Source organism: Pseudonocardia sp., assembly GCF_029263155.1.
GTDB lineage: Bacteria > Actinomycetota > Actinomycetes > Mycobacteriales > Pseudonocardiaceae > Pseudonocardia.
Window position 1 is genome coordinate 1 of record NZ_JAJCYB010000101.1, and the last position, 56532, is coordinate 56532.

General features: G+C 74.0%; 55 protein-coding genes (1 of these 55 only partly in view). 37 read left to right on the forward strand and 18 right to left on the reverse strand.

Going from position 1 to position 56532, the window contains the following annotated elements; all coding sequences use genetic code 11:
- The first annotated feature begins 278 nt into the window (after positions 1 to 278).
- The 6 genes from Q1K26_RS20530 to Q1K26_RS20555 all read left to right on the forward strand — a co-directional run bounded on the left by Q1K26_RS20530 (position 279) and on the right by Q1K26_RS20555 (position 6784).
- Positions 279 to 1004, forward strand: coding sequence for an enoyl-CoA hydratase (locus Q1K26_RS20530; RefSeq protein WP_300015441.1), 726 nt, complete (start codon positions 279 to 281; stop codon positions 1002 to 1004).
- An 87-nt stretch (positions 1005 to 1091) separates the two neighbouring features.
- Positions 1092 to 1811 (forward strand): L,D-transpeptidase, encoded by a 720-nt coding sequence (locus Q1K26_RS20535; protein WP_300015444.1) that lies wholly within the window; start codon positions 1092 to 1094, stop codon positions 1809 to 1811.
- Positions 1812 to 1846: 35 nt separating this feature from the next.
- Entirely contained in the window at positions 1847 to 2188 is a 342-nt protein-coding gene (locus tag Q1K26_RS20540; RefSeq protein WP_300015446.1) for a BlaI/MecI/CopY family transcriptional regulator, read from the forward strand.
- A 57-nt stretch (positions 2189 to 2245) separates the two neighbouring features.
- A complete protein-coding gene (locus tag Q1K26_RS20545; protein WP_300015701.1) occupies positions 2246 to 3136 on the forward strand; it encodes a M56 family metallopeptidase in 891 nt (296 codons plus the stop codon).
- A 159-nt stretch (positions 3137 to 3295) separates the two neighbouring features.
- On the forward strand, positions 3296 to 4696 hold the full coding sequence (locus tag Q1K26_RS20550; protein WP_300015448.1) for an ATP-binding protein: 1401 nt from the start codon (positions 3296 to 3298) through the stop codon (positions 4694 to 4696).
- Between the two features lie 144 nt (positions 4697 to 4840).
- Positions 4841 to 6784, forward strand: coding sequence for a VWA domain-containing protein (locus Q1K26_RS20555; protein ID WP_300015704.1), 1944 nt, complete (start codon positions 4841 to 4843; stop codon positions 6782 to 6784).
- A 74-nt stretch (positions 6785 to 6858) separates the two neighbouring features.
- Here the strand turns inward: Q1K26_RS20555 and Q1K26_RS20560 are convergent, their stop codons facing one another.
- Both Q1K26_RS20560 and Q1K26_RS20565 read right to left on the reverse strand, forming a co-directional pair.
- Positions 6859 to 7344, reverse strand: a complete 486-nt coding sequence (locus tag Q1K26_RS20560) for a GNAT family N-acetyltransferase (protein WP_300015450.1) — start codon at positions 7342 to 7344, stop codon at positions 6859 to 6861.
- A gap of 283 nt (positions 7345 to 7627) precedes the next feature.
- A complete protein-coding gene (locus Q1K26_RS20565) occupies positions 7628 to 7939 on the reverse strand; it encodes a nucleotidyltransferase domain-containing protein (RefSeq protein ID WP_300015451.1) in 312 nt (103 codons plus the stop codon).
- A 109-nt stretch (positions 7940 to 8048) separates the two neighbouring features.
- Between Q1K26_RS20565 and Q1K26_RS20570 the strand changes: the two genes are divergently transcribed.
- Positions 8049 to 8732, forward strand: coding sequence for a GNAT family N-acetyltransferase (locus Q1K26_RS20570; RefSeq protein ID WP_300015453.1), 684 nt, complete (start codon positions 8049 to 8051; stop codon positions 8730 to 8732).
- Between the two features lie 21 nt (positions 8733 to 8753).
- Positions 8754 to 9992: a cysteine--1-D-myo-inosityl 2-amino-2-deoxy-alpha-D-glucopyranoside ligase gene (mshC, locus tag Q1K26_RS20575; protein ID WP_300015455.1), complete on the forward strand. Its 1239-nt coding sequence runs from the start codon at positions 8754 to 8756 to the stop codon at positions 9990 to 9992.
- Between the two features lie 293 nt (positions 9993 to 10285).
- Here the strand turns inward: mshC and Q1K26_RS20580 are convergent, their stop codons facing one another.
- Entirely contained in the window at positions 10286 to 10435 is a 150-nt protein-coding gene (locus tag Q1K26_RS20580) for a hypothetical protein (protein WP_300015457.1), read from the reverse strand.
- Positions 10436 to 10469: 34 nt separating this feature from the next.
- Between Q1K26_RS20580 and Q1K26_RS20585 the strand changes: the two genes are divergently transcribed.
- Together Q1K26_RS20585 and Q1K26_RS20590 are read left to right on the forward strand one after the other, a co-directional pair.
- Complete coding sequence (locus Q1K26_RS20585; protein ID WP_300015459.1) at positions 10470 to 10829, forward strand: DUF2237 domain-containing protein; 360 nt, start codon at positions 10470 to 10472, stop codon at positions 10827 to 10829.
- Positions 10826 to 11245, forward strand: coding sequence for a hypothetical protein (locus tag Q1K26_RS20590; RefSeq protein WP_300015461.1), 420 nt, complete (start codon positions 10826 to 10828; stop codon positions 11243 to 11245). The genes Q1K26_RS20585 and Q1K26_RS20590 overlap by 4 nt, the downstream gene beginning before the upstream one ends.
- 32 nt (positions 11246 to 11277) lie before the next feature.
- Here Q1K26_RS20590 and Q1K26_RS20595 read toward each other — a convergent pair whose 3' ends face one another.
- Together Q1K26_RS20595 and Q1K26_RS20600 are read right to left on the reverse strand one after the other, a co-directional pair.
- Positions 11278 to 12411, reverse strand: coding sequence for an MFS transporter (locus Q1K26_RS20595; protein WP_300015707.1), 1134 nt, complete (start codon positions 12409 to 12411; stop codon positions 11278 to 11280).
- Positions 12408 to 13274, reverse strand: a complete 867-nt coding sequence (locus Q1K26_RS20600) for a PAC2 family protein (RefSeq protein ID WP_300015463.1) — start codon at positions 13272 to 13274, stop codon at positions 12408 to 12410. The genes Q1K26_RS20595 and Q1K26_RS20600 overlap by 4 nt, the downstream gene beginning before the upstream one ends.
- Before the next feature lie 67 nt (positions 13275 to 13341).
- Between Q1K26_RS20600 and metH the strand changes: the two genes are divergently transcribed.
- From metH to hisG, 4 genes are all read left to right on the forward strand, one after another.
- The gene (gene metH, locus Q1K26_RS20605; RefSeq protein WP_300015710.1) at positions 13342 to 16908 is read left to right on the forward strand and encodes a methionine synthase; all 3567 of its coding nucleotides are present in this window, start codon (positions 13342 to 13344) and stop codon (positions 16906 to 16908) included.
- Positions 16898 to 17599 (forward strand): HAD family phosphatase, encoded by a 702-nt coding sequence (locus Q1K26_RS20610; RefSeq protein WP_300015465.1) that lies wholly within the window; start codon positions 16898 to 16900, stop codon positions 17597 to 17599. The genes metH and Q1K26_RS20610 overlap by 11 nt, the downstream gene beginning before the upstream one ends.
- A 166-nt stretch (positions 17600 to 17765) precedes the next feature.
- Complete coding sequence (locus Q1K26_RS20615; RefSeq protein WP_300015467.1) at positions 17766 to 18029, forward strand: phosphoribosyl-ATP diphosphatase; 264 nt, start codon at positions 17766 to 17768, stop codon at positions 18027 to 18029.
- A gap of 28 nt (positions 18030 to 18057) precedes the next feature.
- Complete coding sequence (hisG, locus tag Q1K26_RS20620) at positions 18058 to 18945, forward strand: ATP phosphoribosyltransferase (protein ID WP_300015469.1); 888 nt, start codon at positions 18058 to 18060, stop codon at positions 18943 to 18945.
- Positions 18946 to 18963: 18 nt separating this feature from the next.
- On the opposite strand, the gene Q1K26_RS20625 is transcribed toward hisG, so the two are convergent.
- Positions 18964 to 19758: a thioesterase family protein gene (locus tag Q1K26_RS20625; RefSeq protein WP_300015471.1), complete on the reverse strand. Its 795-nt coding sequence runs from the start codon at positions 19756 to 19758 to the stop codon at positions 18964 to 18966.
- 18 nt (positions 19759 to 19776) lie between these two features.
- Positions 19777 to 20703 (reverse strand): PD-(D/E)XK nuclease family protein, encoded by a 927-nt coding sequence (locus Q1K26_RS20630; protein WP_300015473.1) that lies wholly within the window; start codon positions 20701 to 20703, stop codon positions 19777 to 19779.
- Positions 20704 to 20785: 82 nt separating this feature from the next.
- Here Q1K26_RS20630 and Q1K26_RS20635 point away from each other — a divergent pair, with 82 nt between their 5' ends.
- The 4 genes from Q1K26_RS20635 (at position 20786) to Q1K26_RS20650 (ending at position 25347) form a co-directional block, all read left to right on the forward strand.
- On the forward strand, positions 20786 to 21340 hold the full coding sequence (locus Q1K26_RS20635; protein ID WP_300015475.1) for a hypothetical protein: 555 nt from the start codon (positions 20786 to 20788) through the stop codon (positions 21338 to 21340).
- Positions 21341 to 21932: 592 nt separating this feature from the next.
- A complete protein-coding gene (locus Q1K26_RS20640) occupies positions 21933 to 22832 on the forward strand; it encodes a tRNA (adenine-N1)-methyltransferase (RefSeq protein WP_300015477.1) in 900 nt (299 codons plus the stop codon).
- 210 nt (positions 22833 to 23042) lie between these two features.
- Positions 23043 to 24803: a proteasome ATPase gene (gene arc, locus Q1K26_RS20645; protein ID WP_300015479.1), complete on the forward strand. Its 1761-nt coding sequence runs from the start codon at positions 23043 to 23045 to the stop codon at positions 24801 to 24803.
- 103 nt (positions 24804 to 24906) lie between these two features.
- A complete protein-coding gene (locus Q1K26_RS20650) occupies positions 24907 to 25347 on the forward strand; it encodes a YchJ family metal-binding protein (RefSeq protein WP_300015480.1) in 441 nt (146 codons plus the stop codon).
- Here Q1K26_RS20650 and Q1K26_RS20655 read toward each other — a convergent pair.
- Complete coding sequence (locus Q1K26_RS20655) at positions 25304 to 26908, reverse strand: DASS family sodium-coupled anion symporter (RefSeq protein WP_300015482.1); 1605 nt, start codon at positions 26906 to 26908, stop codon at positions 25304 to 25306. The genes Q1K26_RS20650 and Q1K26_RS20655 overlap by 44 nt on opposite strands.
- Before the next feature lie 140 nt (positions 26909 to 27048).
- On the opposite strand from Q1K26_RS20655, the gene Q1K26_RS20660 reads away from it, so the two are divergent.
- Entirely contained in the window at positions 27049 to 27450 is a 402-nt protein-coding gene (locus Q1K26_RS20660; protein ID WP_300015484.1) for a VOC family protein, read from the forward strand.
- On the opposite strand, the gene Q1K26_RS20665 is transcribed toward Q1K26_RS20660, so the two are convergent.
- From Q1K26_RS20665 to Q1K26_RS20675, 3 genes are all read right to left on the reverse strand, one after another.
- Positions 27387 to 28145, reverse strand: a complete 759-nt coding sequence (locus Q1K26_RS20665; protein WP_300015485.1) for a DUF6597 domain-containing transcriptional factor — start codon at positions 28143 to 28145, stop codon at positions 27387 to 27389. The genes Q1K26_RS20660 and Q1K26_RS20665 overlap by 64 nt on opposite strands.
- Positions 28146 to 28188: 43 nt before the next feature.
- A complete protein-coding gene (locus Q1K26_RS20670) occupies positions 28189 to 31002 on the reverse strand; it encodes an AAA family ATPase (protein WP_300015487.1) in 2814 nt (937 codons plus the stop codon).
- A gap of 135 nt (positions 31003 to 31137) precedes the next feature.
- The gene (locus tag Q1K26_RS20675) at positions 31138 to 31698 is read right to left on the reverse strand and encodes a YceI family protein (protein WP_300015489.1); all 561 of its coding nucleotides are present in this window, start codon (positions 31696 to 31698) and stop codon (positions 31138 to 31140) included.
- Positions 31699 to 31788: 90 nt separating this feature from the next.
- Here Q1K26_RS20675 and Q1K26_RS20680 point away from each other — a divergent pair, with 90 nt between their 5' ends.
- Positions 31789 to 32295, forward strand: a complete 507-nt coding sequence (locus Q1K26_RS20680) for a MarR family transcriptional regulator (protein WP_300015492.1) — start codon at positions 31789 to 31791, stop codon at positions 32293 to 32295.
- Between the two features lie 161 nt (positions 32296 to 32456).
- Here the strand turns inward: Q1K26_RS20680 and Q1K26_RS20685 are convergent, their stop codons facing one another.
- Entirely contained in the window at positions 32457 to 33500 is a 1044-nt protein-coding gene (locus tag Q1K26_RS20685; protein ID WP_300015494.1) for an NAD(P)-dependent alcohol dehydrogenase, read from the reverse strand.
- Positions 33501 to 33659: 159 nt separating this feature from the next.
- Between Q1K26_RS20685 and dop the strand changes: the two genes are divergently transcribed.
- The 6 genes from dop (at position 33660) to prcA (ending at position 37841) form a co-directional block, all read left to right on the forward strand.
- Positions 33660 to 35147, forward strand: coding sequence for a depupylase/deamidase Dop (dop, locus tag Q1K26_RS20690; protein ID WP_300015713.1), 1488 nt, complete (start codon positions 33660 to 33662; stop codon positions 35145 to 35147).
- 29 nt (positions 35148 to 35176) lie between these two features.
- Positions 35177 to 35482, forward strand: a complete 306-nt coding sequence (locus Q1K26_RS20695; protein WP_300015496.1) for a hypothetical protein — start codon at positions 35177 to 35179, stop codon at positions 35480 to 35482.
- Positions 35479 to 35859, forward strand: a complete 381-nt coding sequence (locus tag Q1K26_RS20700; protein ID WP_300015498.1) for a hypothetical protein — start codon at positions 35479 to 35481, stop codon at positions 35857 to 35859. The genes Q1K26_RS20695 and Q1K26_RS20700 overlap by 4 nt, the downstream gene beginning before the upstream one ends.
- 69 nt (positions 35860 to 35928) lie before the next feature.
- On the forward strand, positions 35929 to 36126 hold the full coding sequence (locus tag Q1K26_RS20705) for a ubiquitin-like protein Pup (RefSeq protein ID WP_141276402.1): 198 nt from the start codon (positions 35929 to 35931) through the stop codon (positions 36124 to 36126).
- 67 nt (positions 36127 to 36193) lie between these two features.
- Positions 36194 to 37054 carry a proteasome subunit beta gene (gene prcB, locus Q1K26_RS20710; protein WP_300015501.1) on the forward strand — a complete coding sequence of 287 codons (861 nt, stop codon included), beginning with the start codon at positions 36194 to 36196 and terminating at the stop codon, positions 37052 to 37054.
- Positions 37055 to 37058: 4 nt separating this feature from the next.
- A complete protein-coding gene (gene prcA / locus Q1K26_RS20715) occupies positions 37059 to 37841 on the forward strand; it encodes a proteasome subunit alpha (protein WP_300015504.1) in 783 nt (260 codons plus the stop codon).
- 164 nt (positions 37842 to 38005) lie between these two features.
- On the opposite strand, the gene Q1K26_RS20720 is transcribed toward prcA, so the two are convergent.
- The 5 genes from Q1K26_RS20720 to Q1K26_RS20740 all read right to left on the reverse strand — a co-directional run bounded on the left by Q1K26_RS20720 (position 38006) and on the right by Q1K26_RS20740 (position 42266).
- Complete coding sequence (locus tag Q1K26_RS20720) at positions 38006 to 38707, reverse strand: dimethylmenaquinone methyltransferase (RefSeq protein WP_300015507.1); 702 nt, start codon at positions 38705 to 38707, stop codon at positions 38006 to 38008.
- A complete protein-coding gene (locus Q1K26_RS20725; RefSeq protein WP_300015510.1) occupies positions 38704 to 39567 on the reverse strand; it encodes an alpha/beta hydrolase in 864 nt (287 codons plus the stop codon). Before Q1K26_RS20725 ends, Q1K26_RS20720 begins: the two co-directional genes overlap by 4 nt.
- Positions 39568 to 39941: 374 nt before the next feature.
- Complete coding sequence (locus tag Q1K26_RS20730) at positions 39942 to 40304, reverse strand: VOC family protein (protein ID WP_300015513.1); 363 nt, start codon at positions 40302 to 40304, stop codon at positions 39942 to 39944.
- Positions 40305 to 40449: 145 nt separating this feature from the next.
- A complete protein-coding gene (locus Q1K26_RS20735; RefSeq protein ID WP_300015516.1) occupies positions 40450 to 41988 on the reverse strand; it encodes a phosphatase PAP2 family protein in 1539 nt (512 codons plus the stop codon).
- Between the two features lie 95 nt (positions 41989 to 42083).
- Entirely contained in the window at positions 42084 to 42266 is a 183-nt protein-coding gene (locus Q1K26_RS20740; RefSeq protein ID WP_300015519.1) for a hypothetical protein, read from the reverse strand.
- Positions 42267 to 42362: 96 nt separating this feature from the next.
- Here Q1K26_RS20740 and Q1K26_RS20745 point away from each other — a divergent pair, with 96 nt between their 5' ends.
- From Q1K26_RS20745 to pafA, 3 genes are all read left to right on the forward strand, one after another.
- Complete coding sequence (locus Q1K26_RS20745; protein WP_300015522.1) at positions 42363 to 44954, forward strand: MFS transporter; 2592 nt, start codon at positions 42363 to 42365, stop codon at positions 44952 to 44954.
- Between the two features lie 89 nt (positions 44955 to 45043).
- The gene (locus Q1K26_RS20750) at positions 45044 to 46168 is read left to right on the forward strand and encodes a site-2 protease family protein (RefSeq protein ID WP_300015525.1); all 1125 of its coding nucleotides are present in this window, start codon (positions 45044 to 45046) and stop codon (positions 46166 to 46168) included.
- A 91-nt stretch (positions 46169 to 46259) separates the two neighbouring features.
- On the forward strand, positions 46260 to 47621 hold the full coding sequence (gene pafA, locus Q1K26_RS20755; RefSeq protein ID WP_300015528.1) for a Pup--protein ligase: 1362 nt from the start codon (positions 46260 to 46262) through the stop codon (positions 47619 to 47621).
- 96 nt (positions 47622 to 47717) lie between these two features.
- On the opposite strand, the gene Q1K26_RS20760 is transcribed toward pafA, so the two are convergent.
- The gene (locus tag Q1K26_RS20760) at positions 47718 to 47957 is read right to left on the reverse strand and encodes a hypothetical protein (protein ID WP_300015531.1); all 240 of its coding nucleotides are present in this window, start codon (positions 47955 to 47957) and stop codon (positions 47718 to 47720) included.
- A 129-nt stretch (positions 47958 to 48086) separates the two neighbouring features.
- Here Q1K26_RS20760 and Q1K26_RS20765 point away from each other — a divergent pair, with 129 nt between their 5' ends.
- The 8 genes from Q1K26_RS20765 to Q1K26_RS20800 all read left to right on the forward strand — a co-directional run.
- Positions 48087 to 49067, forward strand: coding sequence for a WYL domain-containing protein (locus Q1K26_RS20765; protein WP_300015534.1), 981 nt, complete (start codon positions 48087 to 48089; stop codon positions 49065 to 49067).
- A gap of 55 nt (positions 49068 to 49122) precedes the next feature.
- Entirely contained in the window at positions 49123 to 50091 is a 969-nt protein-coding gene (locus Q1K26_RS20770; RefSeq protein ID WP_300015537.1) for a YafY family protein, read from the forward strand.
- Between the two features lie 11 nt (positions 50092 to 50102).
- A complete protein-coding gene (locus tag Q1K26_RS20775) occupies positions 50103 to 50255 on the forward strand; it encodes a hypothetical protein (protein ID WP_300015540.1) in 153 nt (50 codons plus the stop codon).
- Positions 50256 to 50366: 111 nt separating this feature from the next.
- Positions 50367 to 50693: a Sec-independent protein translocase subunit TatA gene (tatA, locus tag Q1K26_RS20780; RefSeq protein WP_300015543.1), complete on the forward strand. Its 327-nt coding sequence runs from the start codon at positions 50367 to 50369 to the stop codon at positions 50691 to 50693.
- 9 nt (positions 50694 to 50702) lie between these two features.
- Positions 50703 to 51716 (forward strand): twin-arginine translocase subunit TatC, encoded by a 1014-nt coding sequence (gene tatC / locus Q1K26_RS20785; protein WP_300015546.1) that lies wholly within the window; start codon positions 50703 to 50705, stop codon positions 51714 to 51716.
- Positions 51717 to 51822: 106 nt separating this feature from the next.
- A complete protein-coding gene (locus tag Q1K26_RS20790) occupies positions 51823 to 54597 on the forward strand; it encodes a DEAD/DEAH box helicase (RefSeq protein ID WP_300015549.1) in 2775 nt (924 codons plus the stop codon).
- Between the two features lie 97 nt (positions 54598 to 54694).
- Positions 54695 to 55525, forward strand: a complete 831-nt coding sequence (locus tag Q1K26_RS20795; protein ID WP_300015552.1) for a DUF4333 domain-containing protein — start codon at positions 54695 to 54697, stop codon at positions 55523 to 55525.
- A gap of 40 nt (positions 55526 to 55565) precedes the next feature.
- Positions 55566 to 56532, forward strand: the 5' portion of a protein-coding gene (locus tag Q1K26_RS20800) for a GNAT family N-acetyltransferase (RefSeq protein ID WP_300015555.1). The gene runs 233 nt beyond the window's last position; the window shows 967 of its 1200 coding nt (coding positions 1–967); it begins with the start codon at positions 55566 to 55568; the stop codon falls past the right edge of the window.

Consider the following 56532-nt stretch of genomic DNA (forward strand, 5'->3'; position numbering starts at 1 on the left):
TCCCTCCGAAGAGGCTCTCGACGCCCCGCTCAGCCCGCCGGATCTCTCCGACGAACCGGGGCCTGCTACTGGGCGCTCCGGTACCTACCCAGGCGGGACTCACACCCGCTGGCCTGATCCAGCTTTCAGGACGCACCACCCCGGCAGCCTAGGCTCCTGTGTTCCGCGGCACGACCTGGTGCGTCACGCCGTGGATCGCAGGGCGGCGGAGGAGGTACGGGGCGGGTGGATCTAGCCTCCGGCCCGGGCGCCACGGCGGCGCGCGGGAGGAGCACCACGTGATCAACGTTTCCGCCACCGGGTCGGTCGGCCTGGTCGAACTGGACCGGCCGGACCGGCGCAACGCGCTCGACGTCGCCCAGTGCCGGCGCATCGTCGACGCCGTGGAGGGCCTGCTGGCCGGGGGAGCGCGCGCGATCGTCGTGACCGGGTCGGGCAGCAGCTTCTGCTCGGGTGCCGACTTCGGCGAGGTGTACACCGACGGCTTCCGCGACGCCCTGCACGCCGCGCTGCGGGCCGTCACCGGGGCACCGGTGCCGGTCGTCGCGGCCGTGAACGGGCCCGCGATCGGCGCCGGAACGCAGCTCGCGATCGCCTGCGACCTGCGGGTCGCCGTCCCGGACGCGGTGTTCGGGGTGCCGACGGCGCGGATCGGCCTGGCGGTCGACCCGTGGACGGTGCGGCGGCTGGCCCGGCTCGCAGGGGGTGGCACCGCGCGCGCGATCCTGCTGGCCTGCCAGCAGGTCGGTACCGACCTCGCCCACGCCCGGGGTCTGGTCGACCGGGTGGGCGACCGCGACGCCGCACTGGAGCTGGCGGCGGAGCTGGCCGGGCTCGCCCCCCTCACGCTGCGCTACAACAAGCTGGCGTTGGACCGCACCGACCTCGCCGACGACGACCCCGCGCTGGTCGCGGCGTTCGAGGCGTGCTGGAGCAGCGAGGACCTGCACGAGGGCCGCCGGGCCCGCGAGGAGAAGCGCGCACCGGCCTTCGTGGGCCGCTGAGCGTCGCCCGCGGTGTCCGACGGGACACGAACCGTCACCTTCGTGGGCCGCGGTCGTTGAGCCGTGCAGTACCGAAGGGGGCCGAGGTTGGGACTACACGCGCACGGGGTGCGCCGCGTCGCGCTGGGCGCGGTGCTGGCCTGCGTCGTCAGCCTGGTCGTCGTCGGGATCGGGACGGCCGACGTGCCGCGGGCCGTGCCGCCACGTGCGGTACCGGTGCTCCCGGTCGCGGCGGCGGAGCCCGGGCTGCCCGCTGCACCCACGACCACCCCTGTACCCACGACCACACCGGCATCCACGACGACCGCTCCCGCGGCGGTGCCGTCCGCGCGCACCGAACCGGTCCCCGCCCCGAGCACCGCTCCCGTGCGGGAACCGGTGCCGGCCGCCACGGCGGCGGCCGATCCCACCCGCGCGAGCATCCCGGTCCGCGCGACCGGACCGGCGGCGCTGGTCCCCGGCACGCCCTGCACGGTGACGGCCAAGGCGTGTGCCGACCTCGCCGCCCGCACGGCCTGGCTGATCGAGGACGGGGTCGTGCGCCGGGGCCCGGTCGGCATCATGATCGGCGACGAGATCGACCCCACCCCCACCGGCACGTTCCGCGTGGAGTGGAAGGCCGAGGCCTGGACCAGCCGCGAGTACCTCACCCAGATGCCGTACTCGGTGTTCTTCGCCGAGGGGGGCATCGCGTTCCACGAGGGCAGCCAGGACTCGCCGTCGGCGGGTTGCATCAAGCTGGTCCGGTCCGACGCCATGGCCTGGTTCGAGTACCTGCAGGTCGGCGACGAGGTACAGGTCCGCTAGTACCCTCGCGGTTCTACGGGGGGTAGAATGGCGTCGTGCCGAGCCTGGGTGAGCTGGAACGTGCCGTGATGGAGACGTTGTGGGCGGCCGCGACGCCCCTCACCGCGCGCGACGTCCAGGACGCACTCGCCGCCCGTGACCTCGCCACCACCACGGTCCTCACCGTCCTGGGCCGCCTGGAGCGCAAGGGTCTGGTCACCCGCGAGCGCGAGGGCCGGGCGCACCGGTACCGCTCGGTCGCGAGCCGGGAGGACCACGTCGCCGAGCTGATGCGCGACGCGCTGGACGCAGCCCCCGATCGCGGTGCCGTCCTGGCCCGGTTCCTCGGCTCGATCCCGGCCGACGAGCGGGCCGCCCTGCGGGACCTGCTCGACTGACTGAGGGGCGACCCCCGGCGCGCCGGACCGCCGCCGCCCCGGGAGGATCGACCGGTGATGGAGTGGACGGCGCTCGGGCTGCTGCTGCTCGGCGTCGTGCTCGCCGAGCCGGTCAGCCGGGCGCTGGCCGGCGCGCACTGGCCGGCGCGTGACCCGGTCGGGGCGCTGCTCGCGTGGCAGGCGGTCGGCCTGGCCGGGGGTCTCGCCCTGCTGGGAGCCGGGATCGTGTACGGGCTCGCGCCGCTCGGGCCGTCGCTGCCCGCCGCCCTGCGCGCACTGGACGCCGCGTCCCCGGCCCGGCTGGGCCCCACCCACGTCGCGGCGCTGGTCGCCGCGCTGCTGCTGGCGTTGCGGCTGGTCGGGGTGCTCGTCGCGGTCACCGTGCGCACCCAGCGGGCCCGGCGCCGCCATCGCGACCTGCTCGACGTCCTCGGCACGCCCTGGCCCGCGGCGCCCGGCGCCCGCGTGCTCGACCACCCGGTCCCGGTCGCCTACTGCCTGCCCGGACTCCGCTCGCGGCTGGTGCTCTCCGTGGGCGTGCTGGACGCGCTGGACCCGGCCGGCGTCCGCGCCGTGCTCGCCCACGAGCGGGCGCACCTGCGGGAACGCCACGACCTCGTGGTCCTGCCCTTCGTCGCGTGGGGGGCGACGGCGCCGTTCGTCCGCGGGATGGTGTGCGCGCAGATCGCCGTGGCCGCGCTGATCGAGATGCGGGCCGACGACGTCGCCGCGTCCCGGTGCCGGTCGAGCGAGCTGGTGGGGGCGCTGCGGACCATGGGCGGCGCCGCGCCCGCCGCCGCGCTGAGCTCGTTCACCACGGCCCTGGACCGCAGGCTCTCCCGGATCACCGACCCGCCGCCCCCGCTGCCGCGCGCCGTGCGGGTGCTGGTCCGGGCCGCCGCGGTGGCGCTGGTGGCCGCGCCGACCGCGTCGCTGCTGCTGGCCTGAGACAGCGCAGTCGCGGCGTACCCGGGCCGGGGCGGTTCCGCGCGCCGAACCGGGTCCCGCGCGCCGCCGACCGCGCGCGAGAACCGGATCGGCGCGCGGGTCCGACCGGAGGGATGTGCGCCGCGCGCCGCGCGGCGGCTCCGGGCGTAGCGTGGAGGTGTGCCTCACGACGTTCCCCGCGCCGACCTTCCCCGCACCCTGGGCGCGCTGCGTGCCTCCGGCCACGAGCTGCGTGGCGTCAAGGACGAGATCCGACAGAACCTGGTCGCGGCCCTGCGGGCGGGCCGCGACCCGTGGCCCGGCATCGTCGGATTCGAGTCGACGGTCCTCCCGCAGCTGGAGCGGGCCCTGATCGCCGGGCACGACGTCGTGCTGCTCGGCGAGCGCGGGCAGGGCAAGACCCGCCTGCTGCGGGCGCTGACCGGTCTGCTCGACGAGTGGACCCCCGTCATCGACGGCGCCGAGCTCGGCGAGCACCCCTACGATCCGATCACGCCCGCCTCGCAGCGCCGCGCGGCCGAGCTCGGCGACGAGCTGCCCGTCGCGTGGCGACACCGCGACGAGCGCTACACCGAGAAGCTCGCCACGCCGGACACCGCGGTGGCCGACCTGATCGGCGACATCGACCCGGTCAAGGTGTCCGAGGGCCGCTCGCTCGGCGACCCCGAGACGATCCACTACGGGCTGGTCCCGCGCGCCCACCGCGGCGTGGTGGCGATCAACGAGCTGCCCGACCTCGCCGAGCGCATCCAGGTGTCGCTGCTCAACGTGATGGAGGAGCGCGACATCCAGGTCCGGGGCTACACGCTGCGGCTGCCGCTGGACGTGCTGCTCGTTGCGTCGGCCAACCCGGAGGACTACACCAACCGCGGCCGGATCATCACCCCGCTCAAGGACCGCTTCGGCGCCGAGGTCCGCACGCACTACCCGCTGGAGCTGGCCGACGAGATCGCGCTGGTGGAGCAGGAGGCCGTGCTCGTCGCCGACCTCCCCCGGCACCTGCTGGAGATCATCGCCCGGTTCACCCGGGCCCTGCGCGAGTCGACCGCCGTCGACCAGGGGTCCGGGGTGTCCGCGCGGTTCGCGGTGGCCGCCGCGGAGACCGTGGCCGCCGCCGCGCTACGCCGCGCCGCGCTCACCGGGGAGGCCAACGCCGTCGCCCGGCCGGTCGACCTGGAGTCGGTGCCTGCCGTCCTGCGCGGGAAGCTGGAGTTCGCCTCCGGCGAGGAGGGCCGCGAGGCCGAGCACATGGAGCACCTGCTGCGTCGGGCCACCGCCGACACCGCCCGGGCCCGGCTGCGCGGCATCGACCTCGACCCGCTCGCCGAGGCCGTCTCCGGATCTCCGGTCCGGACGGGGGAGCGGGTGCCCGCGGCCGAGGTGGTGGCCGCGCTGCCGGGCGTCGAGGTGCTCACCGAGATCGCGAGGCGGCTCGACGCGTCGGGCACCGAGGAGCCCGGGCCGATGGCCAGCGCCGCGGAGCTGGCGCTGGAGCTGCTGTTCCTCACCCGCCGGCTGGCCAAGGACACCGCCGACGACGACAGCGTCAGCTACGGCTGAGCGTCGCGAGCGGGTGCTCACCGTGAGCCGCGCACCTGCCGGCCGGTCGCGCACCGCGGGCCGTACGCGGGTGGCGGGACGGTGCGCAGCTCGTCGCCGAGCCCTCCGCGCGATCGGCCGCGCCGACGTACCGTGGATTCCGTGATGCGACGCCGACCCGGATACTCCTACGGTCCCTACACCGACGGTCCCGACCCGCTCGCCCCACCGTTCGACCTGCGGGCCGCGATGGACGAGATCGGCCGGGACGTGATGGAGGGTTCGTCCCCCCGTACCGCGCTGCAGGAGCTGCTGCGCCGCGGGACGGAGAACCGCAGGGGGCTCGACGAGCTGACCCGTGAGATCTGGCAGCGCCGCAGCCGGCTGCAGCGGGAGAACCGGCTCGACGGCACGCTGCAGCAGGTCCGCGAGCTGCTGCAACGTGCCCTCGACGCCGAGCGCGACTCGCTGGGCCGCCAGGACACCGACGACGCCCGCTTCCGGGAGATGCAGCTCGACGCGCTGCCGTCGGACACGGGCGGCGCCGTTCGCGAGCTGAACTCCTACGACTGGCAGTCCGCCGATGCCCGCGAGGCGTACGAGGAGATCCGCGACCTGCTGGGCCGGGAGATGCTCGACCAGCGCTTCGCCGGGATGAAGCAGGCGATGCAGAACGCGACGCCGCAGGACGTCGAGGCCATCCGGGAGATGCTCGACGCCCTCAACGCGCTGCTGGCGAACCACGCCGCCGGGCAGGACACCACCGAGCAGTTCTCCGAGTTCATGGCGCAGCACGGCGAGCACTTCCCGGAGAACCCGCAGACCACCGAGGAGCTGATCGACCTCCTCGCCCAGCGCGCCGCGGCGGCCCAGCGGATGCTGAACTCGATGTCGGCCGAGCAGCGCGCCGAGCTGATGGAGCTGGCGCAGCAGGCGTTCGGCGACCCGGGCCTGGCGCAGGCACTCGCACAGCTCGACGCCCAGCTGCAGGGACTGCGCCCCGGCGAGGACTGGGACGGGCGAGGCCGCTTCCGCGGCGAGAACCCGATGGGGATGGGCGAGGCCACCCGCGCCATGGAGGAGCTGGGGAAGCTCGACGCGCTGGCCGAGCAGCTCTCGCAGAGCTACCCCGGCGCGCGGCTGGAGGACATCGACCTCGACGCGGTCGAAAAGCACCTGGGCGACCAGGCCCGCGTCGACGCCCGCGCGCTGGCGGACCTGGAGCGGGAGCTGCAGCGCCAGGGCCTGTTCTCCCGGGCCGCCGACGGGTCGTTGCAGCTGTCCCCGAAGGCGCTGCGCCGGCTGGGGGAGTCCGCGTTGCGCGAGGTCGTCGACCGGATCGGGGCCCGGCGCGGCGAGCGCGAGACCGACCGCTCGGGCGCGGCGGGGGAGGCCACCGGCGCCACCCGGCCGTGGGCGTTCGGCGACACCGAGGCCTGGAACGTGCCGAAGACGCTGCTCAACGCCGAGCTGCGCCGCGCGGGCGGGGACCGGCGCGCGCTCGACGTCACCGACGTGGAGATCGTGGAGACCGAGCAGAGGACCCGCGCCTGCGTGGCGCTGTGCGTCGACACGTCGTGGTCGATGGTGCAGGACGGGCGCTGGGTACCGATGAAGCGCACCGCGCTCGCGCTGCACCAGCTGATCTCCACCCGCTTCCGCGGCGACGACCTGAAGCTGATCACGTTCGGCCGCCACGCCCGGTCGGTGGAGCTGGGCGAGCTGGTCGGCCTGGACGGCGCCTACGAGCAGGGCACCAACCTGCACCACGCGATGGTCCTGGCCGGGCGGCACCTGCGCCGCAACCCCGACGCCCAGCCCGTCGTGCTCGTCGTCACCGACGGGGAGCCGACGGCGCACCTGGAACCCGACGGCTACGCCGCCTTCGACTACCCCACCAGCCCCGCGACCCTGCGCGCCACGATCGCCGAGGTCGACCGGGTCACCGGGCTGCGGGCGTCGTTCACGTTCTTCGTGCTCGGCGACGACCCGCGGCTCGCGGCGTTCATGGACGGCGTCGCCAGGCGCTGCGGCGGGCGGGTCGTCGCCCCCACCCTCGACGGGCTCGGCGCGGAGGTGGTGGCGGACTACCTCCGCACCCGCCGTTGAGGCGCGGGGCACGGTCAGGTCGTCGCCCCAAGGTGGGTACGTCGGCACGTGGTACCGGCGGCGTCCGGGGACGGCTACTCGAGCAGCAACAGCATGGTGAGCGATCCATCGACAGTGCCGACCTGCCGGAAGCCGGACCGCTCGTAGAGGCGCCGCGCATGGTTGTCCGGCTCCACGCTCAGGCTCAGGGTGCCCAGGGCGTGCTCGCGGGCAGAAGCGATCAGCGCGGCGAGCAGCCGAGTGCCGACTCCTCGTCCCCGTGACGACTGCACGACCCCCATGGACAGCTCAGGCGTCGCCGAGTCCACGAAGCCGTAGCCGGGGTCGCTCTCCGGCAGGAACCGGAGCCAGGCGGCCCCCACCGGCCGTCCGTCCTCGGCGACGACGCCGAGGTCGCCGGGCTGTGGCCAGCCCGCGACGTAGTGCGCGAGCTCCGGTCGATCGAGGACGTCTCGGACGCTTCCGGATGGTTCGTCGGGTCGCCAGAAGACCGCCGCGACGAGCATCTCCGCGATGAAGCCCGCGTCCGTGGGCGCAGCAGGTCGAAGCTCGATCGGCACAGGGGGGACGGTAGGTTACCGCCCCGGCCGATCGGCGATCCCGCACGGGACGGTCTCGGCCCATCGGTCATGGGCTCCGGCACGTTCACCCTGGCGCCGTGCGAGGGCGGCCGCACCCATCCGCCCTGGTGGAGGTGTTCGGCGGCGCGCTGTTCGGTGTCCGGCCAGCCCAGCCCAGCGACGCTGAAGGCCACGGTGACCGACATCGACCGCCTGGCGGTACCCGTGCACCAGCACGTTGCGGAGCACGACGACGCTGCGGAGCTCCGGCACGCGCGCGGGGTCACGCCGCGAAGAACGGCTCACGGGTCCCCATCACGTGCGATCGGACGTACGGGTTGCGGATCGCGGTCGCGACGACGACGTCGACCGGGCGTCCGAGGATGGCCTCCAGCCCCCACTTGAGCGCCAAGTAGGTGTCGGGGGAGCCGGGGGCCGAGGTGTCGAAGTCGACGAGCACGTCCACGTCGCTGTGCTCGGAGTCGAAGTCGTCGGTGACCGCGGAGCCGAAGACATCCAGCCTGCGGATGCCCAGCTCGCGGCACAGCGCCTCGATGTCGCGGCGCTTCGCGGCCACCAGGGGATGCACCGTCACGGCGCAAGCATAGGGGTGACCGAGCCGGTCAGGGCGTCGCGAACCGGGAGGAGCGGACTCGCTGCTCCGGAGCAGCCGGGGCACCGTGGTCCGTCCTATTCTCGGATCCGTGACGGGGCGGATCACCTGGCGGAGGGTCACCGCCGCCGACTTCCCGATGATCGGGCGCTGGCTCGCCGAGCCGGCCGTGGCCCGGTGGTGGAACCACGAGACGTCCCCGGACGCCGTCGAGCGCGACTTCGGGCCGACCCTGCGCGGCGAGGAGCCGAGCGAGGACCTCATCGCCGCGCTGGACGGGCGCCCGTTCGGACTCGCCCAGCGTTGCCGGATCGACGCCTATCCCGAGGAGCACGCGGGCCTCGCCGCACTCACCGACGTCCCCGACGGCGCCGTCACGATCGACTACCTGGTCGACGAGCCCGGCCGCGGCCTCGGCACGTGGATGATCCGTTCGTTGCTCACCGACACGTGGACGGCGTTCCCGGACGCCCCGTGCGTGATCGTCGCGGTCGCCGCGGGCAACGTCGCGTCCTGGCGCGCGTTGGAGAAGGCCGGGCTCGGCCGGGTGGCCCAGGGACACCTGGAGCCCGACAACCCCGTCGACGACGGGTGGCACGTCGTGCACCGGATCGACCGGCCACCCTCGTGCGACCGGTGCCCGCAGCTGCGGGCGGGTGCCGACCCGGCGTGGACCCGCGGGCAGGACGGTGACCACGTCCGGTGGCTCTGCCCCACCTGCACCCGACACCACGTCCGGGACATCGAGGCGAAGCTCCCACCGGCGTGGTGGTGAACAGCAAGTAGTTTGGAGGGCATGCACACCTGGGCACCCGTCGACGTCCCGCGCATCGCCGGCGAGGGGCCGCCGCTGCGCCTGCACGACACCGCCACCGGCCGGATCCGCCCGACGGCGCCCGGTCGCGAGGCGCTCATGTACGTCTGCGGGATCACCCCCTACGACGCCACCCACCTCGGCCACGCCGCCACCTACCTGGCGTTCGACCTGGTCAACCGGCTGTGGCGCGACCTCGGGCACGACGTGCACTACGTGCAGAACGTCACCGACATCGACGACCCGCTCCTGGAGCGCGCCGCGCGCGACCAGGACGACTGGGTCGTGCTCGGCATGCGGGAGACCGCGCTGTTCCGCGAGGACATGGAGGCGCTGCGGGTGCTCCCGCCGCGGCACTTCATCGGCGCGGTCGAGGCGATGGGCGAGATCGCGGAGCTGGTCGGCAAGCTGCTCGCCTCGGGCGCGGCGTACCGCGTCGACGACGCCGAGTTCCCCGACGTCTACTTCGACTCGTCGGTGACCGGGCACTTCGGCTACGAGTCGAGCTACGACGAGCCGACGATGACGCAGCTCTCACGCGAGCGCGGTGGCGACCCGGACCGCCCCGGCAAGCGCAGCCCGCTCGACCCGCTGCTGTGGCGCATGGCCCGCGAGGGTGAGCCGTACTGGGAGTCCGACCTCGGCGCCGGGCGGCCGGGCTGGCACGTCGAGTGCGCGGCCATCGCCCTCAACCGCCTCGGCCCGCAGATCGACCTCAACGGCGGCGGCTCGGACCTGATCTTCCCGCACCACGAGTGCGGGGCCGCGCACGCCGAGGCGTTCACCGGAGTGCACCCGTTCGCGAGGCACTACACGCACACCGGGATGATCGGGCTCGACGGCGAGAAGATGTCGAAGTCGCGCGGCAACCTGGTGTTCGTGTCCAAGCTGCGCTCCGAGGACGTCGACCCGAACGCGATCCGGGTGGCCCTGTTCGCCGGGCACTACCGCACCGACCGCGCCTGGACCCAGGGCCTGCTCGACGACGCGCGCGCCCGCCTGGCGCGGTGGCGCGACGCGGTGGCGCTGACCGTGGCGCCGCCCGCCGACGACCTCGTCCGGCGACTGCGCACGCACCTCGCCGACGACCTCGACACCCCCGCCGCGCTCGCCGCCGTCGACGCGTGGGCCGCGCAGGCCCGGGAACGGCGCGGCACCGACTCCGTGGCCCCCGCCGCCGTCCGCGACGCCGTGGACGCCCTGCTCGGCGTCCGGCTGTAGGTCCGGCGGGCCGAGCGGAGCGCCCGGTCATGATCGGCGTTCGGGAACCCGCAGCCGGATGGGGTGCGGCCGGCGGTTCCAGAGCGACGATCACGGAGTCCGCGAGCCGGGGTGATCGCCGTCGTGGAACACGCGGGCGTGCATGCCGCGGCCGGTTCCCGCTTCGTGACCACCGGGACCACCGGCCGCCCGACCGGTGATCGCCCGGGTCCTCCGGCGGACCGGCCGTCCGTGCCGGCCCGGCCGTGCCGGCCCGGCCGGGCCGGGCCGAGCCGGCCGGGGCGGTGGGCCGGTCAGTCCGGCGGCTCGGGCGCGCCGCCGTCGGGGGTGTCCTCGTCGTCGGGGTTGGTCTCCGCGGGCGAGGACGGCACGGGCACGTCGAGGTCGATGTCGGGGGCGTCGGGGTTGCGGGGGGCGTCGGGGTCGGGCTGTCGGTCGGTCATGCCGCGGGGTACCCGTTCTGGTTGCATGGGGCACATGGCACGCAACGTTCTCGGCGGTGAGCTCGCGACCTGCGGCACCGACCCGATGACCGGCTTCTACCGCACCGGCTGCTGCGACACCGGCGGTGAGGACAGCGGCGTGCACACCGTGTGCGCCCAGGTCACCGCCGAGTTCCTGGAGTTCAGTGCGGCCGCGGGAAACGACCTGTCCACCCCGCAACCCGCGTACGGCTTCGCCGGGCTCACGCCGGGTGACCGCTGGTGCCTGTGCGCGTCGCGGTGGGCCGAGGCGCTGGCGGCCGGGGCCGCTCCGCCCGTGGTGCTGGAGGCCACCCACGCCCGCACCCTGGAGTGGATCGACCTCGCCGACCTGCGACGGCACGCCGCCCGGTGATCACCGTCGAGCTGGCCACCCGGCTGCGGGCGGCCGGGTTGCCCTGGTCACCGGCCTCGGGTGACCGGTTCGTCATCGCCGACCGTGACATGGACGGCGACGTGTTCGTCGTCAGCGAGTTGACCATCGACGTCCAGGACGCCCCCGGCGGTCGGCTGCTGCGCTTCAACGGCACCACCGAGTGGGCCCTGGACAGCGTGGAGGCCGATGCGGCGGTCTGGCTCCCGCACGAGGGCCAGCTGCGCGACGCGCTCGGCCCGGCGTTCCGGCGGCTGGAGCCGGTCGGCGACGGCTGGCCGGTCGTCGGCTGGGCGGTCGTCGCGGAGATCGGCGGGACGGAGCGGCGGCACGTCGACGTCGACGCCGAGCGGGCCTACGCCCGCGCGGTCCTGGACCTGCTGGGGCGGCCGGCTTGATCGTGGAAGGCAGGCGGATTCGCGTTCCACGATCATGTCCGCACGGTCGGGCGGCCGCGGGGGAGCGCGGCAGGCACCACCACGGCCAGCGCCAGCGCGGGAAGCAGGAACGCCAGCACCGGGTCGGCGGCGAATACCGGGGTCAGCGCGAGCGGGGTGAGCGAGCCCCCGCCGAAGCGCACCGCCTGCACCGCCGAGATCGAGCCGCCGTGGTGGCCCGCGGCATCGGTCAGCACCAGGGCGTTCACCCCGACCAGCACGAGCTGGGTGGCCACCCCGCCCACCGCCCAGGCCGCCACGACCGCCCCGACCGCGGGCGCCAGCCCGGCGGCGAGGACCACCAGGACGCCGAGCCCGGCCCCGATGCGCACGCTGCGCGCGGCGCCGATGCGGTCCACCCCGCCCCCGACCAGGCGCGCGGTGAGCAACCCGGCCACGCCGAACGCCGTCAGCGCCAGCCCGCGCGGGCCCGCTCCGAGCCCGAACTCCGCCTCCAGACGCAGCGCGACCAGGAAGTTCAGCCCGGCCAGGCAGCCCCAGCCGACGGCGGCCACCACCCCGGCCCGCAGCACCGCGGGCCGCCAGGCCGAGCGCAGCGACGCCCCGGCGCCCGCCGGTGTCCCGGACGGGATCCCGACCACGGCGAGCACGGCGGCCACCACCGCGATCCCGCCGAACGCCCACCGCCAGTCGAACTCGGCCGCGAGCCCACCCAGCAGCGGCGCCGAGGTCTGGCCCAGCGCCTGCAGCGAACCGAACCATCCCAGCGCGCGCCCGAGCCGCTCCGGCGCCACCGCCGAGCCGATGGCGGCCAGCAGCAGCGGTGTGGTGAACCCGTTGGCCACGCCCTGCAGCGCCCGCGCGGCGACGAACACCGGCCAGCTCCAGGCGAGCGCGCACGCGAGCGAGGCCAGCAGGTAGATCCCGTAGGCGACGACGACGGTGCGCCTGCGCCCCCAGCGCTCGCCGAGCGTGCCGGACACGAGCATCACGGCCGCGAACGGCAGCAGGTACGCCGTGACGGAGGTGGCCGCGGTGCCCGCCGAGACACCGAACGACCCGCCCAGCTCGGGGAGCATGGCGACGGTGAGCCCGCCACCGAAGGGGCCGAGGAAGGCGCCTGCGTAGAGGCCGGCCCGCGCCGCCCGGGACCGCGGTCCGGTCAGGTGCCCGCGCCCCCGCTGCCGCGTCGGCGCAGGTAGCGCTCGAAGTCGGCGGCGATGGCGTCCCCGTCGGCCTCGGGCAGGACGTCGGTGTCCTCGGCCTCGGCCTGCTCCTCGAGCTGGCGCACGTACTCGCGGACCTCGTCGTCGGCCTCGGCCATCTCCGAGACGGTGCGCTCCCACTCCTCGGCCTGCTCGGGCAGCCCGCCCAGGGGCACCTCGACGTCGAGGACCTCCTCGATGCGGTGCAGCAGGGCCACGGCCGCCTTGGGCACGCGGGCCTGCGAGACGTAGTGCGGCACGGCCGCCCAGAACGACATCGCCGGCACGCCGGCCTCCACGCAGGCGTTCTGGAAGACCCCGACGATCCCGGTGTTGCCCCGGTAGCTGGACTTCTCCACCTGCATGCGCGCGGCCGACTCGGCGTCGTAGGAGATCCCGCTGACGGTGGTGGGCCGGGTGTGCGGGATGTCGGTCAGCAACGCGCCCAGCGTGATGACCTTCGTCACTCCGAGCCGCTCGATGTGCCCCAGCAGCTCCGAGCAGAACGCCCGCCAGCGCAGGTTCGGTTCGATCCCGTTCACGAGCACGACGTGCCGACCGGTGCCCGGCAGCTCGGCCACCGACAGCCGCGTGGTCTGCCACTCGATCTTGCGCGTGACGCCGTCGGCGTAGCGCACGTGCGGCCGCGTGACCTGGAAGTCGTAGTACTCCTCGGGGTCGATCTCGGCGAGCGGGGAGGCGTCCCAGTTCAGCTCCAGATGCTCCAGAGCGGTGCTGGCGGCCTCGCCCGCGTCGTTCCAGCCCTCGAACGCGGCGATCATCACCGGGTCGACGAGGCGGGGCTCCGGGTCGCGGTCGGTCATCGGTCCAGCGTACGGGCGCAGCCGCGTAGCGGTTAACGTGGTGCGCGTGGCGCCCGACTCCTTCGACATGCAGCAGCATCCCTTCGACACCGCGTTCCTGGACGTGCTCGCCGAGCGTGTCCTCGTCGCCGACGGGGCGATGGGCACGATGTTGCAGGCTGCGGACCTGACGCTCGACGACTTCGGCGGGCTCGAGGGCTGCAACGAGATCCTCAACGACACCCGCCCCGACGTCGTCCGCCGTATCCACCGTGCCTACCTCGAGGCGGGCGCGGACGCGGTCGAGACCAACACGTTCGGGGCGAACCTGCCCAACCTGGCCGACTACGACATCTCCGACCGCATCACCGAGCTGTCGCTGACGGCCACGCGGCTCGCCCGCGAGGTCGCCGACGAGATGTCCACGCCGGACCGGCCCCGGTTCGTGCTCGGCTCGGTCGGCCCCGGCACCAAGCTCCCGACACTGGGCCACGCCGCGTTCGCCGATCTGCGCGACGCCTACATCGAGAGCGGGCGCGGCATGCTCGCGGGCGGCGCCGACGCGATCGTCGTCGAGACCTGCCAGGACCTGCTGCAGGTCAAGGCGGCCGTGCTGGGTGTGAAGCGGGCGATGGTGGCGGAGGGCCGGCGCATCCCGATCGTCACGCAGGTCGCGATGGAGACCACCGGCACGATGCTGCTCGGCTCCGAGATCGGTGCGGCGCTCACCGCGCTGGAGCCGCTGGGCATCGACCTGATCGGCCTGAACTGCTCCACCGGCCCGGCCGAGATGAGCGAGCACCTGCGCACGCTGTCCAAGCACGCGCGCATCCCGCTGTCGGTCATGCCCAACGCGGGGCTGCCGGTGCTCGGTCCGAACGGCGCCGAGTACCCGCTGGACCCCGACGGGCTCGCCGAGGCGCTGGCGGTGTTCGTCCGCGACTACGGCCTGCGCCTGGTCGGCGGCTGCTGCGGCAGCACGCCCGCGCACGTCACGGCGATGGTCGACGCGGTGCGCGCGGTCACCCCCGCCGCCCGCAACCCCCGACCCGAGCCCGGGCTGAGCTCGCTGTACGCATCGGTGCCGTTCCGTCAGGACACCTCCGTACTGATGGTCGGCGAGCGCACCAACGCCAACGGGTCGAAGAAGTTCCGCGAGGCGATGCTCGAGGAGGACTGGGAGACCTGCGTCGGGATCGCGCGCGACCAGACCCGCGAGGGCGCGCACATGATCGACCTGTGCATCGACTACGTGGGCCGCGACGGTGTCGCCGACATGGCCGAGCTGGCCGGGCGGCTGGCCACGGCGTCCACGCTGCCGGTGATGCTCGACTCCACCGAGCCCGCGGTCATCCGCGCCGGCCTGGAACGGCTGGGCGGCCGGTCGATCATCAACTCGGTGAACTACGAGGACGGCGACGGTCCGGGCTCGCGGTTCCAGCTGGCGATGGAGCTCGTCCGCGAGCACGGTGCGGCCGTGGTCGCGCTGTGCATCGACGAGGAGGGCCAGGCGCGCACCGCGGAGTGGAAGGTCCGGGTGGCCGACCGGCTGATCCGCGACCTGACCACCCAGCACGGCATGCACGTGCAGGACATCGTCGTCGACACGCTCACCTTCCCGATCACCACCGGGCAGGAGGAGGTCCGCCGCGACGCACTGGAGACCATCGAGGCGATCCGGGAGCTCAAGCGCCGCTGGCCCGACGTGCAGACCACGCTCGGGGTCTCCAACGTCTCCTTCGGCCTCAACGCCGCCGCCCGCCAGGTGCTGAACTCGGTGTTCCTGCACGAGTGCGTCAACGCCGGGCTGGACACCGCGATCGTGTCCGCGGCGAAGATCCTGCCCATGGCCAAGATCGACGACGAGCAGCGCTCCGTGGCACTGGACCTGGTCTACGACCGCAGGCGCGAGGACTACGACCCGCTCAACCGGTTCATGGAACTGTTCGAGGGCGTCTCCGCGTCCTCGGCGCGCGCCACCCGGGCCGAGGAGCTGGCCGGGCTGCCGCTGTTCGAACGGCTGGAGCGCCGGATCGTCGACGGCGAGCGCGAGGGCCTCGACTCCGACCTCGCCGAGGCCCTGGAGTCCCGGCCCGCCCTGGAGATCATCAACGACACGCTGTTGTCGGGCATGAAGACCGTGGGCGAGCTGTTCGGGTCCGGGCAGATGCAGCTGCCGTTCGTGCTGGCCAGCGCCGAGGTGATGAAGTCGGCGGTGGCCTACCTGGAGCCGCACATGGAGCGGGCCGAGGACGACGAGGGCAAGGGCACGATCGTGCTGGCCACGGTCAAGGGCGACGTGCACGACATCGGCAAGAACCTCGTGGACATCATCCTCACCAACAACGGCTACACCGTGGTCAACCTGGGCATCAAGCAGCCGATCTCGACGATCCTCTCCGCCGCGGAGGAGCACCGGGCCGACGCCGTGGGCATGTCCGGGCTGCTGGTGAAGTCCACGGTGATCATGAAGGAGAACCTGCAGGAGATGAACTCCCGGGGGGTCGCCACCAGGATGCCGGTGCTGCTCGGCGGGGCCGCGCTGACCCGCTCCTACGTGGAGAACGACCTCCAGGAGGTGTACGAGGGCCGCGTCACCTACGCCCGCGACGCCTTCGAGGGACTGCGCGAGATGGACGCCACCATGGCCCGCCGCCGCGGGCTGGTCCCGGAGACCACCCCGGAGGAGGAGGCCAAGAAGGCCGAGCGCAAGGCCCGCCACGAGCGCTCGCAGCGGGTGGCGGCCAAGCGGAAGGCCGCCGAGGCCGAGGTCGCCGGGCCGGTGCCCGACCGCTCCGACGTCACGACCGACAACCCGCTGCCCACCCCGCCGTTCTGGGGCACCCGGGTCGTCAAGGGGATCGCGCTGGCCGAGTACGCCGGCATGGTCGACGAGCGCGCGCTGTTCCTGGGGCAGTGGGGGCTGCGCGGCACCAAGGGAGGGGACGGGCCGAGCTACGAGGAGCTGGTCGAGACCGAGGGCAGGCCGCGCATGCGGTACTGGCTCGAGCGGCTCTCCACCGAGGGCGTGCTCGCGCACGCGGCCGTCGTCTACGGGTACTTCCCGGCGGTGTCCGAGGGCGACGCGTTGGTGGTCCTCGACGACGTGCGCCCGGACGCCCCCGAGAAGTACCGGCTGGAGTTCCCGCGCCAGCGCCGCGACCGGCACCTGTGCCTGGCCGACTTCTGGCGGCCCCGCTCGCTCGCCGTCTCGCGCGGCGAGGTCGACGTGCTGCCGCTGCACCTGGTCACGATGGGCCAGCCGATCGCCGACTACGCCAACGAGCTGTTCGCGAAGGACGCCTACCGCGACTACCTCGAGGTCCACGGCCTGGGGGTGCAGCTCACCGAGGCGCTCGCCGAGCTGTGGCACCGCCGCATCCGCGAGGAGCTGACCTTCCCCGCCGGTGGGCAGGTCGCCGCGGAGGACCCGGAGAGCATCGAGGAGTACTTCAAGCTGGGCTACCGCGGCGCCCGCTACTCGCTGGGCTACGGCGCCTGCCCCAACCTGGAGGACCGCGCCAAGCTCGTCGACCTGCTCCAGCCCGGCCGGATCGGGGTGGAGCTCTCCGAGGAGCTGCAGCTGCACCCGGAACAGTCGACCGACGCGCTGGTGGCCCACCACCCGGAGGCGAAGTACTTCAATGCCGGGTGACGGACCGCTGGGCGGACCGGCGGCGGTGCTCTGGGACATGGACGGCACGCTCGTCGACTCCGAGAAGGTGTGGACCGTCTCGCTCGACGACACCGCCCGCCGCCTCGGCGGCGCACTGAGCGCCGGGGCCCGGGAGGCGATCATCGGGTCGAACCTGCCGCGCACCCTCGACATCATGTTCGACGACCTCGGGTTGCGCCCCGAGGCGGGGCGGACGGCCGAGGCGGAGCGGATGATCCTGGACCGCACCGCGGAGCTGTTCCGGGCCGGGCTGGAGTGGCGCCCGGGCGCGCAGGCCGCGCTGCACACCGTCCGCGCCGCCGGGTGGCCCACCGCCCTGGTCACCAACACCGGCCGCGAGCTCACCGAGCTGGCGCTGGACGGCATCGGCCGCGAGCACTTCACCGTCACCGTCTGCGGCGACGAGGTGCCGCGCGGCAAGCCCGATCCCGATCCCTACCTGCGGGCGGCCGAGCTGCTCGGCGTCGACGCCACGCACTGTCTCGCGGTGGAGGACTCGCCGACCGGGGCGCTCGCCGCCGAGCGGGCCGGGGCCGCGGTGCTGGTGGTGCCGTGCGAGGTGCCCGTCGCCTCCGGTCCGGGTCGCGTCCACCGGGACTCGCTGGTGGACCTGAGCGCCGACGACGTGCGGCTCGGCTACACCCGGGCACGGGCCGATCGCGCGGCGTGAACCGTTGGTCCCTACGGAGTCACCATTCGTCGGTGACGATGACGTGCTCACCGTCCTCGTCCACCCGCCCGGCGCACGTCAGCTGCCCGCTACAGCTCTCACCGGGGTGCCGGTTCGCCGCGTCGCGCACGACCGATGACACTGGATCCGTGATGGGAGACACGCGGTGAAGACCTTCGACGAGCTGTTCGCCGAGCTCACGGACAAGGCCGCCACCCGGCCTGCCGGGTCCGGCACGGTCACGGCGCTGGACGCCGGCGTCCACGCTCAGGGCAAGAAGGTGCTCGAGGAGGCGGGCGAGGTGTGGTTGGCGGCCGAGCACGAGTCCGACGACGCGCTGGCCGAGGAGATCTCCCAGCTGCTCTACCGCCTCCAGGTCCTCATGATCGGCCGCAAGATCTCGCTCGACGACGTGTACAAGTACCTGTAGATCCACCAGCACTACTCCGGGAGAGCTCATGCTCCGCATCGCCGTTCCCAACAAGGGGACCCTCGCCGAGCCCGCTGCCACGATGATGCGCGAGGCCGGGTACCGCCAGCGGTCGGACCTGCGTGACCTGAGCATGCTCGACGAGGAGAACGACATCGAGTTCTTCTACCTGCGGCCCAAGGACATCGCCACCTACGTGGGATCCGGCGACCTGCAGCTCGGGGTCACCGGTGCCGATCTGATGGACGAGTCGGGCAGCCAGGTGCAGACCATCCTCGGCCTGGGTTTCGGCCACTCGAAGTTCCGTTTCGCCGCCCCCGAGAACAGCGACATCTCCAAGCTCGAGGACCTCGAGGGCAAGACGATCGCCACGTCCTACCCGCGGCTCGTGCGCTCGCACCTGGCCCGCAACCGCGTGCGTTCGGAGATCGTCAAGCTCGACGGCGCGGTGGAGATCTCCGTGCAGCTCGGGCTGGCCGACGCGATCGCCGACGTGGTCTCCTCGGGGCGCACGCTGCGCCAGCACAACCTGGTGGTGATCGGCGACGCCATCGCGGAGTCCGAGGCCAACCTCATCGAGCGCGAGCCGCGGCCCGACCGCGAGGAGTCCGCGGCCACCCGGGCCGCGAAGACCGTGTTCGTGGAGCGGATCCGCGGCGTCGTCTACGCCCGCCAGTTCCTCATGGTCGACTACGACTGCCGCAACGAGCTGCTCGACCGGGCCAAGGAGATCAGCCCGGGCCTGCAGGCGCCCACGGTCTCGCCGCTCACCGAACCGGGCTGGTCGGCGGTGCGCTCGATGGTGCTCAAGCGCGACGTCAACAAGGTCATGGACCGGCTCGCGGACATGGGCGCCCGCGCGGTCCTGGCGTCGGAGATCCGGTCCTGCCGCGCGATCGACGGCCGCAGCACCTGAGCCGTCGGCGGGGTGCGGTCAGCGCGGCCGGACGGTCAGGCCCTGCGTGATCCGCCCGGTGTGCCCGGCCGTGTCGAACACCTCGGCCGACACCGTGCCCAGGCCGGCCGGCCCGATCACGGTGTGCGCCCGCACCCCGACCCACTCGCCCTCCGGGGCCCGGTGCACGTGCATCGTCAGCTCGGTGTTGACGAACAGCCACCTCCGGACGTCCAGCACGGCGGCGATGCCGTTGGCGCTGTCGCCGACCAGGGCCAGCCGCTGCCACCCGCTGGTCTCCTCCCCCTCGACGAGCGGGACGCGCGGGCGGACCCAGGCCACGCCGGGCCCGGGGTCGCCGAGCCAGCCGGTGAGCCACCGCCACTCCAGCGCGTCCAGGTAGCCCGGGAGCCAGCCCTCGGGACGTTCGGGGCGCTCGACGGCCTGCTCGGGTGGCGGCAGGGGCGCGGCATCGCCGGTGACCACGGCCGCCGTGTCGCCGTCCGCGAGCCGCCACGCCCTGGCGCGCAGCACGGTCCGCCCGCCCGCGGTCATCTCGGCACCCAGCAGCTCGATCGTGCGGCCGGGGCGTTCGACCGCGGCCCGGACCTCGACGTCACCGGCCGGGATCCGCCCGAGCACCTCCACGGTGACGCGGGAGAGCTGCGTGCCCGGCCGAGGGTCGCACCGCTCGAACGCCCGCACGAGCAGCGCCGCGGGGGGACCGCCGTGCTGCGCGTCGGAGAACCAGGGGCCGGTGGTGGAGAACGTGGCGTGGAACCGCTCGCCGTCCAGGCCGTCGAGCGGGCGGTAGAAAGGTCCGAGGTCGGGCACGCCGCCGATCATGCCTCGCTATCCCGCCCGGTCCAGCACCGACTCCTCCGCGCTCGCCTCCGGATCCCGCGGCCACCCCGGGTAGGGCGGGGGAGTGCCGCCCCACGCCGGACAGATCGACCGGTGGCTGCACCAGTCGCACATGCGACCGCGGTTGGGGCGGAAGTCGCCGGTGGCCCCGGCGGCGAGTACGGCCAGCCAGATCGCGTCGAGGGTGCGCTCGAAGCGGCGCAGCTCGTGCTCGTCGGGCTGGTAGCGCAGCGTCTCGCCGTCGCTGAGGTAGATCAGCCGCAGCTCGGTGGGCACCACGTCGTGCAGCTGCAGCAGGGCGAGCGCGTAGAACTTCATCTGGAACAGGGCCCGCGCCTCGGCCACCTGGCGGGGGGCCGCGCCGGTCTTGTAGTCGACCACCCGGGTACGGCCGTCGGGCGCGACGTCGAGCCGGTCGAGGTAGCCCCGTAGCAGCAACCCCGACCCCAGCTCCGTCTCCACGAGCAGCTCCCGGGCCGCGGGCTCGAGCCGGCGCGGATCCTCCAGTCGGAAGTAGGTCTCGAGCAGGGCCTCGGCCGACTCCAGCCAGCCCGGCACCTCGGGATCCTCGGCGCCGCCGTCGAACAGGTCGGCGGCCAGCCCGGGGGTGCGCCCGCACAGCTCGCTCCACAGGGGGCCGACCATCGCCCGGGCCGCCTGCGCGTCGCGGTCGCCCGCCGGCAGGTCGAACAGCCGCTCCAGTACCGCGTGGACCAGCGTGCCGCGGACCTGAGCGCGGGAGGGACGTTCGGGCAGCCGGTCGATCGCCCGGAACCGGTAGAGCAGCGGGCACTGCTTGAAGTCGGCGGCGCGCGAGGGCGAGAGGGCGGGGCGTCTGCGGTCGGGAGGTGCGGGATCGGGTGCGGGCACGGGCTCGGGCACGGGCACGGGCTCGGGCACCGCGGACTCGGACATGACGGCGAGGGTAGGTCAGCCCACCGACAGCCGCGGCCACCCCGCGCAGGTCCGTGGCCGCCACTGGATACGGTGTGTCGCGATGAAGAGGATCCGAACCGCCCTGGCCGTGGTCGCGCTCGTCGGTGCCCTCACCGGCTGCACCGCGGGTGTCGACGGGGCGGCCTCCCCGTCCACGGGCCCGGCCACCACGGCCACCGCCACTGCCACCGCCACCGGGTCCGGGTCCGGAACGCCGTCGGTCACGCCGAGCAGCAGTGGGGCGGGCGCGGTCGGGCCCGAGGAGCAGCGGATCGCGACGGTCCTGCGCGCCTACCAGGGCGCGGTCGCCTCCGGCGACTACGCCACGGCGTGCCGGCTCAGCACCTCGGAGGCCAGCGCGCAGCTCGTGGCCGCGGTGGTGGCAGGCGGGGGGCAGGCGACCGGTTGCGAGCAGGCGATGACCGCGGTGTTCAGCCAGGACGGGGCGGCGGGTGCGGCGGCGGAGGCCGCGTCCACCACCACCGTCGAGGACGTGACCATCGACCGGTTCAACGCCACCATCACGTGGACCTCCACCCGGCAGGGCGAGCCGCGTACCGACTCCGCGGCGCTGCAGTCGGTCAACGGGCAGTGGCTCCTCGCCGGGGCCGCCTGAAGCCTGGCGCGGAGCCCGCACCCGGCGGGCCGTGATCGTCGCGCGGGAACGCGGAGGCGTGCCCGGCGGGCTGTGATCGTCGGGTGGGAACGGGGAGGCGTGCCCGGCGCGGCCGCGGGTTCCTGTCCGCTGATCATGGTCGCCCGGCCGGCGGGTCGGGCGACCGCCGGGGAACCGGGTGCCGCGTGCCTCCCGGCTCCGGTGCGTCGGGCGGGGCCGTCCCGGCGCTCGGATGGTGATCGCCGCCCAGGAACGCTCTGGCGTGCACGGCGCGGTCGTCGGTTCCGGTTCGCCGATCTCGGGGTGGGGACCGGGTGTCGGGCCGAGGTGCGGGGTGCCCGCCGGTCTCGGTGTGCTGGTCGGAGGGCGGGCACGGCAGCCGTGGGTGATCCCCGCCTGGGAACGGTGCGGCGTGTGTGGTGCGGCTCCAGGTTCCGAAGTGCTGATCATGGTGGCCGGTGGCCGGTGGCCGGTGGCCGGTGACCGCTGGCCGGTCCACCGGTGCACCGGTGCACCGGTGCACCGGTGGCCGCGACCCCGGCCCGCGAGCCCGGGCCGGGCCGTCGGAGCCGTGCCGTTAGCGTTTCCTCCCGTGTCCGCAACGTTGCCGCCCGAGGTCGATCCCGCCGAACCCCAGCCCCCCCGCCCCGGCCCAACCCGGGGCGAGGAGTTCCGGGCCGGTGACCGGGTGCAGCTCACCGACCCCAAGGGGCGCCACTACACGGTCGTGCTGGAGGCGGGCGCGCAGTACCACACGCACCGCGGGGGCATCGCCCACGACGACCTGATCGGCAAGCCCGAGGGCAGCCTGGTGCACTCGCCCGTGGGCACCCCGTACCTCGCGCTGCGCCCACGGCTGGCCGACTACGTGCTGTCCATGCCGCGGGGGGCACAGGTGATCTACCCCAAGGACCTGGCCCAGATCCTGATGTGGGGCGACGTGTTCCCCGGGGCGCGCGTGCTGGAGGCGGGGGCCGGATCGGGTGCGCTGACCTGCTCGCTGCTGCAGGCCGTCGGGCCGACCGGATCGGTACGGTCCTACGAGATCCGCGCCGACCACGCCGAGCACGCCGAACGCAACGTGTACCGGTTCTTCGGCGAGATCCCACCCCATTGGTCCTTGACGGTCGGCGACCTCGCACTGCACGCCGACGTCGAGCACGGGTCCGTCGACCGGGTCGTGCTGGACATGCTCGCCCCGTGGGAGCAGCTCGACACGGTGGCGAGAGCCCTCGTCCCGGGAGGGGTGCTGGTCGTGTACGTCGCCACCACCACGCAGCTGTCCCGGATCACCGAGGCGCTGCGCGAACAGCAGTGCTGGACCGAGCCGGAGGCGTGGGAGTCCCTGGTCAGGGCCTGGCACGTGGTCGGTCTGGCCGTCCGGCCCGAGCACCGGATGCAGGGCCACACCGCGTTCCTCGTGACGGCCCGACGGCTCGCCGACGGCGTGTCGCCCCCGCGCCCCCAGCGACGCCCGACGGCGACGCGCTGAACCGGGCGGAGCGCGGCAGGCCCGCATCGCGGGCGGCCGTCACGGAGACGGCACGACCGTTCCCCGTCAAGGTGCCGTCCGCGTGAGTGATGGATCACCGATTCGCCGCACCGCGTCCGGCAGGGCGGCCAGGTATCGTATGGAAACGGAACACGGAGGGAGGATGCCGTGAACCCCTACGACGGAACCGGCAGACAGAACCCAGGTGGCATGAACGCCGACGAGGCGGCCGCCCAGATCCGCTTCCTCGAGGAAGAGGTCGCCCTACTCCGCCGCAAGCTCACGGAGTCGCCGCGCCAGGCCAGGGTGCTGGAGCAGCGGCTCGCCGAGGCGGCCAGCAGGCTCTCCCAGCTCTCGGCCCGCAACGAGAAGCTGACCGAGACGCTCAAGGAGGCCCGCGGGCAGCTGATCGCGTTGCGCGAGGAGGTCGACCGGCTCGCGCAGCCCCCGAGCGGCTACGGCGTGTTCCTCGCCCGCTTCCCCGACGAGACGGTGGACGTGTTCACCTCCGGCCGTCGGATGCGGGTCGCGGTCTCCCCCGCGGTGTCGACCGAAGAGCTGCAGGCCGGGCAGACCGTGCGGCTCAACGAGGCGCTCACCGTCGTCGAGGCGGGCGACTTCGAGCGCATCGGTGAGGTCTGCGCGCTGCGCGAGGTGCTCTCCCCGCCCACCGATGACGGCCTCGCCGGTCGCGCGCTGGTCGTCGGGCACGCCGACGAGGAGCGCGTGGTGTGGCTCGCCGCCCCGCTGTTCGACGAGTCCGACCCCGACCTGATCGCGCTCAAGCCGGGCGACTCACTGCTCGTCGACACCAAGGCGGGCTACGCCTACGAGCGGGTGCCCAAGGCCGAGGTCGAGGACCTCGTGCTGGAGGAGGTGCCCGACGTCGGCTACGAGGACATCGGCGGCCTGTTCCGGCAGATCGAGATGATCCGCGACGCGGTCGAGCTCCCGTTCCTGCACGCCGAGCTGTTCACCGAGTACGAGCTGCGCCCGCCCAAGGGAGTGCTGCTCTACGGACCTCCCGGCTGCGGCAAGACGCTCATCGCGAAGGCCGTGGCCAACTCGCTGGCCAAGAAGATCGCGGCCCAGCGCGGTGACGACCCCAACGAGGGCCGGGCGTTCTTCCTCAACATCAAGGGCCCCGAGCTGCTCAACAAGTTCGTCGGTGAGACCGAGCGGCACATCCGGCTGATCTTCCAGCGGGCCCGGGAGAAGGCCAGCGCCGGCACCCCGGTGATCGTCTTCTTCGACGAGATGGACTCGATCTTCCGCACCCGTGGGTCGGGGGTGTCCTCCGACGTGGAGACCACGATCGTGCCCCAGCTCCTCGCCGAGATCGACGGCGTCGAGGGCCTGGAGAACGTCATCGTGATCGGTGCGTCCAACCGCGAGGACATGATCGACCCGGCGATCCTGCGACCGGGCCGGCTCGACGTCAAGATCAAGATCGAGCGTCCGGACGCCGAGGCGGCCCAGGACATCTTCTCCAAGTACCTCACCGACACGCTGCCGGTGCACCTCGACGACATCGCGGAGTTCGGCGGCAACCGCAAGGCGTGCATCGACGCGATGATCGAGCGGGTCGTGGAGCGGATGTACGACGAGACCGAGGAGAACCGGTTCCTGGAGGTCACCTACGCCAACGGGGACAAGGAGACGCTCTACTTCAAGGACTTCAACTCCGGCGCGATGATCCAGAACATCGTCGACCGCGGCAAGAAGTCCGCGATCAAGGCGGTGCTCGAGTCCGGCCAGAAGGGGTTGCGGGTGCAGCACCTGCTCGACGCGATCGTCGACGAGTTCGCCGAGAACGAGGACCTCCCGAACACCACCAACCCCGACGACTGGGCGCGCATCTCCGGCAAGAAGGGCGAGCGGATCGTCTACATCCGCACGCTCGTCACCGGCAAGAACGACGCCACCAGCCGGGCGATCGACACGGCCAGCAACACCGGCCAGTACCTCTAGCCCTCGCGCTCGGGGAACGGGGCCGACCGCACCGCGGTCGGCCCCGTTCCGATTCCCGGTCGGCGCCCGACGAGTGGGACTCCCGTCCGATAGGTTGCGACGAATGGGACCTTCGTCGGATCAGGGTTCGACGCGCCGGTGCCCGTGCGGGCTGCCCGCCACCTACGCCGCCTGCTGCGGCCGGTTCCACGGCGGGGAGGCGGCGCCGACCGCGGAGGCGCTGATGCGGTCGCGCTACAGCGCGTTCGCCGTGGGTGACCGCGCCTACCTGCACGCCACCTGGGACCCCGACACCCGCCCACGCCGCGTCGAGATCGATCCGGATACGCGGTGGACGGGGCTGGAGGTGCTCGGCGGCACCGGGGGCGGGCTGCTGGAGCCGACGGGCACCGTCGAGTTCCGGGCGCACCACGCCGGCGGTGTGGTGGCCGAGCTCAGCCGGTTCCGGCGGGTGGCCGGTCGCTGGGTCTACGTCGGCCCGACCGACCGGCGGGGACCGCTCAGAACTGCAGGCCCAGCGCCCACCCGCCGAGCATCCAGCTGAACAGGGTGATCAGCAGGACCCCGATGACGTTGAGCACCGCGCCGCCGCGCGCCATCTGGCCGATGGTCACGGTGCCGCTGCCGAACACGATCGCGTTGGGCGGGGTGCCGACGGGCAGCATGAACGCGCAGGTCGCCGCCAGCGCCGCCGGGATGAGCAGGGTCATCGAGTCGGCGCCGATGCCCAGCGCGACGCCACCGAGCACGGGGATGAACGTCGCGGCGGTGGCGGTGTTGCTGGTGACCTCGGTGAGCAGCAGGACGATCGCGACGACCGCCATGACGAGCAGCACGATCGGCAGCACGCCGAGGGCCTCGACCCGGGTCCCGATCCACGCGTCCAGCCCGCTGGCGGCGACCGCACTCGCGAGGCTCAGCCCGCCGCCGAAGAGCAGCAGCACGCCCCAGGGCAGCCCCTTCTGGGCGTCGTCCCAGTTCAGCAGCATCTCGCCGCCCCGGTCGTCGGCCCGGGGGTGGCCCGGCAGGAGGAACAGGACGATGCCGGCCGCGATGGCGATGGCGGTGTCGTCGAGCCCGCCGAGCCAGGGCAGTGCCGATCCGACGGGTTCGATGCGGGCGAGCAGGCCGGGGACGATCCACAGGAACGCCGCTACGGCGAACACCGCGAGCACGCGCCTCTCCCCGGTGCTGACCGGTCCCAGCTCGCGGACCTGCCCGGCGATCATCTCCTTGCCACCGGGGATCTCCTCGAGCCCGCTGCGGAACAGCACCCGGGTGACGAGCAGCCAGGCGATCGCCAGGAACACCACGACGATCGGTACGCCCAGCTGCATCCAGCCCAGGAAGGTGATCTCGCGGTCGAGCTGCTCCTCGGCGTAGGCGGCGACGATGGCGTTGGGCGGGCTGCCCAGCAGCGTGCCGAGGCCGCCGATCGAGGCCGACCAGGCGATGGACAGCACGAGCCCGACACCGAAGATCCGCACGGACGGGTCGTCGACGGTGTCGCTGATCGCGGATCCGCGGCGGACCTCACCGGTGCCGTGGCTGCGTTCGACGACCAGCGCGAGCACGCTCAGCGCGATCGGCAGCATCATCAGCGTCGTCGCCGTGTTGGACACCCACATCGACAGGAACGCCGTCGCGATCATCATGCCGAGCACGATCCGGCGGGGGTGGGTGCCGACCGCCCGCAGCGTCAGCAGGGCGATGCGCCGGTGCAGGTTCCACTTCTGCATGGCGATGGCGATCAGGAACCCGCCCATGAACAGGAAGACGATGTCGCTGGCGTACGGGGCGGTGGCGTCGCCGACGGACAGGACGCCGAAGGCGGGGAAGGCGACGATCGGGACCAGCGCGGTGGCCGAGAGGGGGATGGCCTCGGTCATCCACCACACGGCCATCAGCACGCCGATCGCGGCGACCGTGCGTCCGGCGGGCTCCAGCCCGGTCGCCGAGCCGAGGGCGAGCCAGGTCAGCGCGGAGGCGACGAGCCCGGCCCCGCGGAAGGCCCACACCCGACCCGGCGGGCGCGCGTCGGTGGGGGTCCCGGGCGGCCCGGCGGGCCGTTCGTCGGGGCGTGGTGCGGGACGGGTGCTCGTCATGCGCGGGCTCCTCCGGCCACCGACTCCTCCATTCGGCGGACGCTACCCGATCGTGTCGCGTCGTCCGGCCGGAGCACGTGTGCCGCCGGATGTCCGATCCGTTCACGACCCGGGCCGGTACGGAGTCCTACCGTGCGGCCATGACGATCGAGGCGAAGCTGGACGCCGTCGGGCTCGTGGTGGCCGACATGGCGGCGGCCTGCGCGTTCTACCGGATGCTGGGTCTGCAGATCCCCGACGGCGCCGAGACCGCCCCGCACGCCGAGGCGGTCCTGCCCGGCGGGGTGCGGCTGATGTTCGACATCGAGGACATCGCCCGGTCCCTGGATCCGGGCTGGGCCGCACCGGCGGGCGGGGGACGCACGAGCCTGGCGTTCCTGGTGCCCGCCCCGGTCGCGGTCGACGCCGCGTACGCCGAGCTGACCGGGGCGGGGTACCGCGGCGAGCGGGAACCGTTCGACGCCCCGTGGGGGCAGCGCTACGCCACGGTGCTGGATCCGGACGGCACGGGCGTGGACCTGTTCGCCGCGCTCACGAGCTGACCCGGCGCGATGTCGGCGAGCGCGCGGAACTCGCGGGACAGGTGCGGCTGGTCGGCGTAGCCCGCGTCGACCGCGACCGCGGCCGGGGCAGCGCCCGCGTACAGCAGTGCGACGGCCCGGCGGAACCGGAGGACCCGGCGCAGCACCGCCGGGCCGTAGCCGAAGTGCTCCAGACACCGGCGGTGCAGGGTGCGGGTGGTGCAGCCCAGGGCGTCCGCGGTGGCCGCCACCCCGGACCCGCCCGCGATCCGCGCCACCACCTCGCGCGGGGGCCGGGCACCGCCCGCCGGCAGTCCCAGCGCGATCTCGGCGAGCAGGTCGAGCTCACGCGGGCCGGTGCCGGCGGGCGCGCCGGCCAGCCGCTGCACCCCCGCGCGCGCCGTCCGGGGGTGCAGCTCCGCGAGCGCGACGCGCCGATCGCGCAGCTCCGCGGCCGGGACGCCCAGCAGCGAGGGCAGGGCACCCGGGGTGAACCGCAGCCCCGCCGTGACCGAGCCGGGTGCCACGACGACGGGATGTGCCGTGGTGTCCGGCCCGGCCACCAGCAGCTCGCCGGCGGACCAGACCAGGTCCATGCAGGAGTCGGGTACGACGTTCTGGACGCGTGCGGGCTCGGTGCCGCCGAGCACCGAGACCCACCCGCACTCCACGAGCCCGGCCAGCCGCGCGGGGGCCGGGTACTCGCGATAGGTCACGCGCCGACGGTAGCGTGATCCACCGACACCCTCAGGAGCCCGTTCACGCCGTGGCGTGGCCGTTGCGGCTCGCCCACACGGCGGCCTCGGCGCGGTTCGCGACGCCGAGCTTGCCCAGCACGTTCGCGACGTGGGTCTCGACGGTGCGCTCGGAGACCACCAGCTCGGCGGCGATCTGCCGGTTGGTCCGGCCGTCGGCGAGCCGGGCGAGCACCTCCCGCTCGCGAGTCGTCAGCGGGACGGCGGAGCGCTGCGCGCTGCGGATCGCGACCAGCAGCTCGTCCGCGGCCGCCAACGCGGGCGCCATCCCGAGCCGCCGGGCGGTGTCGGCCGCGGACCGGGCCAGTCCGGCCGCCCGCTCGGCGTCCCCGGGGCGCCCGACCAGCAGCCGGGCGAGCGCGACCTGCGACAGCACCCGGTAGGGCAGCGCGCCGACCCGGTCCTCCATGGCGACGGCCTCGGCGAGCCGGCGCTCGGCCTCCTCGTCGCGGCCCAGCGCGGCGGCGAGCACGCCCAGCACGCGCGACACCGACCCGTCGCAGCGGACCGATCCGGACCCGCCTGCGATGAAGTCGGCGGCGAACGGTGTGGTGCGGGCCAGGCAGCGGGCGACGGTGTCGGTGTCACCGAGCCGGGCCGCGAGCTCGCCGGTGCGCAGGACGATGGTGAGCCAGCGGCCGTCGGGGGGCAGGTCGTCGAGAACCGGGCGCAGCCGGTCGAGATAGTGGTGTGCGGTGTCGGTCTCGCCCGCGGCGTGCATGCGGGGCCCCATGTCGGCCCAGAAGATCGGCATCCAGCCGGCCAGGAGCCGTGCGTTCTCGGCGAGTTCCAGCATCTCGGCGTGGCGCCCGCTCAGGTCGAGCAGCTCGCTGCGGAACGCGCCGTCGACCCCGATCGCGCTGAGGTCACCGGTGCGCCGAGCCGCCGCGAGCGCGCGGTCGGCCTCCGCCTCCGCCTCGGCGAACCGGCCGCCGGTCAGGTGGCGCGCGGCGAGCAACCGGCGGTGGTGCCATGCCGCGAGCGGCCAGCCCAGGCGGTCGGCGAGTGCGGCGAGGTGGCCCAGCTCGGTGTCGACGACGTCGAGCGCGCCCCGCTGGAAGGCGGCGTCCACCCGCCACAGCCGACCCCACAGGTCGGCGTCGGGCGGCCCGCCGCGGCGGGTGAGGTCGAGCATGCGCGCCGCCAGCTCGACCCGTTCGGTCACGCCGGCCGGACCGCTGACGGCGTGCTGGCGGGCCCGCAGGGCGTCGGCGAGCGCGCCGGGCGAGCCGCTCTCCTCGGCCAGTCGCAGGGCCAGCGCGCTGGCGGCGTCCACTCCCTCCCAGCCGACGGTGTCGGAGACAGCGAGGGCACGCTGGGCCAGCACCCGGGCCCGACCGGCGGTGTCGCCGGGCGCCAGCGCCCGCAGCGCGACGTCGCACAGGTCGATGATGTCGGTGTTGTGCGGACCGCAGATGCCGCGCACGGCGAGCGCGGCACGCACGAGCACCGCCGGGTCGCCGGACTCGGTGGCCGCCGCGCGGCAGCGGCGGACGGCGGAGTCGGGCAGGCCCGCGGCGAACTCGGCGTCGGCGGCGTCGAGCCGCAGCCCGGCGCGGGTTCCGGCGTCGAGTCCCGGCAGGGCGAGCGCGGCGTCGAGGAGCTCGACCGCACGGTCGAAGGCGAGGGCGGCGGAGGCGGTGCCGGCCGCGGCGCGGCAGGCGTCCACCGCCGCGGCGCGCGTCGCGGCGTCGACGGCGGACCGCAGCCGGTGGGTCACCGCCTCGCCGGGCAGCGCACCGGCCTCGATCGCCGCCGCCAGGCGCGCGTGCCAGTCGAGGCGACGGGCCGCGGGGAGCCGGTCGTAGACGGCCTCGCGGAGCAGGGCGTGGGCGGGGTCGAACAGCGGTGGGGCGCCCGCCTGCAGCAGCCCGGCCGCGGCGGCCGTCTCCAGCCCGCTCAGCGCGGCGGCGTAGTCCGGGGGCAGCTCCGCGTCGCCGAGCAGCAGGAGATGGTCCGGGCTGCACCCGGGTCCGGTCACGCTCGCCACCTCGACGGCGAGGCGGGCCGCCGGATCGAGGCGGGCGAGGCGCTCGGCGGTGCCGTCGGCGAGGTCGTCGGGCACTCCCAGCGGCCACGACCCGTCGGCCGGGGCCGGGACGGCGGCGCGACCGGTGTCGGCGAGGGTCGCCATCAGCGAGCCGACCAGCAGCGGGTTCCCCGCCCCCGCCCGGGCCAGTACAGCGGCCCACGACCGGTGGATGTCCGCCGGGAGCAGCGAGGTGACCTCGGCGAGGGACCACGGCCGCAGCGCGATGGTCCGGGTGCAGCCGAGGCGGCGCAGCTCGGTGAGGGCCGAGCGCAGTGCGGGCCCCTGCTCGGTCGAGCGGTACGTCACGACGAGGACGAGCCACGGGCGTCCCGCGGCCATGGCGAGCAGCCGCAGCGTCGACTCGTCGGCCCAGTGCACGTCCTCCAGCACCACGACGAGCCCCGTCCCGGTCGCCGAGGCCACCAGCCCGTCGAGCACGGCGTCGAAGGCGAGGGTCCGCGCGGCACGGGCGAGCAGCGTGCCCGCGGCGGGGTCGCTGGTCCGGGGGAGCGGGGCGCCGATCGCCGTCAGTGCCGCGCGCTCGGGGCGTCCGGCGAGCGCGAGCAACCACGGCCACAGCGGCGGCGCGCCCTCCTGGGGATCGGCCCGGCCGGCGATCACCGGGCACCCGACGTCGGCGAGCAGCTCGGCGACGAGCCGGGTCTTGCCCATCCCCGGTTCGCCGGCCACGAGGACGACGGCCGCCTCGCCGCGGGCGCCCCCGGCGACGGCCGAGCGTAGTTCGGCGAGCGCCGCGGCACGGCCGACGAAGGGCCCGGGTGGCATGTGCGTCAGTGTGGTGCACGGCACTGCAGGCCGTCGACACCCGGGACACCGACAACCGGGACACCGACAACCGGGACACCGGCCCGACGCGACCGGCCCCCGACGTGCGGTCGGGGGCCGGTCGGAGGGGAACGGTCAGGAGGTGCGCAGCACGCCCTGGATCTCGAGGGTGATCTGCACCTTCTCGCTGACGACGACGCCGCCGCCGTCCATCGGCATCGAGATGTCGACGCCGAAGTCGCTGCGGTTGATCGAGGTGGTGCCGGTGAAGCCCGCGCGCGTGCCGCCGTAGGCGTCCGGGCCGAAGCCGTTGACCTCGAGCGCCAGAGGCACGGACCGCGTCACCCCCTTGATGGTGAGGTCGCCGTCGACGACCAGGTCGTCACCGTCCACGCGCACTCCGGTGGAGGTGTAGGTCCAGGTCGGGTTGCGCTCGACGTCGAAGAAGTCGGCCGAGCGGATGTGGCCGTCACGCTGCTCGTTGCCGGTGTCGATCGAGGCGGCGTCGATCTCCGCGCGCACGCTCGATGTGGTGACATCCTCGCCGGTGACGATCTCCCCGGAGAATCCGGCGAACCGTCCGCGTACCTTGCTCACCATCATGTGGCGCACGGTGAAGGAGACGTCGGAGTGCACCGGGTCGATGTCCCAGGTTCCCGCGACGTAGCCGGGGATCTGGGTCGTTGCCGTGGTCATCGGTTCCTCCGTGAACTTGGTTGAACTCTCAGGTGTTGAGAGCGACAGTAGTACCAACAAGGTGAGAGTTCAACTATTCCGGGAGGGTCCGTGACCGAGCCGCGGTGGCTGGACGACGACGAGCAGCGCACCTGGCGCAGCTTCCTCACCGCCAGCCGGCTCCTGTGGGACCGCATCGATCGCCAGCTCCAGCACGGAGCCGGGCTCCCGCACGCCTACTACGAGATCCTCGCCCGCCTGTCCGAGGCGCCGGGTCGCACCCTGCGGATGAGCCAGCTGGCCACGTCGTCGCTGTCCTCGCGCAGCCGGCTCTCCCACGCCGTCTCCCGCATGGAGGAGGCCGGGTGGGTGCTCCGCAGGCCGTGCCCCTCGGACCGGCGCGGGGCGCTCGCCGAGCTGACCGACGCCGGCCTCGCCCGGCTGGAGAGCGCCGCCCGCGGCCACGTCGAGGAGGTCCGGACGCTGCTGTTCGACCAGCTCAGCCCCGCCCAGCAGGCCGCGTTGCTCGACATCAGCGAGGCGCTGACCGCCCATCTCGCCCCCGAGCCGCTGTGGCCCGCCGTCGCCGACCGGGCCGCCGACGACGAGCAGCGGTAGCCGCCGTACGACCGCCCGCCATCCCCCGGGCGCCCGGCCGGGTGGGATCGGTGGCGTGGGGGCCGGACCGCGAGGACGGGTCCCGAACGCCGGTGCCGGCGGGCGATGACGCCGTCATCGCCCGCCCGGGTCCGTCGCCCTCGCGGTCCGGTAGCCGGTTCCTACGGGAAGGTGATCAGTGGCTTGACGATCCCGTCGGCCTTGGTCGTCATCATCTCGAACGCCTCGCCGATCCGGTCGAAACCGAACGTGTGCGTCGTCATGGGTGTCGGGTCGATGCGACCGGACGCCAGCAGGCGCAGCAGCCGCTTCATCCGCTCGCTGCCGCCGGGGCACAGGCCGGTGTGCACGGCCTTGTCGTTCATGCCCAGGCCGAACGCGTCGAGCGGCAGCTGCAGCGGCGCCGGGTTCTCCCCGTGGTACCCGACGTTCGACACGCGCCCGCCGGCCTTCGTGACCCGCAGGCACGCCTCGAAGGTGTCCGGGAAGCCGAAGGCCTCGATGGCGGCATCGGTGCCCTCACCACCGGTGAGGTCCATGATCTGCTCGACCGGGTCGCCCGCGGTGAAGTCGACGATGTCGGTGGCGCCGAAGCGCTTGGCCAGGGCCTGCCGCTCGGGGCGGGACTCCACGGCGATGATCCGCCCGGCGCCCATCAGCTGGGCGCCGATGGTGGCGGACAGCCCGACCGGGCCCTGGGCGAAGATCGCCACGGTCTCGCCGAACTGCAGGTAGCAGTGCTCGACGCCCATGAAGCCGGTGGTGAGCATGTCGCAGCAGTAGGCGGCCTGCTCGTCGCTGATCGTCTCCGGGATCGGCGTGAGGTTGGCGGCGGCGGCCGGTACCACGAAGTACTCGGCCATGTTGCCGTCCATCTGGACGGTGTACTTGTAGCCGCCCAGCGCACCGCCGCACTGGCTGGTGAACCCGCGCTGGCACGCCGAACAGCGGTAGCACGGCGTCACCGCGCAGACGACGACGCGCTGGCCCTCGGAGAACCCGGTGACGGCCGACCCGAGCTTGTGGATCACGCCGACGGACTCGTGGCCCAGCGTGCGGCCGTCCGGCACCGGCAGGGCGCCCTTGACGGTGTGCACGTCGGAGGTGCAGATCAGGGCCGCGGTGGTGCGGACGATCGCCTCCTCCGGTCCGGGCTCCGGGACCGGCTTCTCGACCACCTCGGTCTCGCCGACACGTTTGATCACGAACGATTTCATCGTCTCCGGCACAGGAACTGCCCCTTCCGGGCTCGGGAACCTCCGAGCATGCGCGTGATCGCATGTGATGCCGGTCTCAACCTGAGACGCGGGCTAGGGTGGGTGCATGAGTGCGTTGAAGGCCCGCCCGTGACGGCCCGCCGGATCATGGGTACGGAGATCGAGTACGGGATCTCGGTGCCGGGCGACCCCACCGCCAACCCGGTGATCACCTCCACTCAGGTGGTGCTGGCCTACGCCGCCGCCGCCGACATCCCCCGCTCGCGCCGGGCCCGGTGGGACTACGAGGTCGAGTCGCCGTTGCGCGACGCCCGCGGCTTCGACCTGTCCACGCCCACCATGCACGCCCCCGCCGACTCCGAGCTCGACGACCTCGGCGCCGCCAACGTCATCCTCACCAACGGCGCGCGGCTCTACGTCGACCACGCACATCCGGAGTTCTCCACGCCGGAGGTCACCACCCCGCGTGACGTCGTCATCTGGGACAAGGCGGGGGAGCGGGTGATGGAGGAGGCCGCGATGCGCGCGGCCACCGTGCCGGGCGCGCCGCGGATCCAGCTCTACAAGAACAACGTCGACGGCAAGGGCGCGAGCTACGGCTCGCACGAGAACTACCTGATGGCGCGGTCCACCACGTTCCCGGCGATCGTCGCGGGCCTCACGCCGTTCTTCGTCACCCGCCAGGTGGTCTGCGGCGCCGGGCGGGTCGGCATCGGCGCGTCGGGGGACGAGGCGGGCTACCAGATCGCGCAGCGCAGCGACTACATCGAGGTCGAGGTCGGCCTGGAGACCACGCTCAAGCGCGGCATCATCAACACCCGCGACGAGCCGCACGCCGACGCCGACAAGTACCGCCGCCTGCACGTCATCATCGGCGACGCGAACATGAGCGAGTACTCCACGCTGCTCAAGGTCGGCACGGCCGCGATCGTCCTGGACATGATCGAGAAGGGCGTGCGGTTCGACGAGCTGCGCCTCGCCGAGCCGGTCCGGGCGGTGCACCAGATCAGCCACGACCCGACGCTCAAACACACGGTGGAGCTCACCGACGGGCGCACGCTCACCGGTCTGGAGGTGCAGCAGGCCTACTTCGAGAAGGCGCAGGCCCACGTCGGCGACCGGCCCGACGAGGCCACCGCGGAGGTCATGCAGCTCTGGGGCGAGGTGCTCGAGGACCTGGCCCGCGACCCGATGAGCACCGCCGACCGCCTGGACTGGACGGCCAAGCTGCGGCTGCTCGAGGGCTACCGCGAGCGCGACGGCCTCGGCTGGGACGCGCCGCGGCTGCACCTGGTCGACCTGCAGTACAGCGACGTCCGGATGGCGAAGGGTCTGTACAACCGGCTCGCGACCCGCGGCTCGATCACGCGGCTGGTCACCGAGGACGACGTCACCGCCGCCATGACCGGCCCGCCCGAGGACACCCGCGCCTACTTCCGGGGCCGCTGCCTGGAGCGCTACCCCGCCGAGGTCGCCGCCGCGTCCTGGGACTCGGTGATCTTCGACCTGGGGCGGGAGTCGCTGGTGCGCATCCCCACGCTGGAGCCGCTGCGGGGCACCCGCAAGCACGTCGGCGAGCTCATCGACAACTCCCGCACCGCCGAGGAGCTGGTGGAGGCCCTGACCCGGGGGTGATGCCACGATCGTGGCGTATTCTGTGCCTCATGAAGGAGCGACTCTCCGTCACGGTGGACGCCTACCTGCTCGCCGAGGGCAGAGCTGCTGTCGAGGCCGGGCTGCACCACAATCTCAGCGCGTGGGTGAGCGCGGCCCTACGCGCGCAGTCCGAGCACGACCAGCGCATGCGCGCTGCGGACGAGTTCTTCGCCTGGTACGAGACCGAGTACGGCGAGATCACCGAGGAGGAGATGGAGAACGCGCATCGCGAGCACACGGCGCGCGCCGCCAGCGTGAACATCCCCGACGGCGAAGAGTGCGGCGACCCGACCGACGCCCGCCGGACTGCATGACATACGTCCTCGACGCCGGAGCACTGCTCGCCGTCGAACGCGGCGACCGCAAGCTCATCGCCGACCTGCGCTACGAGAACGTCGCCGGACGGCCCCCGGTCACCCACGGCGGGGTCGTCGGCCAGGTGTGGCGGGGCGGATCGGGCGCACAGGTACCGCTGGCTCGTGCGCTCACGCTGATGGCGGTGGTCCCGCTGGGCAACGCGCTGGGCCGCCGGGCGGGGGAGTTGCTGGCCCGAGCGGGTACGCGGGACGTCATCGACGCCGCGCTCGTACTCCTCGCCGGTCCGGACGATCTCGTACTGACCTCGGACCCGGATGACCTGGGTGCGCTCGCACGCGCCGCGCGGAGGCGGATCCGCATCCTCTCCTTGTGAATGATCACGGGCGTGTCGGGCGTACGACGGTTAGTGTTCATGGGGAGCAGCAGAGCAACGGGAGGCGTCATGTCGCAGGAGCAGACCAAGCGTCAGGGCGGTGGCGGCGGGGACGACGACGAGGGCGCCGACGCCGCCGCGGCCGGCCAGGAGCGTCGTGAAAAGCTGGGCGAGGACGTCGACACGATCCTCGACGAGATCGACGACGTCCTGGAGGAGAACGCCGAGGACTTCGTCCGGGCGTACGTGCAGAAGGGCGGCGAGTAGCCGCACCGCTAGGTTCCTCCACACCAGCACGAGCAGTACCGCACGAGGAGAGGCGCAGACGACGACCATGACGTTCCCGGAGCCAGGGCGCCGCGCCCCCGTCGGGCTGGACGCGTACCTCGCGCCCGGCCCGTCCTCGTTCACCGACTTCGTGACCGCACACGCCCCGCACCTGCTGCCCGCACAGGTGCCCGACGGCCTTCCGCCGCGCGCCGGGGCCGGCCTGGACGTGCCGCACGGCACCACGATCGTCGCGCTCGTGTTCGACGGCGGGGTCGTCATCGCCGGTGACCGCCGCGCCACCTCGGGCAACGTCATCGCCCAGCGCGACATCGAGAAGGTGTTCGTCACCGACGCCTACTCCGCGGTCGGGATCGCCGGGTCGGCGGGGATCGCGCTGGAGATGGTGCGGCTGTTCAGCGTGGAGCTGGAGCACTACGAGAAGATCGAGGGCACCACGCTCTCGCTCGACGGCAAGGCCAACAAGCTGGCCAGCATGGTGCGCGGCAACCTCGGTGCCGCGATGCAGGGTTTCGTCGTGGTGCCGCTGTTCGCCGGGTTCGACACCGATGCACCCGACCCGAGCCGGGCCGGGCGGATCGTCACCTACGACGCCACCGGCGGCCGCTACGACGAGCTGCTGGGCTACCACTCCGTGGGCTCGGGCTCGGTGTTCGCGAAGTCGGCGCTCAAGAAGCGCCACAGCGTCGACGCCGACCTGCCCACCACGGTCCGCACGGCGATCGAGGCGCTCTACGACGCCGCCGACGACGACTCCGCCACCGGGGGTCCCGACCTCACCCGCCGGCTGTACCCGATCGTCGTGTCGATCACCGCGGCCGAGGGCGCGGTCCGCCGCCCCGACGCCGAGATCGCCGAGGTCGTCGCCCAGGTCGTGGCAGGCCGCACCGAGAACCCCGGAGGCTGACCTCATGACGATGCCGTTCTACTCCTCGGTCGACCAGCTCCTGCGCGACCGCTCGGAGCTGGCCCGCAAGGGCATCCAGCGCGGCCGCAGCGTCGTCGTGCTGACCTGGACCGGTGGCGTCCTGTTCGTCGCCGAGAACCGCTCCACCGCGCTGCACAAGGTGTCGGAGATCTACGACCGCATCGGGTTCGCCGCGGTCGGGCGCTACAACGAGTTCGAGACGCTGCGCAACGCGGGCATCCGGATGGCCGACGTGCGCGGCTACACCTACGACCGTCGCGACGTCACCGGGCGGATGCTCGCCAACTTCTACGCCCAGGTGCTCGGCACCTCGTTCGTCGAGCAGCAGAAGCCCTACGAGGTCGAGCTGTGCCTGGCCGGCGTCGGCGAGTCCCCCGACGGCGACCAGCTCTACCGCGTCACCTACGACGGCTCCATCACCGACGAGCCGCAGTTCGTGGTCATGGGCGGCACCACCGACCCGATCAGTACCAAGCTCAAGGAGACCTACCGGTCCGGCCTCGACCTGCCCGACGCGGTGCAGTGCGCCGTCGAGGCGCTGCAGACCCCCGGCAACGGTGGCGAGCCCGCGGTGCTGGGCGTGCGCGCCCTGGAGGTCGCCGTCCTCGACCGCGGCCGCCCGCGCCGCTCCTTCCGGCGGATCATGGGCAGCGCGCTGCGCGAGCTGCTGCCCGAGGCCAACCGCACCGCCGACGCCGCCGCGAACGCCGAGGACGTCGGCGGCGACGAGAGCCCGGTGGTGCCCGAGAACGGTGCCCCCTCCTGACGGCGGTCCTGCCCACCGGCGAGCCGCTGGTCGGCCGCTTCGTCCGGCTCGACCCCCTCCGTGCGGAGGACGTCGACGAGCTGCACCCGCTGCTCGCCGACCCCGAGACCTACGCGGCCGGGCGGCCGGCACCGTGTGCCCGGGACCGGGGAGCCATCGCCGGATCAGGGCAGCGGGCGCTCGGTGCCGCCGCGGGTGGCGATCTGTTCGTCGATGCCGGTGGCCTCGGCGAGGGTGGCGCCGCCGGCCACGGCCTCGCGCCAGGCGGTCTCCCGCTCGGCCACCGCCCGGGTCAGCTCCAGCACGGCAGCCAGGTGCTCGCGGGGGACGACGACCAGCCCGCTCGGATCGCCGCGGACCACGTCGCCGGGGTGCACGGCCACGCCGCCGACGTGCACCGGCACGTTGATCGCACCCGGGCCCTGGTTGGAGCCGGTGGCCGGGTGGACGCCGCGGGCGAAGGTCGGCAGCCCGACCTCGTCGAGGCCCTCGATGTCGCGCACCGCACCGTCGACGACGAGCCCGGTGCATCCCTTGGCCCGGATCGTGCCGCCGACGATGTCGCCGATCACCGCGGCGTCCTCGCGGCCGCCCCCGTCGATGACGAGCACGTCGCCGTCCCCGATCAGGTCGGGCGCCTTGAGGACGAACAGGATGTCGCCCGGCCTGGTCCACACCGTGACGGCGGGTCCGCAGATCTCGGAGCCTCCCGCCAGGCGCCGCAGCGCCGGGCCGACCACCACGACCGGGGCGCCGGAGTCGGCGATCTGGGTGGTGGAGAACTCGCGCAGCGCGGTGACCAGGGCCGGGTCGGGCCGGTCGACCGTCCGGTTCACGGTCCACTGCTGGGCATGCGACCTGCTCATGCCGTCCTCTCCTGGATGGCTGCCGCGAAGGCGGCGGGGGCCTCGAGCGGGGTGAAGTGGCCGACGCCGTCGAGGGCGCGGACGTCGGCGTCGGTGAAGAACTCCCCGACCCGGTCCGACCACTCGCGGGGGAACAGGGGGTCGTGCTCGGGCCAGAGCACGGTGGTGGGGGTGGCGATCCGGTCCGCGGGCGTCGGGGCGCGCTCGGCGACCGAGCGGGCCACCATCCCGGCACCGGCCCGGTACCAGTTGACCGACGCGACGAACGCCCCGGGACGCGCGTAGTCGGCGGCCAGGCGGTCGAGCTCGGCGGCATCGGGGGTGTACGCGGGTCCGGACCAGTGTGTCCAGAAGTGCTCCAGGTAGGCGCGGACGGCGTCGCGGTCGCCGTCGACCAGCTGCTCGACCAGGTGGAGCTGGTGGAAGGCCTGGTACCAGAACTCGCGCTGCGGATCCGGCGAGAGCACACGGTCGCCCGCGCCGGGCAGGGGCGGGGAGATCACCAGCGCCCGCACGAGGTCCGGGCGGCTCGCCGCGATCTCCTGGGCCACCCGGGAGCCGACGTCGTACCCGGCGAGCACGGCCGGTCCGACGCTGAGCCGCTCGACGAGCGTGGCGACGCTGCGGGCCTGGGCCGGCGCAGCGAACGCCGCCGGCTCCGCGGCCGGTGGGCCCGTGGTCGCGCCGAACCCGCGCAGGTCCGGCGCCACGAGCCGACAGCGACCGGCGAGCAGCTCCACGACGCGGCGGAAGTCGTGGCGGTCGCCGGGCCAGCCGTGCAGCAGCACGACCGTTCCGGCCGCGCCGGGATGGTCGCCGTAGGCGGTCCGGAACCCGTCCACCGCGTCACCCAGGGGCACACCGGCACCCTAGCCAGCGGCCGCGGCCGCTGCCCGGTGAGTTGGCCGATCCGACTCGATGCGCCGGCGCCGGTGAGCGGGCGGGCAGGCGGCCGGGTCCGGGCATGGGCGGGGGTCGTGCGCGGGGCGCCGGGTGCGGGGTGCGTCCGAGGCGCGCCGCATACCCCGGCGCGGGCTTCATGATCGGCGGTTCGGAACACCGGCCGTCGGTGGGTACGGCTCGCGGTTCCACGACGTCGATCATGGTGTGCGGTGTTCGTGGAGATCGTCGGTCGGGAACGCGGGGGCGGGTGCGGCACACCTCGCCGTTCCGAAGCGACGATCATGCCCGGGCGCGCTCCCGGGGCCCTGATTCGTCGTGGCCTCCCGGCCGTTCAGCAATCGTAGGTGCGCAGCTCGACGCCGTTGCCGTCCGGATCGCGCAGGTAGATGCCCGACCCCTGGCCCTGGGCGCCGAACAGGCTGCGGGGTGCGGCGACGCCGTGCTCGGCGGCCAGCGCGTCCAGGTCGGCCTCGACCACCAGGGCCATGTGCTCGACGTTGGTGCCGCTGCGCTCCCCGGTCAGCACGTCGATGATCGTGGTGGCGTCGACCCGCAACGACGCGAACGGCACCTCCCCGGCCCGCCACTGCTCCAGCCGAACGGGTTCGAGCCCCAGAACGCCGGAGTACCAGGCGATCAGCCGCTCGGCGTCGGGGCTGATGAGGACGATGTGGTCGAGTCCGGTGACGCGCATGCCCCGTTCCTACCCCACTTCCGCCAGGAGTCCACGGGACCTCTCGCCCTCGTCCGTGGTCTCCGCTGCCGGGAACGCCTGCTTCCCCAGACCCTCGAAGCTGCCCTCCAGCGGCTGCGCGGCGGCGACGAGCTGGGTGAACTCCTCAGGGCAGGAACGGCCGGTCCCGGCCGGTCCAGTTCTCCTCCCGGCGGCGGTAGACCTCGATCGGCTCCTTCGCCACCCGGAAGGTGTAGCGCCCGGCCTCCTCGACGACCTCGCCGTCGGTGGCGAGCATGCCCGGAACCGACAGTTCGACGTCGAACTCGGCCACCTCGCGCTGGCCGTAGACGCGGCTGTGGCCCAGCGCGCCGAGCAGCAGCGCCGCGACCGCGCGCAGCCGGGAGAAGCGGATGTCGGCGCGCAGCCACCGCACATCGAGCAGGCCCGAGTCGAGAGTGGGTCGCCAGGCCGGGACCATGCCGCGGGGGTGGTAGGGACCGTTGCCGACGAACAGGAACCACACCGCGGTCCAGCGCCCCTCGATCCGGACCCGCACCGGCTCGGCCCGGCTCAGCACCACCACCAGCGCGACGGCGAACGCCGGCCACTTGCCCCAGCGCGGCTGCCACTGCTCGCGCAGCCGCACCAGGTCGGGGTAGGAGCCCAGGCTCGCGGTGTTGAGGAACGCGCGGGTGCGGATCACCGACTCGGAGTCGGATGCGGGCGGATGCACCTCGACCAGCGCGAGGTCGACGGCGACCGCCTCGCCCGCCGCGGTGGCGTCGACGGCCTCCTGCAGGTCGTAGACGCCCACGTCGCGCGCGAAGTGGTTGAGCGTGCCCGTCGGGACGACGACGAGCGGCAGCCGGCGCCGGCCGGCGACCGTGGCTGCGGCCGCGACGGTGCCGTCCCCACCGGCCACGCCGATGGCGCGCACCCGGTCGCCGTGGGCCGCGACGGCCGCGTCGAGCTGCTCGTCGAGTTCCCGGTCCGGCACGGCCCGGACCACCGCGGCACGGGGGAACGCGGTCTCCAGCTCCGCGGCGGGGTCGTGCTCGGGATCGCCGGACCGCTGGTTGGAGACCATGACCAGGCCCTCGCCGCGGGTGAGGACCGGCACGGTGTCGAGCGGGCGGGCCCGGGCCTCGTCGGTGGGCCGCACCGGCCACCAGCGCCGGGTGAGCAGCGCGACGCCGGTGCCCAGCGCCGCGCCGGCGACCACGTCGGAGGACCAGTGCACGCCGACGTGCACGCGCGAGTAGGCGACGGTGGCGGCCAACGGGACCACGGCCAGGCCCAGCCGCGGGCTCTCCATGACCACCGCGGTGGCGAAGGCGGCGGCCGACGCCGCATGCCCGGACGGGAACGACGAGGACGTCGGGGGCTCGGGGAGCTGCTGGTAGGCCGGCAGCTCGGACGCGGCGGGGCGGCGACGCGGCAGCAGCGGTTTGAGCACGCCGTTCGCCGAGGTGCTGGCCAGCGCGACGGACGCCACCCCGCGTAGGGCGGCCTTGCGGCTCGACCCGCGCCGCGACCCGAGCAGCGCCGCGACGGCGAACCACAGCACGCCGTGGTTGGCCGCGGTCGACACGGCCTTCATCGCGTCGTCGAAGCGGGTGCGGGGCAGGTCGGACACCGCCCGCGAGATCACCCGGTCCAGCTCGCTCACCCGGTCCACGCGACCCCGCACCCGTCTGATCACGTGCTCGACACTACGGCCGGACGTCCGTGCGGTACCGCCCGGTACGGCCGGGGGCCGGACCCGTCGCCGCCGGGCGAGCCGACGTCCCGGAACGGTCAGCGACGCAGACGCAGGGCCCGCATGATCCGCAGCGGCAGCAGCCCGATCAGCGGTGCGCGTCTGCCCAGGTCGGCGGAGTCCTCCCGGTCGAGGCCACGGGCGTAGCGGGTGGCGTCCTCGGCGCTGGGATAGACCTTCGAGCCGCCCGCGCCGCAGCCCCGACGGCAGGACCAGGTCATCGTCGGACCGTCGGCGCTGAATCGATACCGATGCCCGAGAAGGGAACATCTCACGAATTCCAGGCTAGCGCGGCGACGACCGGGTACTGGTCGGCTGTGGCGGATGTACAGCTGGGAAAGGTCAGCACACAGGTCCCGGCCCGGATGGACCGGTTGCCGTGGTCGCGGTGGCACTGGCGGATCGTCGTCGGGCTGGGAACGGTCTGGATCCTCGACGGCCTCGAGGTCACGATGGTCGGGGCGGTGGCGGCCCAGCTGACCGAGCCGGACAGCGGGATCCAGCTCAGCGCCGGCCAGATCGGCCTGGCCGGGGCCATCTACATCGTCGGCGCCTGTACCGGCGCCCTGTTCTTCGGCCAGCTCACCGACCGGTTCGGGCGCAAGAAGCTGTTCCTCCTGACGCTGGTGGTCTACATCGTGGCCGTCGTGGCCACCGCGTTCGCGTTCGCGCCCTGGTACTTCTACCTGGCCAGATTCGTGACCGGGTTGGGCATCGGCGGGGAGTACGCCGCGATCAACTCGGCGATCGACGAGTTCATGCCGGCCCGGGTCCGCGGCCAGGTCGACCTGGCCATCGCCGGCTCCTACTGGCTCGGCTCGGCGGGCGGGGCCGCGATGGCGGTGCTGCTGCTCAACACGTTGCCGCCCGACCTCGGCTGGCGGGCGGCGTTCGGGTTCGGGGCCCTGCTCGGCCTGGTCATCCTGTTCGTCCGACGGCACGTCCCGGAGAGCCCGCGCTGGCTGTTCATCCACGGCCGGGCCGAGGAGGCCGAGCGCATCATCGACCGCATCGAGCGCGAGGTCGTCGACGAGACCGGCCAGGAGCTCGAGGAGCCCGGACCGGGGATCACCGTGCGCCAGCGCCGGACGATCCCGATCCGGACCATCGCCTCCACCGCGTTCACGCTCTACCCCCGCCGCACGGTCCTGGGGCTCGCGCTGTTCGTCGGCCAGGCGTTCATCTACAACGGGATCACCTTCAGCCTCGGCAACATCATGAGCACCTTCTTCGGGGTGGCCGCGGCGATCACCCCGGTGTTCATCATCATCTACGCGCTCGGGAACTTCGCCGGCCCGCTGACCCTGGGCCGGCTGTTCGACACGGTCGGACGAATACCCATGATCGCCGGCTGCTACCTGGGATCGGCGATCCTGACCCTGCCGCTCGCCTACTTCTTCGCCAACGGCTCGCTCAACCGGTGGACCTTCATCGCGCTGGTGGTCGCGATCTTCTTCCTCGCCTCCTCGGGCGCGAGTGCGGCGTACCTGACCGTCAGCGAGGTCTTCCCGCTCGAGACCCGCGCTCTGGCGATCGCCTTCTTCTACGCGCTGGGCACCGCGCTCGGGGGCATCACCGGACCGTTGATCTTCGGTCGACTGATCGACACCGAGAATCCGGGCTGGGTCGCCGTCGGGTTCCTGATCGGGGCCGGGGTGATGGCGCTGGGCGGGGTCGCCGAGCTGGTCCTGGGTGTGCGCACCGAGAAGGCCAACCTGGAGAACATCGCCCAGCCGCTGACCGCCGCCGACGCCGAGCGGGAGGACTCCGACGAGGAGGACGCAGAGCCCGGGGACGACCGGGCGACCGGTCCGCGGCGGGACGCGGAGCAGCGAAGCGAGGAGGCGCAGCGCCAGCACGCCGCGGCCGCCGAGCACCGGGCCGCGGCGCTGGCCGCGGGCTCGGGCACCGGCCAGGTGTCCGAGCGCGGACGCGTCGAGGAGTCATTGGCCGAGATGGCCGGGCTGCGCGCCCAGGAACTCGAGGAGCAGGCTGCGGCGTTCGAGGCGCTCGCCGACGCCCGGGACCGCAGCGGCCACGAGCGCGACGCCGCCCGGCAGCGGGCTCAGGCGGCCGAGCAGCGGGCCCGCGCGCTGGGCGAGCAGGTGTCCGCGCTGGCCGCCGAGCGGCAGGGCGACGAGTCGATGCACGAGGCCCTCGCCGCGGCGGCGATGGAACGTGCCCGCGCCCGCGAGCAGCGGGCGCTCGCCGAGCAGGCGCTGGCCGACGGCGGGATCGACGCGGCCGGGGACGGCGAGGACGACGGCGAGGGCGCCGTCGTCGCCCGCGCCCGCGCTGCGCAACACGAGGCCTGGGCCGTGGTGCACGACGAGCGCGCCCGCGTCCACGAGGTCCGCGGCGAGCAGGGTGCCGAACCGGACCCGGCCACCGAGGAGCGCCTCGGCGAGCTGGAGCGGCAGGCCGTGGCCGCGGAGGAGCTCGTCCGGGTGGCCGAGCACCGGGCGGACGCACAGAGCCGCCGGGCTCACCGGGAGGCCTCCGAGGAGATGGATGAACAGCAGCGGGCGCGCGAGCGCCACGACGCCGAGATCGCGCAGCGGATCCGGGCCCGCGCCGACCGCAGGTCGCAGCGCGACCGCGCCGGATTGCGCCGGTACCGCCCCGGCCCGAGCCCGACGCTGGGCGGTGGGCGGCTCGGCGGCCTCACCCTCACCCGGCGCGACGACGAGCGGGATCTCGACCGCGAGGTCGAGGTGCTGGCCCGGGCGCTGCAGGAACACGGCGAGGCGTCCCGCGCGGAACTGGTCCGGCTGATCGGGGCCCGCTACTGGGGGCCCGGCCGCTTCGGGTCGGCGCTGGCGGAGGCGGTCGACGAGGGCCGGATCCGCCGCCTGTCCCGCACGACCTACGGGCCGGTGGACGACCCGGGGCACGACGAAGCCCGGTGACACCGGTCGACCGGTGCGGTGTTCCCGGGCCCCGGCCCGGGTACGCGACGGTGGGCCCGAACCCGGCCGTCGAGGAGGAGACACACCTGATGAACGAGAGCTTCCGGCTCGGCCGGGTCGCCGGCGTTCCGGTCGGCGCCCACTGGAGCGTCCTGGTGGTGCTCGGCCTGATCGCGTTCGGGCTGTCGGCCGGGCGCCTGCCCCAGGTCGCCCCCGGGGCGTCACCTGCGCTGTACCTGGGCGTCGGTGTCGTGACCGCGCTGGTGTTCCTCGCCTGCCTGCTGGCGCACGAGGTGTCCCACGCGGTCCTCGCGCAGCGCAACGGGGTCGGTGTGCGGGGCATCACGCTGTGGTTGTTCGGTGGGGTGGCGCAGCTGCGCGGCGACCCGGCCACCCCCGGCGCCGACGCCCGCATCGCCGGGGTGGGGCCGCTGGTCAGCCTCGTGCTGGGCGGGCTGTTCCTGGTGCTGTCCGGAGCCGTGGTGGCCGCCGGTGGCAGCGGCGTGGCGGTCGCCGCACTGGGCTGGCTCGGTGTGATCAACCTCGTGCTGGCGGTGTTCAACCTGATCCCCGCGGCGCCGCTCGACGGGGGGCGGCTGCTGCGGGCGGGCATCTGGCGGGTCACCGGTGACCGGCGTCGGGCCGCGGTGTCCGCGCCCCGGGCCGGGCGGGCCCTCGGCCTGGTCCTGATCGTGCTGGGGTTGGCCCAGGTGGTGCTGGCCCAGGGGTTCGGGGGCCTGTGGATCGCACTGATCGGATGGTTCGTCGTGGCCGCCGCTCGGGCCGAGGAAGAGGCGGCCGGTCGCGACGAGACCCTGGCCGGGATCCAGGTCGGGCAGGTGATGACCGCCGACCCGGTGACCGTGGCGCCGGATCTCACCGTCGAGGACTTCGTCGAGGAGCACCTGCTGCACGGGCGGCACGCGAGCTTCCCGCTGCGCGACGCCGCCGGTGGCTTCGCCGGCCTGGTCACACTGAACCGGGTGCGCGAGGTGCCGGCCGGTGAGCGCGCGGCCACGCGGCTCGCTGCGATCGCCTGCCGGCCCGCGGAGGTACCGGTGGCCGCCGCCGACGAGGACCTCGCGGACCTGCTGCCGCGGATGCAGGGGTGCGCGGACGGGCGGGCGGTGGTGCTCGACGCGTCCCGCCGGGTACTCGGCATCGTGGCACCGTCGGACATCTCCCGGCTCACCCACCGCGCCGAGCTGCGGTGATGCCGCAACGGGCGGCGGCCGCGGAGAACGCCCACGGTTCGCCGCTCGCGCAACATGTTCGATCCGGCGCCGGTACGCCTAGGCTGGGTGGATGCAGCGGCGGATCTACGGTGTCGAGACCGAGTTCGGGGTCACCTGCACCTTCCACGGCCAGCGACGTCTCTCCCCGGACGAGGTGGCGCGCTACCTGTTCCGCCGCGTCGTGTCGTGGGGGCGCTCGTCGAACGTCTTCCTGCGCAACGGCGCGCGGCTCTACCTCGATGTCGGCTCCCACCCCGAGTACGCCACCGCGGAGTGCGACTCGCTCGCGCAGCTGGTCAGCCACGACAAGGCGGGGGAGCGGATCCTCGAGGACCTGCTCGTCGACGCCGAGCGACGGCTCGTCGACGAGGGCATCGGCGGCGACATCTACCTGTTCAAGAACAACACCGACTCCGCGGGCAACTCCTACGGCTGCCACGAGAACTATCTCGTCGCCCGGGCCGGGGAGTTCTCCCGCATCGCCGACGTCCTGCTGCCGTTCCTGGTCACCCGCCAGCTGATCTGCGGCGCGGGCAAGGTGCTGCAGACCCCCCGGGGGGCGGTGTACTGCCTCTCCCAGCGTGCCGAGCACATCTGGGAGGGCGTGTCGTCGGCCACGACGCGCTCGCGGCCGATCATCAACACCCGCGACGAGCCCCATGCCGACGCCGAGCGCTACCGCCGCCTGCACGTGATCGTGGGCGACTCGAACATGTCCGAGACCACCACGATGCTCAAGGTCGGTGCGGCCACCCTCGTCCTGGAGATGATCGAGGCCGGGGTCCAGTTCCGCGACTTCACCCTGGACAACCCGATCCGCGCCATCCGCGAGATCAGCCACGACCTGACCGGGCGGCGCACGGTGCGCCTGGCCGGGGGGCGCGAGGCCAGCGCGCTGGACATCCAGCGCGAGTACCACGCCCGGGCCGTCGAGCACCTCGCCACCCGCGGCAGCGAGGACGCGGCGATGACGCGCGTCGTGGAGCTGTGGGGACGCACGCTCGACGCCGTCGAGAGCCAGAACCTCTCACTGATCGACCGGGAGATCGACTGGGCCATCAAGAACCGGCTCATCGAGCGCTACCGGCTGCGCAACGACCTGGACATGGCCAGCGCGCGGGTGGCCCAGCTGGACCTCGCCTACCACGACATCCGACGCGGGCGCGGGCTGTTCGACCTGCTGCAGCGCAAGGGCATGGTCGAGCGGGTCACCGACGACGGCGAGATCGAGGCCGCCAAGGACACGCCGCCGCAGTCCACCCGGGCCAAGCTGCGCGGGGACTTCATCGCCGCGGCCCAGGCCGCCGGGCGGGACTTCACCGTCGACTGGGTGCACCTCAAGCTCAACGACCAGGCCCAGCGCACCGTGCTGTGCAAGGACCCGTTCCGGTCGGTCGACGAGCGGGTCGACCGGCTGATCGCGTCGCTGTAGCTCGCGTCGCCGCAGCCGCGCACCAACAGGTCATCCGCGCACGTCCGGACGTGCGCGGATGACGGGAAGATGCGCGGCTGCGGCGGGCGACGGGGATCAGGCCTCGCCGAGGAACCGCTCCCGGATCTGGCTGAGCTCGCTCTGCACCGTCGCGGAGGCGACGGTCTCGTCGTTGCGTCCGGGCTCGATCCCGAACGAGCGCAGCAGTGCGGTGGCCGGTTCCGCCGGATCGCCCGCCTCGCCGAGCACGGGGTGCAGGCCGGCTTCCGCGAGGTGGTTGAACACGAGGTTCACGACCGTCCACGGGTTGAACGTCTCGGGCTCGGCGTTGGTCATGGGCGGGAGCTTCCGCTGCCGTGCTGCCGCGGTCAAGGGACCGCGCCAGCGGTGTCGCAGGATGAGACGCCGCGACGGATTCCGGCGGTCGGCCACGGGCGGCACGGGCACGGGCCTACGATGCCGGACGTGTCCTCCTCGCGGGCCGAGCGGCTGGTGAACCTGGTGCTCTGCCTGCTGTCCACGCGCCAGTTCCTCACCGCCGAGCGGATCCGCGCGATCGTCCCCGGCTACGCCGACGCGCCCGGCGACGACGCGTTCTTCCGGACGTTCGAGCGCGACAAGGCGGAGCTGCGCGAGCTCGGGGTGCCGCTGGAGACCGGCCGGATCTCGTCGTTCGACACCACCGACGGCTACCGCATCGCCCGCCAGGACTACGAGCTGGGCGAGATCGACCTCGAACCCGACGAGGCGGCGGCCGTCGCGCTGGCCGCCCGGCTGTGGGACTCGCCCGAGCTGGCCGGGGCCGCGCACGGCGCGCTGGTGAAGCTGCGCGCGGCCGGCGTGGAGGTGGACGAGGACTCCGGGCGCATCCAGCCGCGGGTCCGCGCGGCCGACCCGGCGTTCGCGCCGCTGCTCGCCGCCGTGCACGCCCGGCGGGCCGTCGCCTTCGACTACCGCAGGGGCGGACCGGGCGGGGAGGTCTCGCGGCGCCACGTCGAACCGTGGGGGGTGGTGTCGTGGCGTGGGCGCTGGTATCTCGTCGGGCACGACCGCGACCGCGACGACGTCCGCCAGTTCCGGATCTCGCGGGTGGTGGGGCCGGTCGCGGCCGTGGGGCGGCCCGGCGCGGTCGTGGTGCCCGACGGCCTCGACCTGACCGCGATGGTGCGGCGCAGCACGGACCTGCCGCCCGTCATCGGTGTCGCGAAGGTGTGGGTGGCGACCGGGCGGGCGCAGGGGCTGCGCCGGCTGGGTCGCGTGGTCGGCCCGCTGCGGCACCGGGACCGTCCCGGTGACGAGCTGGAGGTCGAGCTGCGCGATCCGGCGATGGTCGCCCGCTGGCTGGCCGGCCACGGCCCCGACATCGCCGTGCTCGACCCGCCCGATCTCGCGGAGCGGGTCCGGGCCACCTGGGCCGCGGCCGCCGGCCTGGTGGCGGCGCCGTGACCGGGAGGTCGCCCGCCCCGGGCGCGGTCCCGCCGGGCCCCGACGGGGCGCGACCGTGACCCACGAGGGCGTGGGGGAACGGCTGCCGCGGCTGCTGTCGCTGGTGCCCTACCTGCTCGCGCGGCCCGGGGTGCTCGTCGCGGAGGTGGCCGAGGACTTCGGCGTCACCGAACGGCAGCTGCGCCGCGACCTGGAGCTGTTGTGGATGTGCGGGCTGCCCGGCTACGGGCCCGGCGACCTCGTGGACCTGTCGTTCGCCGGCGACACCGTCACCGTCACCGAGGACGCCGGCATGCGCAGGCCGCTGCGGCTCACCACCGCGGAGGCCACGGCGCTGCTGGTCGCCCTGCGGACGCTGGGGGAGCAGCCCGGCGTCGTCGACACCGGTGCCGTGCGGCGGGCCACCGCCAAGATCGAGCAGGCGGTCGGGGTCGCCGGGCCCGCGGGCGTCACCGTCGAGCTGACCCGCGAGGAGGAGGCCACCACCGCGGCCGTCCGGCGCGCGCTGGAGGCGGGTCGCGCGCTGCGGATCGTCTACTACACCGCCGGGCGCGACGCGGTGTCGCAGCGCACGGTGGACCCGATGCGGCTGCTCATCGTGGAGGGCCGCGGCTACCTGGAGGCGTGGTGCCGCCGAGCCGGTGGGGTCCGGCTGTTCCGCCTCGACCGCGTCGAGGACGTGGAGGTGCTCGACGAGCCCGCCGCGGCGCCGCCCGACGCCGAGCCCGCCGACGTGTCTGCCGGGGCGTTCCGGGCCCGCGCCGAGCACCCCTCCGCGGTGCTGCTGCTCGAGGCCGGTGCCCTGTGGGTGTCGGAGTACTACCCCGTCGAGGAGGCGGTCGAGGTCGAGACGGGCCGGGTGCGGGTGCGGCTGCGCTACGCCGACCCCGACTGGCTCGTCCGCCTCGTGCTCGGTCTCGGGGGCTCGGCGCGGGTGCTGGAACCCCCGGAGCTGGCCGACGCCGTCGGTCGCCGGGCACGCGAGGCGCTGGCCGCGGCCGGCGAGGACGGGAGCCGTCGATGATGGTGGCGTACGTGACGGTCGGTCTCGGGGTCGTGGCGCTGCTCGCGGTGCTGCTGGCGGTGCGGCCCCGGCTGCGCCGGTTCTCGCGGGCCGCGGCGCGGCTGCGGTCCGACCTGGCCGACGGCACCGCGGCGCTTCCCGCGGTGCGGTGGCGCCGCGGATGAACCCGGCCTGGTCAGAGCGCGGACGGTGGGGGAGAAGGCCGTCCGGACGGATCGTGCCGGAGAGGACCGAGTAGGCTACCCGGTGTATTGACCACGGCGGAAGGACGAACCATGCCGAGCCTCGGCGGCTGGGAATTCGTGATCCTCATCGGCATCCTGGTGCTGCTCTTCGGCGCCAAGCGACTGCCGGACATGGCCCGCTCCATCGGCCAGTCGGCCCGGGTGTTCAAGGGCGAGATGAAGGGCATGAAGGACGACGGTGCCCAGAAGGACGGTGCCCAGACGCCCGGGGCCCAGAAGGACGAGCCGGCCACCCCGCCGCCCGCCCCGCTGCCGCCCGCGCAGCCCGCGCCGTCCGCCACGCAGCCCGCGCCCCCGGCTGCGCAGCCAGAGCCCGCCCCCACCCCGGGGCAGGCCCACAACGGCTCCGCCCAGTAACGTCCTCCGGTGGCCAGGTTCTCCCTGCGTCGGGCCGCCCGGAGGGCGAAGAGTCCCGACGGGACCATGTCGCTCGTCGAGCACCTCTACGAGCTCCGGTCGCGGCTGACGATCGCACTCGTCGCGATCGCCATCACCACGGTCTTCGGCTTCATCTGGTACGAGGTCGACTTCTTCGGGGCCCCGAGCCTGGGTGACCTGCTCAAGGAGCCCTACTGCGGCATCCCGGCCACCTCGCGGGGGCAGTTCACCGTCGACGGTTCCTGCACCCTCCTGGCCACCGGGCCGTTCGACCAGTTCGCCCTGCGGCTCAAGGTCGCGATGACGGCCGGGATCGTGCTCGCCTGCCCGGTCTGGCTCTACCAGCTGTGGGGCTTCATCACCCCGGGGCTCCTGGCCAAGGAGCGGCGCTACGCGGTCAGCTTCGTGACGGTGGCCGCCGTGCTGTTCGTCGCCGGTGCGGTCCTCGCCTACCTGGTCGTGAGCCAGGGCCTGTACTTCCTGCTGACCATCGGTGACGAGGTCCAGACCACCGCCCTGAGCGGCGACTACTACTTCTCCTTCATCATCGGGCTGCTGCTGATCTTCGGGGTCAGCTTCGAGATCCCGCTGCTGGTGGTCATGCTCAACTTCGCCGGCGTGATCACCTACGAGAAGCTGCACTCGTCCCGCCGCGGCCTGATCTTCGGTCTGTTCGTGTTCGCCGCGATCGCCACGCCGGGCCAGGACCCGATCTCGATGGTGGCACTGGCCCTGGGCCTGGTGGTGCTGTTCGAGATGGCCATCCAGGTCGCCCGGATCAACGACCGTCGCCGGGCGAAGAAGCGTGCCGCCGAGGGCTGGGACGACTGGGACCCCGACGCGCCGTCGCCGATCGACACCACGCCGAGCCCCATCGACACGAGCCCGAGTGCGATCGACCCGAGCCCGGAACCGGTGGAGCAGCCCGCGGCCACCTCGTCGCCCGCCGATGCGCCGGTGTCCCAGCGCTCGTCCGGTCGGGGTCTGGACGACGTCACCTGAGGGCCGCCGGGCCGCCCGGTCCGGCGCCCTGATCGGCCGTCCCGGGCCCGCGGGCAGTGACGCGCGAACGGGTGCCCGAGCACCGAGGGCGCCGGTGTGCCAGTGTGTGGGGGTGGCCAGCAGCACGCCTGCTCCCGCGGAGGCCTACGCCGCCGCCCGGAGCCGGGCCGCACGTCCGAACCTGACGGAGTTCGTCTCGGGTCTTCCCTTCGAGCTGGACGGGTTCCAGCTCAGCGCGTGCTCCGCGCTGGAGGACGGGCACGGGGTGCTCGTCTGCGCCCCGACCGGGGCCGGGAAGACCGTGGTGGGCGAGTTCGCCGTCCACCTGGCCCTCGCGCGGGGGCAGAAGTGCTTCTACACGACGCCGATCAAGGCGCTGTCCAACCAGAAGTACGCCGATCTGGTGGCCCGGCACGGCCCGGACGCCGTCGGCCTGCTCACCGGCGACACCGTGATCAACAGCGGCGCGCAGGTGGTCGTCATGACCACCGAGGTGCTCCGCAACATGATCTACGCCGGGAGCGGGGCGCTGGAGCACCTGGCCTACGTCGTGATGGACGAGGTGCACTACCTCGCCGACCGGTTCCGCGGCGCGGTGTGGGAGGAGGTCATCCTCCAGCTCCCCGAGCACGTGGCGCTGGTCAGCCTCTCGGCCACCGTCAGCAACGCCGAGGAGTTCGGCGACTGGCTGGTCACCGTGCGCGGCGACACCACCGTCGTCGTCGACGAGGTGCGCCCGGTGCCGCTGTGGCAGCACATGATGGTCGGCAGCCGGTTGATGGACCTGTTCGCGGGGGAGGACGAGGCCGGGGAGCTGCAGGTCGATCCCGATCTCGTGCGGTACACCCGCGACCTGGACCGCCAGAGCGCCGTGTGGGACCGCGGTCGCGGCCGGGGGCGGGCGGGGAACGGCCACGGCGGGGGCGGCAACGCGCGTTCGGCCAACCGGTTCCGGCCGCCCAGCCGCACCACCGTCATCGACCGGCTCGACCGCGACGGGCTGCTCCCCGCGATCACGTTCGTGTTCAGCCGGGCCGGCTGCGACGCCGCGGTCGGCCAGTGCCTGCGCTCGGGCCTGCGCCTGACCAGCGAGGACGACGTCGAGGAGATCCGGCGCATCGTCGAGAAGCACACCTCGGAGCTGCCCCAGGCCGATCTCGCCGTGCTGGGTTACTGGGAGTGGCGCGAGGCACTGGAGCGGGGGATCGCCGCGCACCACGCCGGCATGCTGCCTGCGTTCAAGGAGACGGTGGAGGAGCTGTTCGTCCGCGGGCTGGTGCGCGCGGTGTTCGCCACGGAGACGCTCGCGCTGGGCATCAACATGCCCGCCCGCACGGTCGTCCTGGAGCGGCTGGTCAAGTTCAACGGCGAGAGCCACGCCGAGCTCACCCCGGGCGAGTACACGCAGCTCACCGGGCGCGCCGGGCGCCGCGGCATCGACGTCGAGGGCCACGCGGTGGTCGTGTGGCAGCCGGGCACCGACCCCGTGCAGGTCGCCGGGCTGGCGTCGACCCGGACCTACCCGCTGCGCAGCTCGTTCCGGCCCGGCTACAACATGGCCGTCAACCTGGTGGGCAGGCTGGGCGTCGACGCGGCGCGCGACCTGCTGGAGCAGTCGCTGGGGCAGTTCCAGGCCGACCGCTCGGTCGTCGGCATCTCGCGACGCATCGAGCGCAACGCCGAGGCGCTGGCCGGGTACGAGGAGTCGATGCGCTGCCACCTCGGCGACTTCGCCGAGTACATGGGTCTGCGCCGGCAGGTGTCGGACCGGGAGAAGGCACTGTCGCGCCTGGGCGTGGCCCAGAGCCGCGACGCCGCCGCTGCCTCCCTGCGCACCCTGCGGACCGGTGACGTCATCGCGGTGCCCACCGGGCGCCGCGCCGGCCTCGCGGTCGTCCTCGATCCCGGGGTGGACCCCGACGGCGATCCGCGCCCGCTCGTGCTCAGCGAGGACCGCTGGGCCGGACGCCTCTCGCCCGCCGACTTCACCGCTCCCGTCGAGCCGCTGGGCCGGATGCGACTGCCCAAGCGGGTCGACCACCGCGCCCCGCGGGTGCGCCGCGACCTCGCGTCGTCGTTGCGCAACACCGGGATCGTCGCGCCGCCCGCCCCGCGGCGGCGCGGCCGGGCCGACGCCGACGACGGCGACCTGGCGGCGTTGCGCCGGGCCCTGCGCGCCCATCCCTGTCACGGCTGCGACGACCGCGAGGTGCACGCCCGCTGGGCGGAGCGGGCCGGGCGGCTGGAGCGCGAGACCGAGCAGCTGCGCCAGAAGCGGCAGGCCACCACGCATTCGCTGGCCCGGGCCTTCGACCGCATCCGCGGGCTGCTGTCCGAGCGCGGCTACGTCGACGGCGAGGAGATCACCGAGCACGGCGCGCGGCTGGCCCGGATCTGGGGCGAGTCGGACCTGCTCACCGCCGAGTGCCTGCGCCACGGCGTGTGGGACGGCCTGGAGGCCGCGGAGCTGGCGGCCGTCGTCTCCGCGCTGGTGTACGAGACGCGCCGGGACAACGGGCCGGTGCCGCGGGTGCCGTCCGGGCCGGTGAGCGAGGCGCTCGCGGCGACCGTCCGGGTCTGGGCCGAGCTCGACGCCGACGAGCGCCGCCACCGCGTCGACCGGACCCGGGAGCCCGACCTGGGCTTCGCCTGGCCGATGCACCGGTGGGCGCGGGGGGAGTCGCTGTCGGCGGTCCTCACCGCAGCCGAGCAGAACGGGTCCGAGCTGTCGGCGGGGGACTTCGTGCGCTGGTGCCGGCAGGTGCTCGACCTGCTCGACCAGATCGCCGGGGTCGCGGGCCGGTCCGGCGGGGTCGGCCGGGTCGCCGTACAGGCCGGACGGGCCGTGCGCCGTGGCGTGGTGGCCGTCGGGGCCACCTGATCTGCCGGTTCGGCTGCGCCGCGGCGGGTCGCTGTGCTTGGATCCCGCAGAAGGATCTCCGCCACGAGGTGATCACCGGAAGGCAGGAAGGTCGGCGATGACGACGCCCGAGGGCCCCGCGCACGGCAACCCGGCCGACCGGCCCGCCTGGGGCACCCCGCCCGCGGGGGGCTGGGGCGAACGGCCCTCCGGCGCCGCGCAGGCGCGCTCGTGGAGCGAGGACGGCGCCCCGGCCGAGCCGCAGCGCGCCGAGTCCGGGGGTGCCACCGCCGGGACCGGGCGACCCGAACCCGACGGGTCGGTGACGCGTATCGAGCAGCCCGGTTCGTGGGGGCCGCCGAACGGCCCGGCCCCGAACGGCCCGGCCCCGGGCGTCTGGGGCCCCACCGGCGGGTCGCCTGCCGGGGGTGTCCCGCCGCAGTGGGGTCCGAACCCGCAGGCCCCGGCGTGGGCCCAGCAGCCCCCGCCCAGTGGCGGGTGGGCTCCGGCGCCGCAGCAGCCGTACCCGGGTGGCCCGCAGCCGGCGTACCCGGGAGCTCCGCACCAGTGGGGGCCGCCGGGCTACCCGCCGCTGCCGGGCCCGCCGAGCGGCCCGCCGCGGCGCTCGCGCACCCCGCTCGTCGTCGGCGCGGTGGTGCTGGCCGCCGTGGCGCTGGTGGCGCTCCTCGCGTTCGTCGCCCCCGGGTTCGCCTACACCACCGTCTTCGACCGCGTGCAGCTCCAGGCCGGGGTGCAGCGGGTGCTCGTCGAGGACTACCGGTACAGCGACGTCGGTGAGGTGGTGTGCGGCGACCCCGCGGCCGCGCCGATCACGGTCCGGACCGGCGCCACGTTCACCTGCACGACCACGATCGAGGGCGTTCCGGCCACCGTGCCCGTCACCGTCACCAGCGACGACGGTGGCTACGACGTCAGCAGGCCGGCCTGATCCGGCCCGCGCGGCACCCCGCCCGGGCAGGATCGCGGTGGTGACCCACCACGTCCGCGTGCTCGATCCCGACGAGCTGCGCGCCGCCCACACCCTGTTCGCCGCGGCCCTGCACCTGGACCCGCTCGACGACGAGAGCTGGGAGCGGCGGCGGCACAGCTACCTGCCGGGCCGCACGCTCGGGGTCTCCGACTCCTCCGGGCTCATCGGTACGACCATGTCCTTCCCGGCCCGGACGGCCGTGCCGGGCGCCGCGCTGCCGACCGCCGCCGTGTCGCGGGTGGGCGTGCGGGCCGACCGCACCCGCCGCGGTGTGCTGTCGGAGTTGATGCGTGCCCAGTTCGACGACGCCGCGGTGCGCGGTGAGGTGATCGCGACGCTGCGGGCCAGCGAGGCCCGCATCTACGGCCGCTTCGGGTACGGGGTGGCCACGCGGGCGCGCGAGGTCACGGTGGGCACGCGCGGTGGCCTGCGCGACGGCGCGCCGCCGGGGGGCACGGTCCGGATGCTGCCCGCGGGCGACATCGTGGCCGCGACGGCCGCCGTCCACGCGCGGATCGCGCTGGACCGGGTCGGTGGGATGACCCGCCACGAGCAGCTGTGGGACCAGGGGATCGGCAACCGGGTCCGGCGCCACGAGCACGTCGTCGCCGCCGTGCACACCGGCCCCGGCGGCGACGACGGCTACGCCGTCGCCGTGCCCGGTGGCTCCGACGGCGGGTTCGCCGACCGCGCGCTGCGGGTCACCGACCTGCACGCGGCCGGCGTCGACGCGACCGCGGGCCTGTGGCGCTTCCTGCTCGGCCTCGACCTGATCGGGCGGGTCGAGGGCTGGATGCGTCCGGTCGACGAGCCGCTGGAGCTGCTGCTCGCCGACCCCCGCGACTGCCGCGTCACCGGCGAGACCGACGAGACCTGGCTGCGGATCCTCGACGTCCCCGCCGCGCTCGCCGCCCGGTCCTGGGGCCCGGGCCGGCCGGTGCGGATCGCCGTCCGCGACCCGCTGC

Bases quoted from the DNA above. Each gene is read 5' to 3' on its own strand.
- Q1K26_RS20545 (WP_300015701.1), top strand. From the start codon at position 2,246: ATGGAGTGGACGGCGCTCGGGCTGCTGCTGCTCGGCGTCGTGCTCGCC.
- Q1K26_RS20555 (WP_300015704.1), top strand. From the start codon at position 4,841: ATGCGACGCCGACCCGGATACTCCTACGGTCCCTACACCGACGGTCCC.
- mshC (WP_300015455.1), top strand. From the start codon at position 8,754: ATGCACACCTGGGCACCCGTCGACGTCCCGCGCATCGCCGGCGAGGGG.
- Q1K26_RS20580 (WP_300015457.1), bottom strand. From the start codon at position 10,435: ATGACCGACCGACAGCCCGACCCCGACGCCCCCCGCAACCCCGACGCC.
- Q1K26_RS20585 (WP_300015459.1), top strand. From the start codon at position 10,470: ATGGCACGCAACGTTCTCGGCGGTGAGCTCGCGACCTGCGGCACCGAC.
- Q1K26_RS20600 (WP_300015463.1), bottom strand. From the start codon at position 13,274: ATGACCGACCGCGACCCGGAGCCCCGCCTCGTCGACCCGGTGATGATC.
- metH (WP_300015710.1), top strand. From the start codon at position 13,342: ATGCAGCAGCATCCCTTCGACACCGCGTTCCTGGACGTGCTCGCCGAG.
- Q1K26_RS20610 (WP_300015465.1), top strand. From the start codon at position 16,898: ATGCCGGGTGACGGACCGCTGGGCGGACCGGCGGCGGTGCTCTGGGAC.
- hisG (WP_300015469.1), top strand. From the start codon at position 18,058: ATGCTCCGCATCGCCGTTCCCAACAAGGGGACCCTCGCCGAGCCCGCT.
- Q1K26_RS20630 (WP_300015473.1), bottom strand. From the start codon at position 20,703: ATGTCCGAGTCCGCGGTGCCCGAGCCCGTGCCCGTGCCCGAGCCCGTG.
- Q1K26_RS20635 (WP_300015475.1), top strand. From the start codon at position 20,786: ATGAAGAGGATCCGAACCGCCCTGGCCGTGGTCGCGCTCGTCGGTGCC.
- arc (WP_300015479.1), top strand. From the start codon at position 23,043: ATGAACGCCGACGAGGCGGCCGCCCAGATCCGCTTCCTCGAGGAAGAG.
- Q1K26_RS20650 (WP_300015480.1), top strand. From the start codon at position 24,907: ATGGGACCTTCGTCGGATCAGGGTTCGACGCGCCGGTGCCCGTGCGGG.
- Q1K26_RS20655 (WP_300015482.1), bottom strand. From the start codon at position 26,908: ATGACGAGCACCCGTCCCGCACCACGCCCCGACGAACGGCCCGCCGGG.
- Q1K26_RS20660 (WP_300015484.1), top strand. From the start codon at position 27,049: ATGACGATCGAGGCGAAGCTGGACGCCGTCGGGCTCGTGGTGGCCGAC.
- Q1K26_RS20670 (WP_300015487.1), bottom strand. From the start codon at position 31,002: ATGCCACCCGGGCCCTTCGTCGGCCGTGCCGCGGCGCTCGCCGAACTA.
- Q1K26_RS20675 (WP_300015489.1), bottom strand. From the start codon at position 31,698: ATGACCACGGCAACGACCCAGATCCCCGGCTACGTCGCGGGAACCTGG.
- dop (WP_300015713.1), top strand. From the start codon at position 33,660: ATGGGTACGGAGATCGAGTACGGGATCTCGGTGCCGGGCGACCCCACC.
- Q1K26_RS20695 (WP_300015496.1), top strand. From the start codon at position 35,177: ATGAAGGAGCGACTCTCCGTCACGGTGGACGCCTACCTGCTCGCCGAG.
- Q1K26_RS20700 (WP_300015498.1), top strand. From the start codon at position 35,479: ATGACATACGTCCTCGACGCCGGAGCACTGCTCGCCGTCGAACGCGGC.
- Q1K26_RS20705 (WP_141276402.1), top strand. From the start codon at position 35,929: ATGTCGCAGGAGCAGACCAAGCGTCAGGGCGGTGGCGGCGGGGACGAC.
- prcB (WP_300015501.1), top strand. From the start codon at position 36,194: ATGACGTTCCCGGAGCCAGGGCGCCGCGCCCCCGTCGGGCTGGACGCG.
- prcA (WP_300015504.1), top strand. From the start codon at position 37,059: ATGACGATGCCGTTCTACTCCTCGGTCGACCAGCTCCTGCGCGACCGC.
- Q1K26_RS20720 (WP_300015507.1), bottom strand. From the start codon at position 38,707: ATGAGCAGGTCGCATGCCCAGCAGTGGACCGTGAACCGGACGGTCGAC.
- Q1K26_RS20730 (WP_300015513.1), bottom strand. From the start codon at position 40,304: ATGCGCGTCACCGGACTCGACCACATCGTCCTCATCAGCCCCGACGCC.
- Q1K26_RS20740 (WP_300015519.1), bottom strand. From the start codon at position 42,266: ATGACCTGGTCCTGCCGTCGGGGCTGCGGCGCGGGCGGCTCGAAGGTC.
- Q1K26_RS20750 (WP_300015525.1), top strand. From the start codon at position 45,044: ATGAACGAGAGCTTCCGGCTCGGCCGGGTCGCCGGCGTTCCGGTCGGC.
- pafA (WP_300015528.1), top strand. From the start codon at position 46,260: ATGCAGCGGCGGATCTACGGTGTCGAGACCGAGTTCGGGGTCACCTGC.
- Q1K26_RS20760 (WP_300015531.1), bottom strand. From the start codon at position 47,957: ATGACCAACGCCGAGCCCGAGACGTTCAACCCGTGGACGGTCGTGAAC.
- tatA (WP_300015543.1), top strand. From the start codon at position 50,367: ATGCCGAGCCTCGGCGGCTGGGAATTCGTGATCCTCATCGGCATCCTG.
- Q1K26_RS20795 (WP_300015552.1), top strand. From the start codon at position 54,695: ATGACGACGCCCGAGGGCCCCGCGCACGGCAACCCGGCCGACCGGCCC.